The organism is Rhizobium sp. IY2 (assembly GCF_047532935.1).
Classification (GTDB): Bacteria; Pseudomonadota; Alphaproteobacteria; order Rhizobiales; family Rhizobiaceae; genus Rhizobium; species Rhizobium anhuiense.
In genome coordinates this window covers 1-42,147 of record NZ_JBLKNU010000022.1, presented here as the reverse complement: position 1 = coordinate 42,147, position 42,147 = coordinate 1, and the positions used below count along the sequence as shown (strand labels likewise).

Annotated in this window: 40 protein-coding genes and 7 pseudogenes; 19 read left to right on the top strand and 28 right to left on the bottom strand. The window is 59.3% G+C overall.

Annotated features, from left to right (window positions below; translation table 11 throughout):
* Positions 1–116 precede the first annotated feature (116 nt).
* Positions 117–229 (bottom strand): annotated as a pseudogene (locus ACMUVN_RS32650) (IS6 family transposase); the annotation flags it as partial.
* A 234-nt stretch (positions 230–463) separates the two neighbouring features.
* Between ACMUVN_RS32650 and ACMUVN_RS32645 the strand changes: the two are divergent.
* A complete protein-coding gene (locus ACMUVN_RS32645; RefSeq protein WP_414816016.1) occupies positions 464–931 on the top strand; it encodes an RT0821/Lpp0805 family surface protein in 468 nt (155 codons plus the stop codon).
* Positions 932–1,086: 155 nt separating this feature from the next.
* Positions 1,087–1,217: pseudogene (locus ACMUVN_RS32640) on the top strand (SOS response-associated peptidase); the annotation flags it as partial.
* Between the two features lie 357 nt (positions 1,218–1,574).
* Here the strand turns inward: ACMUVN_RS32640 and ACMUVN_RS32635 are convergent.
* Positions 1,575–1,781 carry a hypothetical protein gene (locus ACMUVN_RS32635; protein ID WP_414816015.1) on the bottom strand — a complete coding sequence of 69 codons (207 nt, stop codon included), beginning with the start codon at positions 1,779–1,781 and terminating at the stop codon, positions 1,575–1,577.
* A gap of 67 nt (positions 1,782–1,848) precedes the next feature.
* Between ACMUVN_RS32635 and ACMUVN_RS32630 the strand changes: the two are divergent.
* From ACMUVN_RS32630 to ACMUVN_RS32615, 4 genes and pseudogenes are all read left to right on the top strand, one after another.
* Positions 1,849–2,256: pseudogene (locus tag ACMUVN_RS32630) on the top strand (zincin-like metallopeptidase domain-containing protein); the annotation flags it as partial.
* A gap of 638 nt (positions 2,257–2,894) precedes the next feature.
* On the top strand, positions 2,895–3,206 hold the full coding sequence (locus ACMUVN_RS32625; protein ID WP_233942836.1) for a DUF736 domain-containing protein: 312 nt from the start codon (positions 2,895–2,897) through the stop codon (positions 3,204–3,206).
* A gap of 300 nt (positions 3,207–3,506) precedes the next feature.
* Positions 3,507–3,668: a hypothetical protein gene (locus tag ACMUVN_RS32620; RefSeq protein ID WP_164575235.1), complete on the top strand. Its 162-nt coding sequence runs from the start codon at positions 3,507–3,509 to the stop codon at positions 3,666–3,668.
* Between the two features lie 293 nt (positions 3,669–3,961).
* Complete coding sequence (locus ACMUVN_RS32615) at positions 3,962–4,237, top strand: hypothetical protein (protein ID WP_414816020.1); 276 nt, start codon at positions 3,962–3,964, stop codon at positions 4,235–4,237.
* Here the strand turns inward: ACMUVN_RS32615 and ACMUVN_RS32610 are convergent.
* On the bottom strand, positions 4,198–4,506 hold the full coding sequence (locus ACMUVN_RS32610; RefSeq protein ID WP_130654301.1) for a WGR domain-containing protein: 309 nt from the start codon (positions 4,504–4,506) through the stop codon (positions 4,198–4,200). The two genes, ACMUVN_RS32615 and ACMUVN_RS32610, sit on opposite strands and share 40 nt — an antisense overlap.
* Positions 4,507–4,951: 445 nt before the next feature.
* Here ACMUVN_RS32610 and ACMUVN_RS32605 point away from each other — a divergent pair, with 445 nt between their 5' ends.
* Positions 4,952–5,266 carry a hypothetical protein gene (locus ACMUVN_RS32605; RefSeq protein WP_064251367.1) on the top strand — a complete coding sequence of 105 codons (315 nt, stop codon included), beginning with the start codon at positions 4,952–4,954 and terminating at the stop codon, positions 5,264–5,266.
* A gap of 242 nt (positions 5,267–5,508) precedes the next feature.
* Here ACMUVN_RS32605 and ACMUVN_RS32600 read toward each other — a convergent pair whose 3' ends face one another.
* From ACMUVN_RS32600 to traC, 4 genes are all read right to left on the bottom strand, one after another.
* The gene (locus ACMUVN_RS32600) at positions 5,509–5,958 is read right to left on the bottom strand and encodes a thermonuclease family protein (RefSeq protein ID WP_027668131.1); all 450 of its coding nucleotides are present in this window, start codon (positions 5,956–5,958) and stop codon (positions 5,509–5,511) included.
* A 436-nt stretch (positions 5,959–6,394) separates the two neighbouring features.
* Positions 6,395–8,329 (bottom strand): Ti-type conjugative transfer system protein TraG, encoded by a 1,935-nt coding sequence (gene traG, locus ACMUVN_RS32595; RefSeq protein WP_414816014.1) that lies wholly within the window; start codon positions 8,327–8,329, stop codon positions 6,395–6,397.
* Positions 8,316–8,531, bottom strand: a complete 216-nt coding sequence (gene traD / locus ACMUVN_RS32590) for a type IV conjugative transfer system coupling protein TraD (protein ID WP_414816013.1) — start codon at positions 8,529–8,531, stop codon at positions 8,316–8,318. The genes traG and traD overlap by 14 nt, the downstream gene beginning before the upstream one ends.
* A gap of 4 nt (positions 8,532–8,535) precedes the next feature.
* Positions 8,536–8,832 (bottom strand): conjugal transfer protein TraC, encoded by a 297-nt coding sequence (traC, locus tag ACMUVN_RS32585; protein ID WP_414816019.1) that lies wholly within the window; start codon positions 8,830–8,832, stop codon positions 8,536–8,538.
* 255 nt (positions 8,833–9,087) lie between these two features.
* On the opposite strand from traC, the gene traA reads away from it, so the two are divergent.
* Genes traA through ACMUVN_RS32565 form a run of 4 tightly spaced genes read left to right on the top strand, consistent with a single transcriptional unit; the run spans position 9,088 to position 14,761 of the window.
* Positions 9,088–12,414 (top strand): Ti-type conjugative transfer relaxase TraA, encoded by a 3,327-nt coding sequence (gene traA / locus ACMUVN_RS32580; protein WP_414816012.1) that lies wholly within the window; start codon positions 9,088–9,090, stop codon positions 12,412–12,414.
* Positions 12,411–12,974 carry a conjugative transfer signal peptidase TraF gene (gene traF / locus ACMUVN_RS32575; protein ID WP_414816011.1) on the top strand — a complete coding sequence of 188 codons (564 nt, stop codon included), beginning with the start codon at positions 12,411–12,413 and terminating at the stop codon, positions 12,972–12,974. Before traA ends, traF begins: the two co-directional genes overlap by 4 nt.
* Positions 12,964–14,127 (top strand): conjugal transfer protein TraB, encoded by a 1,164-nt coding sequence (locus tag ACMUVN_RS32570; protein ID WP_130657458.1) that lies wholly within the window; start codon positions 12,964–12,966, stop codon positions 14,125–14,127. Before traF ends, ACMUVN_RS32570 begins: the two co-directional genes overlap by 11 nt.
* 16 nt (positions 14,128–14,143) lie before the next feature.
* On the top strand, positions 14,144–14,761 hold the full coding sequence (locus ACMUVN_RS32565) for a TraH family protein (protein WP_414816010.1): 618 nt from the start codon (positions 14,144–14,146) through the stop codon (positions 14,759–14,761).
* Positions 14,762–14,985: 224 nt separating this feature from the next.
* On the opposite strand, the gene ACMUVN_RS32560 is transcribed toward ACMUVN_RS32565, so the two are convergent.
* The 4 genes and pseudogenes from ACMUVN_RS32560 to ACMUVN_RS32545 all read right to left on the bottom strand — a co-directional run bounded on the left by ACMUVN_RS32560 (position 14,986) and on the right by ACMUVN_RS32545 (position 17,371).
* The gene (locus ACMUVN_RS32560) at positions 14,986–15,855 is read right to left on the bottom strand and encodes a nucleotidyl transferase AbiEii/AbiGii toxin family protein (RefSeq protein WP_414816009.1); all 870 of its coding nucleotides are present in this window, start codon (positions 15,853–15,855) and stop codon (positions 14,986–14,988) included.
* Positions 15,848–16,465 carry a type IV toxin-antitoxin system AbiEi family antitoxin domain-containing protein gene (locus tag ACMUVN_RS32555; RefSeq protein ID WP_414816018.1) on the bottom strand — a complete coding sequence of 206 codons (618 nt, stop codon included), beginning with the start codon at positions 16,463–16,465 and terminating at the stop codon, positions 15,848–15,850. Before ACMUVN_RS32555 ends, ACMUVN_RS32560 begins: the two co-directional genes overlap by 8 nt.
* A gap of 368 nt (positions 16,466–16,833) precedes the next feature.
* Positions 16,834–17,118, bottom strand: a pseudogene (locus ACMUVN_RS32550) (DUF433 domain-containing protein); the annotation flags it as partial.
* A gap of 40 nt (positions 17,119–17,158) precedes the next feature.
* Entirely contained in the window at positions 17,159–17,371 is a 213-nt protein-coding gene (locus ACMUVN_RS32545; protein WP_018482035.1) for a helix-turn-helix domain-containing protein, read from the bottom strand.
* Positions 17,372–17,576: 205 nt separating this feature from the next.
* Here ACMUVN_RS32545 and ACMUVN_RS32540 point away from each other — a divergent pair, with 205 nt between their 5' ends.
* Complete coding sequence (locus tag ACMUVN_RS32540; RefSeq protein WP_414816008.1) at positions 17,577–17,900, top strand: transcriptional repressor TraM; 324 nt, start codon at positions 17,577–17,579, stop codon at positions 17,898–17,900.
* 3 nt (positions 17,901–17,903) lie between these two features.
* Here the strand turns inward: ACMUVN_RS32540 and ACMUVN_RS32535 are convergent.
* The 13 genes and pseudogenes from ACMUVN_RS32535 to ACMUVN_RS32475 form a co-directional block, all read right to left on the bottom strand.
* Positions 17,904–18,608: pseudogene (locus tag ACMUVN_RS32535) on the bottom strand (autoinducer binding domain-containing protein).
* Between the two features lie 306 nt (positions 18,609–18,914).
* Positions 18,915–20,213 (bottom strand): IncP-type conjugal transfer protein TrbI, encoded by a 1,299-nt coding sequence (gene trbI / locus ACMUVN_RS32530; protein ID WP_414816007.1) that lies wholly within the window; start codon positions 20,211–20,213, stop codon positions 18,915–18,917.
* Positions 20,214–20,224: 11 nt separating this feature from the next.
* Positions 20,225–20,665, bottom strand: coding sequence for a conjugal transfer protein TrbH (gene trbH, locus ACMUVN_RS32525; RefSeq protein WP_414816006.1), 441 nt, complete (start codon positions 20,663–20,665; stop codon positions 20,225–20,227).
* A gap of 3 nt (positions 20,666–20,668) precedes the next feature.
* Positions 20,669–21,481: a P-type conjugative transfer protein TrbG gene (gene trbG, locus ACMUVN_RS32520; protein ID WP_414816005.1), complete on the bottom strand. Its 813-nt coding sequence runs from the start codon at positions 21,479–21,481 to the stop codon at positions 20,669–20,671.
* 17 nt (positions 21,482–21,498) lie between these two features.
* Positions 21,499–22,161, bottom strand: a complete 663-nt coding sequence (locus ACMUVN_RS32515; protein WP_027668115.1) for a conjugal transfer protein TrbF — start codon at positions 22,159–22,161, stop codon at positions 21,499–21,501.
* Between the two features lie 20 nt (positions 22,162–22,181).
* Entirely contained in the window at positions 22,182–23,363 is a 1,182-nt protein-coding gene (trbL, locus tag ACMUVN_RS32510) for a P-type conjugative transfer protein TrbL (RefSeq protein ID WP_414816004.1), read from the bottom strand.
* Positions 23,357–23,560 (bottom strand): entry exclusion protein TrbK, encoded by a 204-nt coding sequence (trbK, locus tag ACMUVN_RS32505; RefSeq protein ID WP_414816003.1) that lies wholly within the window; start codon positions 23,558–23,560, stop codon positions 23,357–23,359. Before trbK ends, trbL begins: the two co-directional genes overlap by 7 nt.
* Positions 23,554–24,357, bottom strand: coding sequence for a P-type conjugative transfer protein TrbJ (trbJ, locus tag ACMUVN_RS32500; RefSeq protein ID WP_414816002.1), 804 nt, complete (start codon positions 24,355–24,357; stop codon positions 23,554–23,556). The genes trbK and trbJ overlap by 7 nt, the downstream gene beginning before the upstream one ends.
* On the bottom strand, positions 24,329–26,785 hold the full coding sequence (locus ACMUVN_RS32495; RefSeq protein WP_414816001.1) for a conjugal transfer protein TrbE: 2,457 nt from the start codon (positions 26,783–26,785) through the stop codon (positions 24,329–24,331). Before ACMUVN_RS32495 ends, trbJ begins: the two co-directional genes overlap by 29 nt.
* A 10-nt stretch (positions 26,786–26,795) precedes the next feature.
* On the bottom strand, positions 26,796–27,095 hold the full coding sequence (locus ACMUVN_RS32490) for a conjugal transfer protein TrbD (protein WP_168334967.1): 300 nt from the start codon (positions 27,093–27,095) through the stop codon (positions 26,796–26,798).
* Positions 27,088–27,471 (bottom strand): TrbC/VirB2 family protein, encoded by a 384-nt coding sequence (locus ACMUVN_RS32485; RefSeq protein WP_062942619.1) that lies wholly within the window; start codon positions 27,469–27,471, stop codon positions 27,088–27,090. Before ACMUVN_RS32485 ends, ACMUVN_RS32490 begins: the two co-directional genes overlap by 8 nt.
* Complete coding sequence (gene trbB / locus ACMUVN_RS32480) at positions 27,461–28,438, bottom strand: P-type conjugative transfer ATPase TrbB (RefSeq protein WP_414816000.1); 978 nt, start codon at positions 28,436–28,438, stop codon at positions 27,461–27,463. The genes ACMUVN_RS32485 and trbB overlap by 11 nt, the downstream gene beginning before the upstream one ends.
* On the bottom strand, positions 28,435–29,073 hold the full coding sequence (locus ACMUVN_RS32475; RefSeq protein WP_414815999.1) for an acyl-homoserine-lactone synthase: 639 nt from the start codon (positions 29,071–29,073) through the stop codon (positions 28,435–28,437). Before ACMUVN_RS32475 ends, trbB begins: the two co-directional genes overlap by 4 nt.
* A gap of 376 nt (positions 29,074–29,449) precedes the next feature.
* Between ACMUVN_RS32475 and repA the strand changes: the two genes are divergently transcribed.
* The 4 genes and pseudogenes from repA to ACMUVN_RS32455 all read left to right on the top strand — a co-directional run bounded on the left by repA (position 29,450) and on the right by ACMUVN_RS32455 (position 34,114).
* Positions 29,450–30,673 carry a plasmid partitioning protein RepA gene (repA, locus tag ACMUVN_RS32470; protein WP_065276670.1) on the top strand — a complete coding sequence of 408 codons (1,224 nt, stop codon included), beginning with the start codon at positions 29,450–29,452 and terminating at the stop codon, positions 30,671–30,673.
* Positions 30,670–31,707 carry a plasmid partitioning protein RepB gene (repB, locus tag ACMUVN_RS32465; protein WP_414815998.1) on the top strand — a complete coding sequence of 346 codons (1,038 nt, stop codon included), beginning with the start codon at positions 30,670–30,672 and terminating at the stop codon, positions 31,705–31,707. The genes repA and repB overlap by 4 nt, the downstream gene beginning before the upstream one ends.
* 190 nt (positions 31,708–31,897) lie before the next feature.
* Positions 31,898–33,112: a plasmid replication protein RepC gene (gene repC / locus ACMUVN_RS32460; RefSeq protein WP_414815997.1), complete on the top strand. Its 1,215-nt coding sequence runs from the start codon at positions 31,898–31,900 to the stop codon at positions 33,110–33,112.
* Positions 33,113–33,339: 227 nt separating this feature from the next.
* Positions 33,340–34,114 (top strand): annotated as a pseudogene (locus tag ACMUVN_RS32455) (NYN domain-containing protein).
* A 644-nt stretch (positions 34,115–34,758) separates the two neighbouring features.
* Here the strand turns inward: ACMUVN_RS32455 and ACMUVN_RS32450 are convergent.
* The 3 genes and pseudogenes from ACMUVN_RS32450 to ACMUVN_RS32440 form a co-directional block, all read right to left on the bottom strand.
* On the bottom strand, positions 34,759–35,883 hold the full coding sequence (locus tag ACMUVN_RS32450; RefSeq protein WP_065277221.1) for a DUF418 domain-containing protein: 1,125 nt from the start codon (positions 35,881–35,883) through the stop codon (positions 34,759–34,761).
* Between the two features lie 567 nt (positions 35,884–36,450).
* Positions 36,451–36,865: pseudogene (locus ACMUVN_RS32445) on the bottom strand (transposase); the annotation flags it as partial.
* Positions 36,866–36,931: 66 nt separating this feature from the next.
* Complete coding sequence (locus ACMUVN_RS32440; protein WP_414815996.1) at positions 36,932–38,083, bottom strand: site-specific integrase; 1,152 nt, start codon at positions 38,081–38,083, stop codon at positions 36,932–36,934.
* Positions 38,084–38,273: 190 nt separating this feature from the next.
* Here ACMUVN_RS32440 and ACMUVN_RS32435 point away from each other — a divergent pair, with 190 nt between their 5' ends.
* The gene (locus ACMUVN_RS32435) at positions 38,274–39,404 is read left to right on the top strand and encodes an RHE_PE00001 family protein (RefSeq protein ID WP_414816017.1); all 1,131 of its coding nucleotides are present in this window, start codon (positions 38,274–38,276) and stop codon (positions 39,402–39,404) included.
* Positions 39,405–39,533: 129 nt separating this feature from the next.
* Complete coding sequence (locus ACMUVN_RS32430; RefSeq protein WP_414815995.1) at positions 39,534–40,004, top strand: GIY-YIG nuclease family protein; 471 nt, start codon at positions 39,534–39,536, stop codon at positions 40,002–40,004.
* 8 nt (positions 40,005–40,012) lie between these two features.
* On the opposite strand, the gene ACMUVN_RS32425 is transcribed toward ACMUVN_RS32430, so the two are convergent.
* The gene (locus tag ACMUVN_RS32425) at positions 40,013–41,143 is read right to left on the bottom strand and encodes a hypothetical protein (protein WP_414815994.1); all 1,131 of its coding nucleotides are present in this window, start codon (positions 41,141–41,143) and stop codon (positions 40,013–40,015) included.
* A gap of 218 nt (positions 41,144–41,361) precedes the next feature.
* On the opposite strand from ACMUVN_RS32425, the gene ACMUVN_RS32420 reads away from it, so the two are divergent.
* Positions 41,362–42,108: a hypothetical protein gene (locus ACMUVN_RS32420; protein WP_414815993.1), complete on the top strand. Its 747-nt coding sequence runs from the start codon at positions 41,362–41,364 to the stop codon at positions 42,106–42,108.
* Positions 42,109–42,147 lie beyond the last annotated feature (39 nt).

The following is a 42,147-nucleotide window of genomic DNA, read 5'->3' as shown; positions in this document are numbered from 1 at the left end:
CTTCACAGCCTCAAGCTTGTACTCGCGGCTGAATATTCGTCTTTGCATTCATGCTCTCCGGTTTCAGGAGGAACACCTTAACTCGATGTCCATGAAACCGGCAGCAGGCCAATGCTCTCTCGTTTCGCCGCACCATAGGACGTAGCTTGTCGGTGATCATTACACGGGGCGGACGGTCTTGTGTTTTCAGGAGCTTGCGCATCAAGCGCTTCGCCGCCCGGTTCTTCCGAAGTGGTGGGCCCTTGTCCTAAGAGACAGTATGCTAGCATTCAGAGGTCCGCTACTTCAACCGAAATGCTGGCGAAAACTCGTCAGTCACTCTGCCCCACACCGACCCCGTTTAAGGATCGCCAGGACTCCTCACGGAGTAATGGCGGTAGCCATTGGCGCACCGCCACCGATTTCCTGAAGATGGGGCAATTTACGAGCCAGCCTATTGGGTCTTTGAGAATTTGAACTATTATTGTTCGAGATTTTCGTCGTTGTCCGCGAAATGGCGCCCGCATCTGGTCACAATATGATGTCATCTGCAGCGTCCGAAAGGATGGTTTATCACTCAATGCTTTCAGAACTGATCCAGATTGCCATCGTGTTCCCTGCGCTGGTGCTTACCGCTTGCTCAAACACCGAACCGCTCCAGACGTCCACAGGTGCTCCGGTTGCTGCGGCGGCAGTTCCGATCACTGACCAAACGGTGATAGCCGAAACCGTGGGACGGGCGACGATCGGTTCTGATCCGCTAGCGTGGGCCAACCCGTCAACTGGCAGCGCCGGGGTGATCGAGCAGGTCCGGCCGGGTACAAACAATCCAAATGGATGCCGCGACTTCGTCACAAGCAAGCAAAGTCTCGAGGGCGTGACTCGGTTCAATGGTGTCGCTTGTCCATCAGATGGATCTTGGAAGATAAACGGTTCGTCTGGCTTGCATTAGGAACCAAGTTCGGGGATCGGCGATTGCTCTTGAACTCAATCTCCTTCGCAGAACTCAATCAGAATTTCGGCCTGTCGCAAATTTTCTGGTTAACCGCCCGTCGCCCATCGGCAGAGTTTTTCGGCTGCGAATGTTGGGGGGCACAGACTGCCCTCTGCGCGCTCGAGAAGGCGGCGAATGCGAAAGCCGAGAAACTTGTGACCAAGGGCAAGCCACTCGATCTCGAAGAGCTGATCCGCACCGGGGCCGCGGTAAGACCAACATGCCAAAACTCAATTTTCCGCACAGCCTAATTGAGCGCCTGAGCTGAGAGCTTGATCGTCTCGGAAAACGAGAAAGCCTGCCGCAGGAGGAGGTGCGGCAGGCTTTTCTAATTGAACAGCGGCTGGGGGGAGTCCGCTGTTCCGTCAAGCGCCCCTTGGGAGGAGGAATAGGTTCACCTGAGACACGAAGCTTCGCGAGTAAGAGGAGCATCGCTTCGATGGTCAGAAGATAGCAGAGGCTGCCCCTATCCACTGCATTTTTCATGCAACGCGCTCGAACTAGGGCCGGCCAAGCTCTGTCATCCGGTTAAGAACACGGACGCCAATCTTCGCTTCAGTCTTCTGATTGTCAAAATGTCGTGCTTTGAGTTTGGGCCCGATCACAGCCTAGCCCAACCTGCGCGAAGATAGGCTTCGCCATATTGGGCGCTTGTCAGCACCAACTCGGTTTGAGAATGGCCCAGCTGAGGATCAGAGAGCCTTCCATGGAGATGGACGATGCCATGGAACCTGCTGCTTCCAGGCGCAGGAATATCCTGTCCCGCGGCACTCTCGGCGGTCGCAAACTCCGGCGAATATGACTGCATCAGCGATCGTTCGAAAAACGTGTCAAAGTTAGTCGTGACGACCGCCGGCTTTTCGACTTTCGTTTGCGGCTCCCAAGCTTACTACTCGCCTGTCACGGATCATATCCAGATGCCGCCGTTCGAGACGTTCCGCGACGCCGCATCATACGTCGCAACGCTGAGTCACGAAAGTTGCCATTGGACGGCGCGCCCCGATCGCGTCGGACGCGATCTCAGCCGATATGCCAAAGACAAGAGCGAACGCGCCCGCGAGGAACTGATCGCCGAACTTGGAAGCTGCTTCCTTTGCGCTGATCTTGGGATCGCGCCGGAGCTGGAGCCCCGGCCGGACCATGCGTCCTACCTTGCCTCGTGGCTGAAGGTCATCTCCGATGACAAGCGGGCTATTTTTCAGGCGGCAGCCCATGCCCAGCGTGCTGTCAACTTCCTGCACGGTATCCAGCCCATTCAAGCCGACGAGCGAGCGGCTGCCTAGGAGGAGACGTCAAAGTCGGTCGTTGTCACCCGCAACGGCCGACAGCTCTTTCGACTCTCTCTCCGCCAGCGCGTTCTGATCGGACTTGAGTTCCAGCTTCCCTCAGATCGATGGTTTTCGATCGTTGGCTTTCAGCTTCCGGGAGTGCTTGATTTCGACGGTAAAGGGCTTTGTCTGCTGACGCATAGATCCTCCAGGCGACGAATCGCGGCCCGACAATACTGCGTTGATGAGAGGATCCAACTGCCCGGGCGGCCGAGTTTATCGCATCCGAAATCCGACGCTATGCTTTAGAGACTGGGGAACGGCTTCGCGGCCGGGCTGTTCTGCCGGGGCAACGCACGGCGAGGGCCATGACCAAGTTCCTTCCACCGCTGTCATAGGCCACGCCCTCCGCGGGCTCGATGAGGCATGTCTGATCGGAGACCGGCTTCGCCTCGATCGTTCTCCCGCAACGGCCGTACACAACTTTCTTCCCCTGCGAACTTCGTTCGCATTCCTCGCGCGACAACAAAGTTTCTCCCGACCGCCCTCCATTTCATTACGGCCTTCCAGGTGCGGTCTGATCGTCCCCAATCCTTACGACAGCCATCGAGGCCGCGAAGGGCGTGGCCCGAAACAACCGAAAGGAACAGACAATGGCTACCATCGGCACATTCACCACAAACGAAAACGGCTTCACCGGCTCGATCCGCACCCTCGCGCTCAACGTCAAGGCCCGCATCGCCCGCGTCGAGAGCCCCTCCGACAAGGGTCCGCACTTCCGCATCTACGCCGGCAATGTCGAACTGGGTGCAGCCTGGCAGAAGCGCTCCAGCGAGAGCGACCGTGACTACCTCTCGGTCAAGCTTGACGACCCGAGCTTCCCTGCTCCGATCTACGCAACGCTGTCAGAGGTCGACGGCGAGGACGGCTACCAGCTGATCTGGTCCCGCCCCAATCGGGATTGAGATCCCAACAAGGCCCCGCCACCGAGGCGGGGCCAACTGGCCGCTTTGAGAAAGCCGGCAACGGGTGTCGAGCCCGTTTCCCGCTGTTTGGGTGCCATACGGAGAGGTGGGGGGTCTGCTCATATCGGGCCCATCGTGCCGTGGAGCCGGGACAGCCTCAAGGACGAGCGGTTCCCCCAAAATGCCGGCGCATTTCGGCTCCCCCACTCACCGCCGCTGGCGGTCGCATGCGCGATCCTTGACCCTGACCCACCGCCACGCCGGCGGGCGTCATCTTTCTCAAACATCAAGGAGATGACGATGATCGAACAACAAATCGAAGAACTGCGCGCCGAGCTGAACGCCTGCATCGAGCCCGCCGAGCGCCGCGAGATCGAAACCGAGCTCGAAATCGCCCAGGCCGAGCTGATCATGATGCTTGGCGAACAGGACGGTTCCATCGACGCCGAGCCGCCCTTCTGAGGGCGGCATACCACCAGCACTGGGGGACCGCCGGCATCCAGGATCCCGAGAGGGGCGATCCACTGCGACTCTCCTTTCGATCTACCGTCATCGACATCGGGGATGCTGCATCCCGTCCGTCGCCCGCAACCTACCGGCGCCAGAATTTTCCCCGCCGCGTTGCGGCTCCTCGCGTGCCGAATTCTTGGCGCCGGCAGGTCCTTCACTCTCGTTTCGGCCTTTCAGGTGCGTCCCTCCTTGTCCGCCATGCGGCCTATCCCCGCGATATCCACATTTCGAAAGGAGAAAATACCGTGCAACAGCTCGCTCAGTTCCTCACCGCCACCGGCCGTCGGCTCCGCACCCTCGGCAAGGTGATCTGTCACTACCTCCGCAAGGGGAAACTCGGCCTGAAACTGGCCATCAAGATTCCGTTCTTCGTCGAGATCGAGGCGTCGTTCGAGACCGACTGGAACCGGCGCGAAAAACACGCCGTGGGCCGCTTCAGCGGCCCCTCCACTGCCAGCTGGAACGCGGAACACAATCATCATCAGCTCGGTGAATATCGGAGCGTTGTTTTTGGCCGATAGCCGCGACCACGCTTTTGCTTCAACAGCTCAAGGAACAAGCGAACCGCTTCCTCCTCCCGTTCGAACACATGCTGTTTTTCCTGTCCACGCTTGCCGATCCGTCCCCATCGCCGGGTCAGGCAGGCCTCTCCGAACATCGTCTGCTCGATCTCCATGGCATAATACCGCGCCATGTTCTTGGCTGGATCCGATCGTTCGACATAGAGCTGGTATGGTTGCGAAATCATGCCGGCATGATCGTCACACGCCGCCGCTACGTCCAACGACATATGTGAATCCTACAGATGCGACCGATTCATTTTCGTGAAGAATGGTGCTTGGGCGAGGCGCCGATGGCGCACGGCTCTCTGGTCGCACCGCGACCGGAGCCCGCACACGGTCTCCGCCCAGCCGGGTCACGATCCTCTCGCAGCAAGAAGCATGCCTCTGTCAAGGGTCATTGCCGGAGAACAGCCGGAGCGTCCCATGGCCATCGGAGATGGCAAGCGGTCGCGTCCCTTCGGGACGCGGTTCTATCTCTCTCTGACGTCCCATTTTGCACCCGCCGTTCCGGCGTCAAGGACATCGCGGCCCCTCCAATTTTCCCAACGCCGCAAGCGGCACAGAGAAAATCGGTTCCTCCGCTCGCCGCAGGGCGGCCGCGTTCCGCGGTCCCTGACCCCTCACGGACTACGGTGCCGACACCTTTCGTCAGAAAACGAAAAGGAGACTCTGATGACAAAGCATCAATTCGCTCGTGTGGTGGAAGAAGATCAGAAGCGGCCGGATCAACAGCCGGATTGGCTTGAACGACTGCGCCGAAATTTCGATGCGGAAGTGCATCTTCCCGCCGATATCTCGCGGGAGTTTCTGTCTGCAGCGCTGCTTTGGGCAGTCGACAACAAGGTCGATTTCGGTTTGTTCCACGAGGCCAGCGAGATCATCATTGCGCACTTCGGCGGTGATGAGATCTACCTCCCGTCGCGGTGGTCCGACAAACGATGGCACATCGGCCTTGAGGACAAAGAGCCTTTCGATCCGAGCGACTGAGGTCGAGACCAGAGGCGGCTTGTCGCCTCTGGTCTTTGCCTATGCACATGAGCCCCTCCAGCCGGATCGACCGAGCGGAGCGGCTATGAAAGGGGGGCTCTGCCGCCCCTCTCAATCTCACCCCATGAAGGAAGGGCAATGCCCCTCCTTCAAACTTCCTCCCATGGAGAAAGGGGACGGTTCCCTCCTCCCTTTCCCCAAGCCCCTATCCCTCTCCCGTGCAGGGAAGGTGATGATGGCTGTCACCCGCCCTGGCACCAGCCGTGTCGGGCACCATCCCATGATCGGGCAAGCCCTTCCTTGATCAAGGCATCGCCCAGCGAATTGCCTGCACGAAATACGGTTCGCAGTTTGCGTCCATATTTGTCTTCGTCACGGAACCCGGCCGCTAGCGAGAATTTTCCAGCGTTGAGCAGCGTCAGCAGGCGGGATTTTGCCGCCTCACCCTTTATCCGTTCCGCCTCGCACCGGGGCGGGCTGAGTTCAGGCGTATCGATGTCGGCGATGCGGATTTTCTCGCCGTTGAACCAGAATGTGTCGCCGTCGACGACGCAGTTCGCTCGATGGCTTCCGTCGCACATCGAAAATGCGGTCGACAATGAATCCGTCGTCGGTTTCTTGGCCAAAGTGGCGAGATCGGGGAGAACGTCGGCGCCGCCATAGGCAAGCCAACCCCCAACAGCAATGATCACGGTGCATAGAACTGCCGTCGAGCGTTTACGCCATCTGTTCCGCCCAGATCTCAGCAGTCCTCCACCCGCGCGCTGCCGGTCGCGACCGCCTCCGGCCTTCGGCGGCTGTCTAAACGGAACCACATTTGATTTCGCCACTATCCGATCCTCTCGTTTCGCCTCAGCCTATGTCGGACTCGGTTTCGTCTGCGTTTACGGAGGAACTTGGTTCCGGCCGCGGTGTGGCCGGCAAAATGGTGCGCGACGGGTGGGGGCAGTCGATCCCGCCTCCCCTTCCGGCCACTATGTTGAGGCTCCTGCGGCTGCCCTGTTTTCCTCCCGTCACGCAACGAGAATTCCCGAAATCCCGCCCGCCGGGCGTCGCTATGCTGATTTCTCCGATACTCTTCATTTTTCTGGATCAGCCTTGCTCGGTTGCACCGCGCGCCGGCTTGGATCATGCAGGCTTTGGCGTATCCCCGACCATGTGAAACCTGTTTGTGCCGACGCATGCCTTCATGTCGTCGCGCCGGAACCAGATGGCTCGTCCGCATCGGAGTGGCGCGTTTCCTGCGGTGAAGACGATCTGTTCGTCGGCGCGCATGCGCAAAACTTCATGCGGCTGGATGAGTGGTCTGGCGGCGAGCTGCTTCGAGCGTGTCCGCGATGATCCCTTTGCCTGGAAACTCCGGCTCACCTGGTCGATCTCGACCGTGGTCATGCCGCAGCGTCGGGAGATGTAATCGGCGGTCTCGGGATCGTTGATCGCGGCAAACGAAATCCAGCTGGCACTCTCGAACCACTTACTTGCCGCGTCGCGGCCGCCATAGGTTTCGCGCATCTGGCCGATCGACTGATAGATCATCGTCAGCGTGATGCCGTATTTGCGACCGGCATCGCGCGCGGTCTCTATGATCCGCATGTAGCCGAGGCGCGCGACCTCATCGAGGAGAAACAGGGCGCGCACCTTGATCTGTCCGTCGCGATTGTAGATCGCATTCAGAAACGAGCCGATGATGACGCGCGCAAGACCGGAATGGGTCTCCAATGTCTTGAGGTCTATGTTGATGAAGACGTCCGTATTGCCGGCCGCGATGTCGCTGGTCGCGAATTTCCTTCCCGACACGAGGGCGGCATAGTTCGGATAGGAAAGCCAGTGTGTCTCCTTGACCGCGTTGGCATAGACGCCGGAGAAGGTTTCCGGCGTCATGTTGACGAAGGCTGCGACGTTTTCCTTCACGAAATCCGAGCCCGAATTGTCGTAGATGTCTTGCAGCCGCTTGCGTAATGTCGGCTCAGGCTCGGAGAGGTTCATGCGTACCCGCCGAAGTGTCTGGTCTTTTTCATCCGTGTGACCGGACAGGCAGACGTCGGCGATGAGTGCCGTCAGAAGCTGCAGAGCTGATGCGCGAAAGAAGTCGTCACGTACACCACGCGCGCCGCCGCTGTCGCTCATGATCCATGAGGCGACCGAGGCAATATCCTCTTCCTTGGTTCCGCCGAAACGTCCGACCCAATCAAGGACATTAAAGCCGATGTCCGACTTCCTCGGATCGAGAACGAACACGTCCCTTCCCGCTCCGCCGCGATGTGCAGAGACCATCGGCGCGACCTCGTTCGATGGATCTAGCACGATCAGCGTGCCGCCCCATTTAAGGGCTGTCGGGATCGTCACCGACGTCGTTTTGAAACCGCCGGACCCGGCAAAGACGATCCCGTGCGACGAACCGAACGAGCCATCGAAGCACAGCAGCGGCGACTTGCCGCCGGCGCCCCACGTCTCCGCACTGTCGGCGCGAAACGCTCGGGCACCGACACTGTCTTTGTCGACACGATAGCGCTCACCGATGACGATGCCACCAGTATCGGGAAACAGCTTCGCCGCCTCTGTGAACTTCATCCAATCCGCTTCTCCATGGAGCGCCCGCTTGCCCTGAATGCGCATCGGCTCGGCCCTTGCGAACGCCGCATTGCCGATGCGCACAACGCGGAGTGCGAAGCAGGCACACATGAGTGCAGCGCCCGCTCCGATCGCCGTTGCTGGATCGAGATAAGCGAAGACCGACTTGTCGGCGTTGAGTGCCTTCGAGAAAGCCGCAAGGCGCATCGTCTCGCGAATGACCGCAATCAGGATCGTCCCGCAGCATCCGGCAAGGACACCCCAACCTGCCTGCTTGATGTTGATCGCGCCGGCGGTCGCGAACAGCAACAGAACTCCGATCGCCGCACTGGCCACATAGGGCAATGCGATGCCCGCCCGCCCCCATGCCACTCGTGCGGCCTCGGTCTTTCCGAAGCCTGCAAGCCATTGTTCGATCCCGGTCATTCCGATGACGGTCAGGATCATCAAGGCCGTTGGGACGATGACGAGCGCAATCCTATTGATCGTCATTGTCGAATGCCTCCACGCCGAGTTTGGTGAGCCTGGATCGCTCGCCATCATCGCCCTTGATGCGGCGGGCGATGTCGATGAGCGCGCCCAGCAACAGCGCGCGCTTCTCGTAGCGCAGCCCGGCTTTGACGATCAGGCCGCCGAGCTCGATCTTTTCGCGCGTGTCCTTCTTGCGGGCATCGGATGTCATCGTCCTCGCCATGCGCTCAAGCCTCGCCAGCGCTGCCCGCGCCCGCGCCAGACGCGTCCGCCGCGGTCGATGCCTGTCCGCTGCTGTCGCCAGCGCCCTTCTTCCCTCCGGTCGTAGCGTCATGCCCTCCGCGAAATCGCTTGGTCAGTTTCTCAAACGCTGCCTGAAGTTCCGCCTCGTCGATTTCGATCTCCCCAAGGCCGGCCTTTAGCGCGATCCTGCCGATCCGCTCGGCTTCCCTTGTCTCTGCGATCTTGAGCTGTTCCTGCAGCTTGGCGATTTCGTTGCGGATTTTCGAGGATGGCTTCTTCATGTCCGATCGTCTCCCTGGGTGAGAAAGCTTGTCTTTCGATCCCAGTTTTTCGGAACAGGGTGCGGAACGCACTACTGTGAATCCTACAATCGCCAAGGGCGATGCTTTCGGGAATGATCCCGGCCGTTCCGAAGGAGCGGCTTCCAAGGGCGCAATTATACGTCGCTGGCGTGACGTGTTGCTGAGAGAGCCTGGTGGGGCCGCCGCTCCCGACGAACGCATTGATTTCGTTCGCAACCGGGAGAGAACTCCGCCGTGGCCGTCCCTCACTTCTCCGTCAGCGTCGTCGCTCGTGGTTCCGGCCGCAGCGCCGTCCTGTCGGCGGCCTACCGGCACTGCGCCAAGATGGAGTTCGAGCGGGAAGCCCGAACGATCGACTACACGCGAAAGCAGGGGCTCCTGCATGAGGAGTTCGTGGTCCCTGCCGACGCGCCGGAATGGCTTCGTTCGATGATCGCCGACCGGTCGGTGTCCGGGGCGTCCGAGGCCTTCTGGAACAAGGTCGAAGACTTCGAGAAACGATCAGACGCTCAACTTGCCAAGGATGTCACGATCGCCCTGCCGATCGAGCTGACGGCCGAGCAGAACATCGCGCTCATGCGCGACTTTGTGGAGCGGCACATCACCGCGCAGGGCATGGTCGCGGACTGGGTCTATCACGATGCGCCAGGCAATCCTCACGTCCACCTCATGACCACGTTGCGGCCGCTCACCGAAGACGGTTTCGGTTCGAAGAAGGTCGCGGTGCTCGCCCCGGATGGCAAGCCAACCCGCAATGATGCCGGCAAGATCGTCTATGAGCTTTGGGCCGGTAGCGTGCAAGACTTCAATGCGTTTCGCGATGGTTGGTTTGCCTGCCAAAACAAACATCTGGCGCTTGCCGGCCTCGATATCCGCATCGATGGTCGCTCCTTCGAAAAGCAGGGAATAGAGCTAGAGCCAACCATTCACCTCGGTGTTGGCACCAAGGCTATCGAGCGCAAGGCCGAGCAATCCGACCACAGGTCGGAGACCTCGACTCCCAAACTCGAACGCATCGAGCTCCAGGAGCAGCGCCGCGGGGAGAACGCCCGCCGCATCCAGCGCCATCCTGAAATCGTGCTCGACCTGATCATGCGGGAGAAGAGCGTCTTCGACGAACGCGACGTCGCGAAGGTCCTGTATCGCTATATCGACGATGCCGCGTTGTTCCAAAGTCTGATGGTCCGGATTCTGCAAAGTCCGGAAGCGCTTCGGCTCGAACGCGAGGGCATCAACTTTGCGACCGGTATTCGGGAACCGGCGAAGTACACGACGCGGGAGATGGTCCGACTTGAAGCCGAAATGGCCAATCGCGCGATCTGGCTGTCGGGAAGCACCTCACACGGCGTCCGTGAGGCGGTGCTGCAGGCGACCTTTGCGCGCCATTCCCGTCTGTCGGATGAGCAGCGAACGGCAATCGAGCATGTCGCTGGGGCCGCGCGCATTGCCGCTGTCATCGGCCGCGCCGGCGCCGGCAAGACCACGATGATGAAGGCGGCGCGCGAGGCGTGGGAGGCGGCCGGCTATCGTGTTGTCGGCGGAGCGTTGGCTGGCAAAGCCGCCGAAGGTTTGGAGAAGGAAGCTGGTATTGTTGCCCGCACGCTGTCGTCGTGGGAGCTTTGCTGGAACCAGGGTCGCAACCAGCTCGACGACAAGACTGTTTTCGTACTCGACGAGGCCGGCATGGTGTCGTCACGGCAAATGGCGTTGTTGGTCGAAACCGTCACCAAGGCTGGGGCAAAGCTCGTCCTTGTCGGCGATCCGGAACAGCTTCAACCGATCGAAGCGGGTGCCGCCTTTCGTGCGATCGCCGATCGGATCGGCTATGCCGAACTCGAAACGATATATCGTCAGCACCAGCAATGGATGCGCGACGCTTCGCTCGACCTAGCGCGCGGCGACGTCGGGAAAGCGGTCGATGCCTATCGTGCACATGGGCAGTTCAGAGGGTTGGACCTTAAGGCGCAGGCGGTCGAGAGCCTCATTGCCGATTGGAACCACGACTACGACCCTTCGAAGACCAGCCTGATCCTTGCGCACCTTCGCCGCGACGTCCGAAAGCTCAACGAGATGGCCCGCGCCAGGCTGGTCGAGCGCGGTATCGTCGCAGACGGTTTTGCGTTCAAGACAGAGGACGGAACCCGCATGTTCGCGCCCGGCGACCAGATCGTGTTCCTCAAGAACGAGGGCAGTCTTGGCGTCAAGAATGGCATGCTCGCAAAGGTGCTTGAGGCTGCACCCGGCCGGATCGTCGCTGAGATCGGCGAAGGGGAACATAGTCACCAGGTCAAGGTCGAGCAGCGCTTCTACAACAACCTCGACCACGGCTATGCCACGACGATCCATAAAGCCCAAGGCGCTACCGTCGACCGGGTGAAGGTGCTTGCTTCCCTTTCATTGGACAGGCATCTCACCTATGTCGCCATGACGCGCCATCGTGAGGATCTCGCCGTCTACTACGGCAGTCGCTCCTTCGCGAAATCCGGCGGCCTCATCCCGATCCTGTCGCGCCGAAACGCCAAGGAGACGACCCTCGATTACGACAAGGCGTCGTTCTACGGCCAAGCGCTGCGCTTCGCGGAAGCGCGGGGCTTTCATCTTGTCAACGTCGCCCGCACGATCGCACACGATCGCCTCCAATGGGCCGTCCGGCAAAGCTCGAGGCTCGCCGACCTCGGCGGCCGTCTAGCCGCCATCGGTGCGGCACTCGGACCGCTCCGCGGCAGCAACAAACACTCCTTCCCGGACACAATCAAGGAGGCCAAGCCCATGGTATCAGGTATCACCACCTTCCCGAAATCGCTTGAGCGGGCTGTCGAAGACAAGCTTGCCGCCGATCCCGGGCTCAAGAAGCAATGGGAGGACGTCTCGACCCGCTTCCAGCTCGTCTACGCGACGCCGGAAGCTGCCTTCAAGGCGATCGATGTCGATACCATGTTGAAGGACCAGTCGGTCGCGCAGTCCACCCTGGCAAGGATTGCCGGCGAGCCAGAGAGCTTTGGCGCGATCAAGGGCAAGACCGGTCTTCTCGCGAGCCGTGGCGACAAGCAGGACCGGGAAAAAGCCATTGCCAATGTTCCGGCGCTTGCGCGAAATCTTGAACGCTATCTTCGTGAGCGGGCCGAGGCCGAATTGAAACATGAGACGGAGGAGCGCGCGGTCCGGCTCAAGGTTTCGGTCGACATCCCGGCGCTCTCTTCAGCCGCCAAGCAAACGCTCGAACGCGTGCGCGATGCGATCGATCGCAACGATCTTCCGGCTGGCCTCGAATACGCGCTCGCCGACAAAATGGTGAAAGCAGAACTGGAAGGTTTCGCCAAGGCTGTGTCCGAGCGCTTCGGAGAACGGACCTTCCTGCCTTTGGCTGCGAAAGACACTGATGGCAAGACTTTCGAGACCGTCACAGCAGGAATGACGGACGGCCAGAAAGCGGAGGTCCAGTCTGCGTGGAATTCCATGCGTACGGTCCAGCAACTTGCCGCTTATGAACGAACGACGGAAGCGCTCAAGCAGGCCGAGACGCTGCGGCAAACCAAAAGCCAAGGGCTCTCGCTGAAATGACCGGGGCTGCAACCCGCCGGTCGATGACCACGCAGCAACGACGAGCCATTGTGGTTCTGTCGATGGCGGCGGTGGCCGCCATCCTGCTGGCGGTGACCGCCGTCGCCGGCGCCTACCGCATCAATCTGACACCGAGCGAGCCACTCGGCCTGTGGCGCATCATCCCGCTTCATCGACCGGCAGCAGTCGATGACCTCCTGTTCATCTGCCCGCCGGAAACGGCGGCGATGCGGGCAGCGAGAGCACGAGGCTATCTCCGTTCTGGTTCCTGCCCTGGCGGCGTCGCACCGTTGATTAAGACAGTGATCGCCGTTGCGGGACAGCATGTCGAAATCGGCGCCAGCGTAGACGTGGACGGTCGGGAAGTTTTCTCTTCCAGTGTCGCACAACGAGATGGAAAGGGACGGCCGTTGGCGCCGTTTATGAGCGGCACCATACCGCCTGGATATGTCTTCCTGCATTCCGCATTCCCAGGATCCTATGATTCCCGATATTTCGGTCCGTTGCCAGCATCCGGCATTCTCGGGCTGGCGCAGGAGGTGTTCACCTATGTGCCGTGATTACCTTCGGCCGGCGCTGCTGATATTCGCTTCGATCGCGGTCGGCGTGGTGGGCTGGAGCGGATCTGTGCTGTTCTTACCCGTCGCCTTGGGGTTTCCCGTTCTTTGGTCGATCTCGCAAACGAGATCGGTCGCGGCACTCGTCTCCAGCGGATACTTCCTGGCCGCATCACGTGGTTTGCCGCAAGGCGTGGCCGCCTTCTATTCGTCCGATATTTGGCCCGGCCTGCTACTCTGGCTGTGTGCATCATTGAGCTTTGTCACGGTGCATGCTGTGCTTTGGACGATGAACGCGCGCACGCGTCCGTTTCGCTATGTCCTCGCAGCCATCATCATGGCCATCCCGCCATTCGGCATTACGGGCTGGGCTCATCCAGTCACGGCGGCGGGTGTTCTGTTCGCGGGATGGGGATGGTGGGGCCTTGGCTTCATGACAGGTGGCCTTGCGGGCCTCGCAACCCGTACTTGGCCAGCTGTCGCCATCGCCTTGACTGGCTTTTGGCTGTGGTCCGCCGCGATCTGGACCGACCCGAAACTACCGGAAGGCTGGCGCGGCGTCGATCTGGAAATGGGGGCTTCGCTCGGTCGGGACGCCGGACTTCACCGCCAGCGTGACATGATCGCAACGGTGCGTGGTGCGGCCAGCGATGGCGCCCGCTACGTGGTGCTGCCTGAAAGTGCGCTTGGCTTTTGGACGCCGACCGTGGAACGGCTTTGGGTAGGCGTCCTCCACAACGCCGATGCGACGGTGATCGCTGGCGCCGCGCTGCTCGACGCCTGGGGCTACGATAATGTCCTGGTCGCGATCGACAGGAAGGGCGGCCGCATCCTCTATCGCGAACGCATGCCGGTTCCCGGCTCGATGTGGCAGCCGTGGCGATCCTGGTTTGGCGAGAGCGGCGGCGCCCGGGCGGATTTCTTTGCGAATCCGGTCGTCTCCATCGGTGCCGGCCGCGGGGCGCCGTTGATCTGCTACGAACAACTGATCGTCTGGCCGGTGCTTCAGTCCATGCTGCACGATCCTGATTTCATCATTGCCGTCGGGAACGGTTGGTGGACCGATGGGACGTCGATCGTCGCCATCCAGCGGACTGCAGCCACGGCTTGGGCAAAGCTCTTCGCAAAACCGCTTGTTATTGCCTTCAACACCTGAGCGCAGAGGAGACACCATGCTCGACGCCGGCCTGATAAAAGAATGCGCTGACCCTTCTCTCAAGCCCGCGATCATCGAGCAATTCGTGATGGCAGCGGGCTCGGAAGACCCCCTCGCCGTCACTGTCAAATCGGGCGGCCGGTTAATACTCGTTCCGAAAGCGGCATCGGCCGAGGAGGCGATGGCGATCGTGCGCGAATACGCTGGTCAGGCGGTCGTCCGAGTCGGCCTGACCCAGTTTCCTGCTGGGGTTGGAGTCAAGGAGCCCGCTGATTTGAAGCCTGATTTCGTCGATCCTTGCCAGAACCTCCGCAAAGGCACGACGATGTTCGCCAAGGTTCTGAGGATCGTTGCGAAATGGTATGGCAACCCCACGAGCAAAGATGTCTTCCCGCAGATTTTTGATGATGCAGTCTACGCATGGAAGACCGGCGAGTTCGAGGGCGTGAGTGTGTTTCAGGCGGAGGATCCTGGCATACCCATCGAAGCGCCGCAGCAAAGCGATGAAACGCGTCCCGCCGAGTCAGTGGATGGTGAGGAAGCGACGCCGAAAGACGTACAGCCAGAGACGATGCGGGACGTTGGGTATGCGGGTATACGGATCGATCTTTCCCGCATTGGTGGTCAGCAATAGCGTTGAGTTCCCCTCGCGTTGGCGAGGCATGTTCCGGCCAAGCCAAAATTTAGGCGACTCCAAAGCATGAAATTAGTGTGTTGCATGGTTTGTGGTTGTTGCCGTGGCGAGCCAATACAAAACCGCATACTGACGGGTTCCAGCTATGGAGTTGCCTATAAAAACCCGACAGGATCAGATTTCCGTCCGCTGAGCGATGAACTCGCGTGGTTGCGACCAAGCACTCATTTGTCCAGCCTAGCAGCCGCAACCGCGTGCGGCATCAGGAATGTGGCAATCTCCGCGATGACGTCTGTCAGATCGCCAGGATTGTGTGCAACACCTTCAACGAAAGCGCGCCATTGCCGCTGTTTTTGCTGGTCGTTGGCAAAGGCGTCCGTTAGGGCGTCGGGTCTGTCGGTGGGGATCGGTGTCTCGCGGCGCTCAAAGGTAGCGGCTATTGCGCGCGCCAGCCGATCATTGCTGAAGTCGAAAGACCTGCTGAGGATCCAGATGTCGTAGAAATCCTTCATGCGGCTGTTTACTCGCCCCAACATTACCATTGCCTGGAACTTCTCGGCAATGACCGTTTCCCGCGCATAGGTCCGGAGCCGCGGCATCGGAAAATCGAGCATGGAAGGATAATCCAGGATCTCCACTCCAGGCTCAAGCGCATCGCCAAACCCGATGTCGATCGTCAGGTTGATCCGGGCTCCACTGATTGTAGCGATCACCCGCAGCCTGAGCCCACCATAGTCCAGTGCCTCGCGAATGCGATCCACATGCAGCGTATCGGGATCGAACGTGACGCCATCGTCGGCCTCTTGCGCCAGAATTTCCCGAAATGTCTCAAGCATCGGGTCCGGACTCGGATCACCGAAACCCAAAAGATCGAGGTCGCGCGTGCCTCGGTGCGGGTCGTCGAACCAACTCATCATCAACATCGCCCCTTTTAGAACGAAGCGATTGGCGTGGGGCGACTGACTGAGCCGGAACAATAACCGTTCAAGAGCGAAACGCGTCAGAACCAGATCGAAGCTTTGCCCGCTTGCCTTGGCGAGTTGCAATAGGCGGGCGCGCACCGAGGCGCTGACGTTTCTGATTTCTTTAGCCATTGGCGGTCAGCGCCTCGAGGTACGGCCGGATCACGGATCCGACGCGACCGCGTTCGGCCTGGTTGGCGATTTCACCAGGACTAGTCCTTCGTTGCCGCAGTGCCTCCTGCAGCCCCTCCATCGCTATCGAAAGGCCGATCTTGTTTCGATAGCGAAAGCAATCGGCAATTGTCTTGGCAATTCCAAAGACCCTCACAGGAACGCCTTCAATGACATGGGTTTCGACGTTTTCGTTGAGAAGGCTGTCTGTGAAACGCACGATGCGCATAGCGGGGCCGTCCAGTTTCGGAGCCCAGTCCTTACGGCCTATGGCAAGCCAGATTTGTCCGGGGAGCTGATCTGTCAAGCCGTGGAACGCCAATGCCGAAACGAGGCAGACAACGCCTTTGGGTGCGTGTTTGGCAACCTCCGCCAGGCTGTGGTTGACGTCGAGCTGCGCATCAGGAAGTTGATAAAGACCGCGGGCGAGCCGCAGCACTTCACCATCTCGTTCCATTCGGCTCATGGTGGCAGCCGTCACACCTGCGTTCCGCAGTTCCACCAAACGGGCTATTCCGCGCTCAGTTAGCACGGTCCGGGCGATTTGGCGTTGCGTGACGGAACCGGGCATTGATATAAAAGCTCGGAGAATTGGATCTATTATCCTAGGATTTGTATCACAATCCCTGAGGTCGAGAAAGCCCTCGCTTTGTGAATTCTTCACCACGAATAATTGCCTCGATTGGATGAGAGCTGACAAATCCAGTGGTCGCCAAGAGTAAAGACGCAGCCTTGCCGACGGACCTAGCCAATTGACGTGAAAGCAATCGTGGCCATGCTCTTGAGCCACAGCCACAGCCACAGCCACAGCCACAGCCACAGCCACAGCCACAGCCACAGCCACAGCCACAGCCACAGCCACAGCCACAGCCACAGCCACGGCCACGGCCACCGCCACGGCCACGAGCGATGCGTGCAGGCATTCATCGACGAGAAACTTCACGAAGCCGTGCCCGTGGGCTTTTCGGTACCGGCCTTGCCGAGAGGAAAGGGCTTCACCGACTTCACTTTCAGTCCCTGCTCCGACAACTTTCGTGGCCACCCACGGGCAGGATGAGCCGTTAACCAGATTTCGGCGAGATCCACCCATGCGCGCCGTGAGAGCTGGATAGCCTTCAACGAACTCTATGGCATCGGCGCCTTGCTTCTTCATAGCGGCAACCATTCGCACCGCACCCGCGTCTCCTTGAAGACCGGCTCGCCGCCAATCACTGCATCTTCAGAAGGAGAGTACGATGGGGCAAGCTCAGTCGAGACTTGCCGGTTATCGTGATTTCGTCACAAGCTCGGCCGGGTCAACGCTCAGGGCTTCTGCGATCTGACCAAGGACGGTGACGGTCGCAGACATCTCGGCGCGCTCGATCGCTCCAATATGGCGCACGCTCAGGCCCGTACGATGCGCCAATTCCTCCTGCGTCAGTTGCTTACCATGACGTATCCGACGCAGATTAATCGCCATGACCTCCTTGAGATCCATGACGTGAGAGGAACCGCAATCGGAATTATCGTTCCAGGAACTATAGTTCCGATTCGTACTGCCATATGTTATTACTCGTCCGGCCGATCATCCACCCCGAGAGCACATACGGCATCCGATCACTGGCCGTGCATCCAAAGCCTAAACGGTATAGTGCTCACGAGGTCTTTGAGCGGTGAAAGAAAGACGCTAGGGAAGAAATGGGATGAGCGACGCAGACTGGTCCGAGATAAACGACGAAAAACGGGAAAGACCATCTCGCTACAGTTTAATGCAAGAGTCAGAACTAGAGGCGCTGGCAGTTGCTGCGATCCGTGAGCACCGCCATCTTATTGCCGCCGATGAGGCTGTCTACGAGGAATGGACTCGCGCGAGCGCCGATCCGTCGATCTCCGCCGCCCTACTCAAAAGCCTGCAGGATGAGTATGTCGCACGTCAGAAAAAATCCGAAGCCCAGCAGGAGGCGCTGTCGGAAATCATCGATGCGCTTGGTTACATCCCTGAAGTTGCCCCAGATGGCGAAGAATGACGCTCATACCAGACCGTGGTCTTTGGCGATCGCGACAAGTTGCGGAACGGTCGCTGCGTCGAGCTTTTCGCGCGCCTTATCAAGGTAGTGCTGCACTGTCCTCGGGTTGATCCCCGTCAGCATTGCGGTTTCCGGAGCGCTTTTGCCCTTTGCAGCCCACATGAGGCACATTGCTTCTCTTGGTGAAAGCAACCGTTTCGGAGCGACAATCGTCGTCGCAGCGATGATTTTCAGGCGGTAATGGATCGCCAGAACCGCCCGGATCGCTTTTTGCGCATCCTGCAGCTTTTTAACGTCAGCCGTCTGCGCTGAGGATGCAAACGACAGCATCATCGTCGACCCGAAACTTCCTTCGACGGGTATAGTCACCCCACTCCGAATGCCGTAATCGATTGCCTGGTCCCGAAAACGCCTGAGTTCGGAGGTTCCACGAGCGGGCCAATCGTCGGCCGTCCAGGAAAACATTTCCATGCGACGCTTGGCTTCCGTGACGACCGGGTCGATGCGGGAGTACTGACTTTCGAGATAAACGCCCTGCCATTCCTCCGGATAGGAGTTGAATGTGCGGATTTCCAACCCCTCAGTCTACAGATAAGCAAAACGGTCGAAGCCACATGCGTGCGCAAATGTCTTCAGAGCACTTCTGATCATACGTTCATCATGCGCGGCTTCTGTCATATCGATGAGAGAGCGAAGGTCACCGTCCACTAACTTTTCTCCTTTTGCGACGGTGCAAGCCTCCCACTCGTCGCGCCGTTCTGACGCCGCGAGGTAGCGGTCGCCACCGTTCGGCTAGCCGGAGCCACATGGGACATTGGACCATACGGCAGTTGCTTCTACGCGCAGATCCACGTTCGTTGCATCCCTTAGGTCTATTCACCTCTGCCGAGTATTCAACTCTTTCTGATCTAAAGACGATGATTTTTGTAGAGATTTTTAGTCACACCTGCGCCGCCGCGCGGAATGACCTTGCGATGTTCAGCGACAAGCGAAAATCTGAGGTCCATTAGCTGGTTAGCGGCCGCTATAGACAGACGGAAAAACAATATCCTGATCGACCAGGACGTTGAACTTGTAGCCCGGTCGGATGCGAATCGTCGGCTGAACGTTCAGATTCTTCGAGATCGTCTCTTCCGCTACCCGGCCGAATGATTCGGCAAAATTCCGTCGTGCTGCATCCGAGGCCGTGTCCTGCGTCGCGAGCGTCGAACTCTCAGGCATCGACATATCGATACCCGTCCCGATGATCGCCATCAGGGCTGCAGAACCGAATGTCCTCCAAAGATGGCGGTCGACCTTGTCCTGGAAGCCGCCATACCCTTCGGCGTCGGTGCCCGCCATACCACCGATCTGCAGGGTAGACCCATTGGGGAAAATGAGGTCCGTCCAGACGACGAGAACACGTTCCTGGCCGAATGAGACCTTGGAATCGTAGCGACCGAAGAGCTTCGCTCCCTGCGGTATGAGAAGACGGTAGCCAGTTGCGCTGTCGTAGACATTCTGGCTGACCTGAGCGGTAATGCGCCCTGGCAGGTCGGAATTGAGGCCGGTGATCAATGTCGCCGGGATGACCGAACCGCGCTTCAGTTCATTGGGTGACATCTGTGGCACGACCTGGTTTGGCAGGTAGCCAAGATCCTTGATGTCCTGATTGAAGAAATCCTCTTTCGACGTCTGCCCGTTCTGATCGACGTTTTGTCCCATCAGTCCGGATTTCACGGCGGCGGCATAAAGGTCTGATGCACTGTTTGCTGCGACATTTGTCGGCTGACGGCCGGTGTCATTGGCGGAGCTTGCAGCCTTCTCGACATTGGAGACGTCGACCTTCAGTGGCGAATCGAGTGCCGTAGCGCGGGCCTGGAGACGCGCCATTCGTTGGCGCTGGGCTTCCCGGATATATTGCTCGTCCTGCTCCCGCTTCAGCCGCGCCTTCCACTCCTCTTCGGATTCGAGCCTTTGTCGACGGTCTTGTCGCTCCTCTGGTCGGCGCTCGACGACCGGCTCGCGCTTTTCCTCTTTCTCAATGACGACGGGCGTCGGCTGAAACACCCCCTGCTTTTCTGGGTCACCGATAATGCCGTCCGTGATACCCCGCTTAAGCTGGTCACCGAAACTGGTCGCAGGGCTGTTGGAAGCGCTCTCGATATCGCCACGATTAAAGGAAAGCCCGCGCAGCGACAGACCAATCACAACGACGCCGACAAACAGCACGATGACAATGATGGCGACGATGATCGGCAGGCGGTTGAGCCGCCGCATGCCCTGCTGATCGTCGGCTTGGCTCGACGTGCCAAGCTGGAGCGACTGGACCATGTTAATCTCCGTCAGTTGCGCTGCATGATCGAAAGGGGACTGGCCGGCGTGGCGCCGGTCGCCGTCGGCGTGTAAGCGCGGCCAAGAGCGATGGAAGGCGTCGAGACCTGCACTAGCACCTGTCCGTCGAAGCCCTCGATTGCATAAGCAAGCTCGACCGGCTTGACGTCTTTGGCGACTTTGCCGTCCGTGATGACCGTGTAGCCCCACCCCTTCAGGGCCGCCCCGAGGGCGGATGCGAATTCCGACGTGTCCGTCTCCATTTTGATCGTTGTCGTAGCACTGGCCGGGCCTATCTGTTCAGCCAGACGACTTGCCATGTCGCCGGCGATGGCGCTTGCAGCCGGTCCGATGACGGCCATAGGGGTCGAGCTGGTGGGGAGGGCGTCGTCGGCCGTTTGGCAGCTGGAGAGCAGCGCGACCGCGATGAAGAATGCGAATAGCTTCCGCATGGTTCAGCCTCCCCGCCGGATGGTGATCTTCTGCTGCCGCCAACCGACTCCGGAAACGAGGATCGCCTTGTCGATCGCATAGTCGACGGTCATCATGTCGTTCTTCATCCGATAATTGACGATACGATTTTGACCGCCAGAGACGACGAAAAGCACAGGTGCATCCTGACCGGAGATCGACTTCGGAAACTGGATGTAGGTCTTCACCCCGTCAGAATAGACCCGCTTCGGTTTCCACGATGCGCCGCCGCTCACCGAGTAGGAAAAGTTCAGTTTGTCCGCCGCCGTGCCCGGAATGCCGCCCGTTTCGAGACGGGAATTGATGTCGGCGAGCTTGGTCGAAACGTCTTCCGGATATTCGAACCCGACGCGCGCCATGTACTGGCTGGGATGGGACTTGAGTTGGATATGATAGGTGCGCCGCGATGTCGTAACGACCATCGAGGTAAGAAGTCCTGGCTCCGATGGTTTGACGATGAGATGGATCGCCTGTCCGCCTGTCGCGCCCGAGGTCGCCGGCTCTACCTTCCAGCGTACGGTGTCGCCGACGAGGACATCGCGAACGATCTCGCCACCCTGAAGTTCGATGTCGCAGACCTGTAGCGGCGAGCAGACGACGGAAGGTTGCGTTTCGCCGAAAAGGAAGATCACCTTTCCGTCCGGTCCCGTCGTGACCAGTCCCGGCGTGCCGCGCCACTTTCTGGAAAGATTTGTTCCTTTCACCTCGTTGCTCGTCATGCTTTGCGCCTGCGCGCCCGCCGCAAGCAAGAGTCCGGCCATGCAGCTGGCGGCTGCGATCAATCCCATTTTTTTCATTGAAGCAATCCCTGCCCTTAAAGCTGTGCCGTCCAGTCAAAATCCCGGACATAGAGGCCGATCGGATTGAGGCGGATCGTCGCCTCATCCTGTGGCGCGGTGAGCGTCACCGTTGCGATCCCGCGGAACCGCCGCGTGCCGATCTCCTTGCCCTTGCGGTCTCGCTCGTATTCCGTCCAGTCGATCTGATAGGTCTGGTTCGAAAGCGCCACGATGTTGTTGACTTCGATGGCAACTGTCGAAGACTTCGCCTTCTCGAATGGAGAATTGCCTCGAAACCAGGCGTTGACCTTCTCCGTCGATGGATCGGACGTGCGAAGAAGGGCGTAGGTGCGGTCGATATATTGCTTCTGCACCACCGCATCCGGCGTGATTGAGCGAAAGCTTGTGACGAAGTTGCCGAGTGTGGCGCGCACCACGCGGACATCGGCATACTCGATCTGCTCGGGGAAACCTGCCGTGACTGCGGTTCCGAGCTTGTCGACCTCAACGATGTAGGGCACGAGCCTCACTTGCGTGCTCAGATACATCGCGTAGCTGAAGCCGATGACGGCCATGACCAGACCGAGGACACCAACAATGCGCCATGCGGCTGCGGCCTTCACATAAGAGCCATAGCGTTCGCTCCATTCCTGGCGCGCGGCAAGATACGGGTTTTCCGGGGCGCGGTTCGCTGCCATTTATTCTTCCCTTGTGTCGATTATGGTTTGTCGTTGCGTTCGGGAGGAGGCTTCGGTCCGCTATGACCGCCGCGCTGTTCATCGAGCTTCGCATTAGCCAGTCCGAGAATGGACCCGGCATAAGCGCCCGGAGAGCCGATTGCCTTTTCCTTCGCGGCAGATCCGGCTGCTTGCGCGCCGGAAGAGAAGCTCGCGCCCACGCCGCGAAGAGCAGCACCTGCAGCGGATGAACCGCCAGCTCGTGCGGCTTGAGCCGCCGCAAACCCCGCGCCTGCAGCGCCGGCGGCGAGGAATCCAGCACCGGCGGCAAAAGACGCCGCCTGCCCGCCGTGGCGGATCGCTTCCATTCCTCCGGAAACCGAAGCGCCCTGGACGACGCCCTGGATGATGTTCGGGACGTACATGGCGATGATGAAGACGACGACGGAGATACCGGCGATGGCCAACGTGGTGACGAACTGATCCGACGAGGCAGTCGGAGCTTGAGCGAGGCCAAGCAGGACGTTCGATCCGATCTTGGCGATCATCACCAATGCCATGAGCTTCATGCCGACGCCGAAGGCGTAGACGAGGTATCGAATGGCGAAGTCTTTCGTGAAGGACGAACCACCCAGCCCGAGCATGATCATGCCGGCGAGCAAGCCGACATACATTTCGACCATGACCGACACGAATATCGCTGCGACCAGCGAGAAGCAGATAACGACAATGCCCATTGCCAACACCGCCGCGATCGCGAGCGCATTGTCTTCGAAAACTCCGAACTGCGCTTGTTGCGACATTTGCGACGCGACCCGGATGCCGGCATCGAACACTTCAGCGGGTGAAGCTGAGCCACCGCCGGCGCCAATCTGGAAAAGGCTGTCGACCACTGCTCGCGCAAAGGTCGGACCTTGGGTCAGAACGAATGCGAAGAACCCGATGAACATGATCCGCCGCACCAGTTCGGCGAACCAGCTGTCCAGTGAGGCCGACTGGATCGCCAACCAGACGGCCGCAATGCCGATCTCGATCGTTGCGAGAATCCAGAATAGGGATTTCGCCGCCTCCATGATGGTGGTCTCCCACCCCTTCGCAGCGGACGAGACCTGGTTTTCCAGTTCCGTGAGGACCTGTCCCTCCTGCGCGAATGCAGGAACCGCATAGGCGAGGCAAAAGAGACCTGTAATCAGGAATGAACGCGCGACAGCAACCTTCACCATCTCGGGCGCACCTCCTGACCTTCCTTGATCGGCGGCAGCTCCTTGTCGGAGCCGAAGAATTTTTCCCGGACGGCGCGCTGCTCATCGGTGAGCGCGGGTATTCCTGTGTTTCGGGAATTGACGGTCAGCACTGTCGCTGCAGACGATGCAGCGGCGACAGCCAACAGCAAGGCAATCAGGACAGGGCGGCTCACCATCGCGGTTCCATTTTCTGGCCTGCCGGAACGCTCTTGATTTCGGCGTTGAAAAATTTTTCCCGCCGCGCCTCCGCCAGGTCCTTGTCGGTCTGTTCCGTCTGAAGCCAGGTTCCCATCATTGTCATCTGTTGGGAGACGAGACCGCGAAGCTTCTGCATTTGCGCAACTTGTTGGGCGGCGATCTCGTGGCCAACCTGCAAAGCCTTCATCTGCCCGTCAGCCGTTTCGGACATCGACCGCAACGAGGACATCGTATCTTCCTCGCTATCGAATTGGTCGGCCGTGAGGCTCGCCGCTTTCAGCGAGCTGGCGATCGTGTCGCGGTTGGTGTTCGACCAGGACTGGTAGGTCGAGGAGAACGTTGCGTTGTCCGGCAAATTCGTCTTGAGATCGGCATAACTCTGAAACCGCTGCTGAAGAACGTCGTCCGCATTCCCCATCGAAAAGGCGATGCCCTGTCCCTGGTCGACGATACTGCGCAGCTGGTTGAGATCGCTTTCGACCTGCCCCCAGACATGATCAGGAAGCTGCGCCGTATTTTGCATCATGTTCTCGTAGATCTTCAGCTGGTTCTGGATCTGCTCTGCAAGCTGGCTGATCTGGGTCAACTGATTCTCGACCTGGATGCCGGAACTTTTCATGAGATCCACGAGCTGCGCATTGTTGGCGAGCTGCGTCCATTCGGTCGCATCGCCGGTGGCTGTACCGGCTTGCACAGAGCCTGCAGCTCCGATCGTGAGAGCGGCGGCCGCCAAGCAGGCGAGCCTTCTATTCGAACGTGAGTAGCGATGCGGCATCGTGAACTCCTCTCGTTTCAAGCCAGTGGATCGGCCAGTCGTGGCCATGTTCGGATTTCAGTGCGCGGATGCGTTTGAGGTCCTCTTTGCCCGACGCGCCGACAAAGCTCAGCGCGACTGGCCCAAGCGACATGTTGAAGAGCCGCCGGCCTTCTGGCGTGGCGACGTAGTATTCACGCTTCGGCATGGCGGTAGCGACGATCTCGATCTGTCGCTCGTTGAAGCCGATGCGCTCGTAGAATTCGCGCGTGCCCGACTCGCGAGCGGCGCCATTCGGAAGGCAAATCTTGGTGGAGCAGGATTCCTTCAGCACGTCGATAATCCCGGACCGTTCGGCATCGGAGATTGATTGGGTCGCGAGAACGACAGCGCAATTCGCCTTGCGCAGCACCTTCAACCACTCGCGAATCTTGTCGCGGAACACAGGGTGGCCGAGCATCAGCCACGCCTCGTCGAGCACGATCAGACTGGGGGACCCATCCAAACGCTTTTCGATCCGGCGGAAGAGGTAGGTCAGCACCGGCACGAGATTGCGCTCGCCCATATTCATCAGCTGCTCGATCTCGAAAGTCTGGAAGGCGCCGAGTGTGAGACCGTCCTCTTCCGCATCGAGGAGTTGGCCCATCGGGCCATCGACGGTATAGTGATGCAGCGCGTCCTTGATCTCGCGAAGCTGCACGCCGCTGACAAAATCCGAGAGCGATCGACCGGATGCAATCGCCATCAGGCCGATCTGCCGAGAGATGGCGTTGCGATGATCTGGGGTGATGGTGACGCCCTGCAGGCCGACCAGCATCTCGATCCATTCCGTCGCCCAAGCCCGATCGGCGTCACTTTTAAGTTCGGACAATGGGCAAAAGGCCAACGCCCTCCCCTCTTCGGCATTGTCGCCGCCGATCTCATAGTAATCGGCACCGGCTGCGAGCGTCAGGGACAGAAGTGAATTGCCTTTGTCGAAGGCGAAGATCTGCGCATTTTCGTACCGGCGAAACTGCGCGGCGATCAGAGCCAGAAGCGTCGACTTACCCGAACCGGTCGGACCGAAGATCAGTGTGTGGCCGACATCATCGACGTGCAGGTTCAGACGGAACGCCGTCGATCCGCTCGCAACCTGCATCAAGGGCGGGGAATTCGGTGGGTAAAACGGGCATGGGGAGATCGGGCTTCCGGACCAGACCGAGTTCAGCGGGATCAAGTCTGCGAGATTGCTGGTGTTGATCAACGGCTCACGGATGTTGCAATACCAGTTGCCGGGCAAGCTGCCGAGATAGGCGTCGGTGGCGTTCAGCGTTTCGATCCGCGCCCCGAAACCTTCCACCTGGATTAGCCGCCGGATCGCTTCGGCCTTCTCCAGGAGTCCTTCGCGATCGCGGTCGAACAGCACGACGACGGGAGTGTAATAGCCATAGGCAACCAGTTGCGACGAGGCCTGTGCGATGGCATCCTCCGTCTCGACCACCATGGTCATCGCGTCCTGGTCGACGGATCGACTTTGTGTCTGGAATATCTGGTCGAAGAACGGCCGGACCTTCTGCTGCCATTTCTTCCGCGTGCTTTCGAGCTTCTGTCGGGCCTCTTCGGCATCGAGAAAAATGAAGCGCGATGACCATCGATAGGTCAGCGGCATCAAATCAAGGCTGTTCAGAATCCCCGGCCAGCTTTCGGCCGGCAGACCGTCGATCGCGACAACGCCGAGGAAACGGTTTTCGACCTTTGGCGTCAGTCCGTGCTCAAGCTCCGCCGTGGCAATCCAGTCGAGATACATCGGAATATCGGGAAGCCGGATTGGATGGCTTTCCCCAGTGGTGCAGAATCGGGCGAACTGGAGCAACTCGTCATACCGGGCAATTCGCTCCCCTCCCCTCTCAAGTGTTTCGCGGGTTTCCATTCGCCGGATCGAAAGTGTGTTGGCAAAATACTGCTCAAGCTCACGCACCGCATTCTTGAACACGAAGAGCACCGTGTCCGCGTAGGACTTCTTCCGGCTCTCCTCATCCGCATAGATGTATTTGCTGAGTGCAGTCTTCTTGGACTCAAGTGGCCGGTAGGTCAGGATCAGCGCATGCTTGCTCTCGAAATGGCCCTGCTCGCGCGCGAAATGCGCCCGACGCTCGGCATCGATTGCGCGGGTCACGGGGTCGGGGAAATGGCATCGATCTTCTGATGGATAGTCGACTGTCGGAATACGGATGGCCTCGACCTGGATCATCCAGCCGCTTCCGAGCCGCGACAGAACGGAATTGATCTGCCTCGACAGCTCATTGCGCTCGAGTTCGGTAGCACTTTCCGAGTCCGGGCCAGCGAAGTACCAGCCGGCCATCAGGCTTCCGTCCTTCAAGAGGAGAACACCATTGTCGACGAGGCCGGCATAGGGAACGAGATCGGCGAAGGACGGGCCGGTTACCCGGAAGCGTTTGAGAGCTACCATAGCCGTCTCCTCAATACCGGCGCCACGGCGAAGTGGTTGCCTTGTAGTAGGGCTTGTAAGAAATGTGCCTGATATAGACTTGGCGCATGAGCGGATCCGACTTCGCCATCATCCTGAGCGCCCCGACGATGACGATCCAGACGGCGACGCCGAAGAGCGCCGAATAAACCGTGAGAACCACGAAGATGAGAATGACGGCCGCAAGGCCGGTGATCAGCACCAATTCGCGGTCCGCGCCCATTAGAAGGTTCGGGCGCGAGAGGGCACGATGGATGCGATTGCGTCGCAAGCCGGACACGGACTCAGCCATCATCTCCCTCCCCTCCCCCGTTCGAACCAATTGACGTGACCTGCTCGTCGGTTAGCCCGATCGAAGCGCCGGTCGCACCGAACAGGCCGACGATGTTGGTGGCGCCGAGCAGGATGCCGGCGACGAGAACGACGTACACAAGGCGCCGTGCGAAATCGTTGAGCTCGCCGCCGAAGATGAGCATGCCGCCGGCAATGGCCACGGCTGCAAGCGCGATCGCACCCGCGACCGGGCCGGTGATCGACTCCTGAATCTGCTGCAGTGGCCCTTCCCATGGGAGGCTGCCGCCGGAACTGGCGAGCGCCGGCGCGACAGAGGCAAGAACGATTGGCGCCGCAACGAGCGCGGCGGCGATGAGGGTATGCTTACGCGACATGGCGCGCCTCCTGTTCTTCGGTGAGCTGATCGGATTCGATCTCGTACTGTCCGTTGATGAACCGCTCGACTTGGATAATGTCGCGAACAATTCGCCCGCGCGGCGTCCGCTCAATCGAAATGACCAGGTCGACGGCCTCTCCGATCACCTCGTGCATCGGCTGCTGGCTTGCCTCGGCCGTCAGCTGTTCAAGCCGACGCAGCGCTGACATGGCGGTGTTCGAGTGTAAGGTCGCCACGCCGCCCGGGTGACCGGTGTTCCAGGCCTTGAGTAACGTCAGGGCCGCGCCATCGCGGACTTCGCCCACGACGATCCTGTCGGGGCGTAAGCGCATGGTGCTCTTCAAGAGCCGGGCCATGTCGATCGTATCGCTGGTATGGAGGAGAACGGCGTTTTCGGCCGCGCATTGGATTTCCGCGGTATCCTCAAGGATGACGACGCGATCCTGTGGCGCAGACTTGACGATCTCGTGGATCACTGCGTTCGCAAGCGTCGTTTTGCCCGAGCCCGTTCCCCCGGAAATGATGATGTTCAGCCTCGCGGAAATAGCACTGCGGATCGTGGCGGCCTGGTATTCTGTCATCACGCAGGTCCGAACATAGTCTTCGAGCGGAATGAGGCGCGATACCCGGCGACGAATCGTGAAGGCAGGCTTGGTAACAACGGGCGGCAACAGTCCCTCGAAGCGGTGGCCACCGATTGGCAGCTCGCCGGAGATGATTGGCTGTTCCGTGTCGACCTCTGACTGAAGCGCGTGCGCCACTGTACCGATCACCATCTCCGCTGCAGCCGACGACATCTGGCCGGCGGGCGTAACGCCGTGACCGAGCCGTTCGATGAACAACTTTCCGTCCGGATTAAGCATGATCTCGACGACGTTCGCGTCGTCCAGGGCAACACAAAGCTGGTCGCCGAGCGCCTCCTGAAGTTTGCGGACGAGCCGAGGGTGAGAGCGAAGCTGGTTCACGGATTTCTCCTTACGCTGCCTGGCTGACAGGGGGCGAGTTCAGAACGGTAGTTGGAGGGGCGAAGCCTGAGGAACGTGGCCTCATTGGCGGCCAGCGTGCCCGCTACGGCCGTCGTCACGCCGATCTTCTTGGGTTCGCCTAAACGATGCAGCTGCCACCCCACGCGGGCGAGGATGCGCTCAAACCGAAGATCGGTCACCGTAACAATCTCAGTGTATCCATTTGCCAGGCACCATTCGATGATGGCAGCGAACATGGTCAGCGTCGCTTCATGGACCGAGCCGGCGCCCCTCCCCTCCGCGAGAGCCGTGTCGACACAGAAGCGAGAACTCTCGATCATCGCGGCATGCCCCTTGAGTTGGCCGTCGGGGAGCAGCGACGGGAAAATGTCGGCCACCATTGTCGGTCCGAGCGCAGGAAGAAGCCTTGCGCACCCCGCCAATTCGCCCGTCTCTGCGATGGCGAGAATATAGGTCGGCCGAAGCGCGTCGAAACGATCGGACTCGCACCCCGCCGTTACATCGACTTCCCAACCCAGGCGATCGGAAAAGACCCGAGCACGAAGCTGATAGTGGATGTGTAGGAGATGCGCCTCTTGGATCGTCCGGGGTGTTGAGAGCGCGAGAGCCCGCATGATCTTTCTCCGTCATTGTTGGTCCGCGGGAAATCAGCACAGTTTGGAATCGGAGGGCAGTTGTAGGATCCAACATGCACGTAGCGAGGTGAGTCGCGGCTCATAAGGGGTGTGGCGCTAGAGAGCCGCCTAATCCACTTGCTGCTACACTGTTTGGATTTGTAGGATTCACAGGAGAACATTCCGGGATCAGGGAGCCGGGCATTTGAGGCTAACTCCCGGAGCGGAAAAGCAAAAATCCGAACAGCCTTATGCAGATTGTCCCCGGTCGTTAACCTTGTGTTAACCCTAAACCTCTGGACCAGTTCGGAGAATCGTGTTCTATTTTTAGCGGGCAATGGCCGGTAAACCGGCGAAAAGCCGCCAAGAGGGACAGATGGCGATAGCAAACCGAGTAGAAGCAAGTGTTGGCTCGAAGGAAGATGCCGGCAGCAAAATTATGCGCCATGCCGGGCTTCTGTCCGGGCAATTGCAGCAGCTCAGAACTCGTATGTATCCGCCAAAATCGGAAAAGACCCTGCGTCCCTTTCTGACCAACGAAGTGTCGAAGCTGACGTCTATACCCGATTCCACCCTGAAGCTCATGTCCACCGAAGGACGTGGGCCGATTCCCAGTAGGCTGGAAAATAACCATCGCGTCTACACGCTGGACCAGATCAATGAACTGCGTGAATTGTTCGCGATGCAGAAACCTGCAGACGCATTGCGATTCCTTCCTCGTCGTCGTGCCGGCGAGCACCTCCAGGTTCTTGCGATAGCCAACTTCAAGGGTGGCAGCGCGAAGACGACTACCTGTGTCCACCTTGCCCACTATCTCGCCCTTCATGGGTATCGCGTCCTCGCACTCGACCTGGACCCGCAAGCATCCTTGTCCGCTTTGTTCGGTGCTCAGCCAGAAGTTGATGTCGGGTCGAATGAAACGATCTATGCCGCTTTGCGTTACGATGACGCCGAGCGTCGTCCCATCCGCCATATAATTCGCAGGACATATTTCGATGGCATCGACCTCATTCCTGGCAATCTTGAAGTCATGGAGTATGAGCACGAAACGCCACGGATCTTGGCGAACAAGTCCAGCTCCGGCGCAATCTTCTTTGAGCGGCTGAAACTCGCCCTTTTGGAAGTCGAGGCGGACTACGACATTGTGATTCTCGACACTCCGCCGTCCCTCGGCTTTCTGACCTTGAGCGCGATATACGCCGCGACTAGCATGATCATTACGGTCCACCCGGCCATGCTGGACGTCGCGTCAATGAGCCAGTTCCTTCTCATGATGGGTGATCTGATTAGTGTTCTGAACGAGAGCGGCGCTCAGTTGGACCAGGACTTCATCCGGTATCTGGTTACACGACACGACCCCAATGACGCGCCACAGTCGCAAGTCGTTGCGATGCTTCGGCACCTGTTCGGCTCCGATGTATTATTGCCGACCGCCATTGAAAGCACCGCCGTTGAAGCAGCCGGCTTGGCGAAACGCTCGGTATACGAGCTCGAATTGGGACAGATCGGACGCGATACTCACAAGCGTGCCCGCGAGGCGGTAGATGCTGTGAACGAGGCGATTGTTCGCCTCGTCAATGAGAGCTGGGGGCGGACATGAGCAAATCCCCTCGCAAGTCGATTGTCGCCAGCTTCGGGTTGCTTTCCGCAGAGCTGGAAAGCGATCAGGCTGCGGATCAACAGCAGCCGTCGCAGGCCCCTGCCCAGGTTCCCGGAAATCGTGTCGGAGCAGGTGTGATCGGTGCTGCACACCGCGCAATCGACGACATTCGAACAGAGCGAGATCGCTTGAAGGCTATCGTGGAGTCGGGCGGTGGTTCGGTTCGCGAGTTGGATCCGTCGCTCATCGACCCATCCCCTTATCCGGACAGACTGCCGGACGATGACGCAACGAGCTTCGAGGCGTTCAAACGGTCGATCGAGACTGAGGGGCAACAGGTTCCCGTCCAGGTCCGCAAACACCCCTCGTCCCCAGGTCGCTATCAGATCGTCTACGGTCATCGACGCTGGCTCGCTGCTAGGCAGCTTGACAGGCCTGTTCGCGCTCTCGAAGTCGAGATTTCCGACCTCGACCTAGTTCTTGCACAAGGCATCGAAAACGCGGGTCGCCAAGACCTCACCTGGATCGAGCGCGCGCTGTTTGCCTCCCGAATGGATGATGCGGGGATCAAGCCTCGGCACATCTACGCTGCGCTTTCGATCGAGGACGCAGAATTGGCTCGGATGCGGAATGTCTACAGGATCGTTCCCGCGGATATCATCGAGGCCATTGGGCGGGCGCCGAAGATCGGGCGGCCACGTTGGCTCGACCTTGCCAAGACGGTTGCGGGCGACACGGGAGCGCTCGATGCACTGCGGGCGGCACTGGCTAGGAAGGGTGAGAAGGCTGAGACTTCTGATCAAAGGTTTCAGCGAGCATTGAACGCCATCAAGCCAGTATCGACTGGTCGGAGAGAGCCAAGCCCGATTACAGATATGAGCGGAACGAAGCTTGGCGCCCTGTTGATATCCTCGAAAGAGGTTCGAATTTCGGCTGAGGGTTCACTCGGGGTCGACTTTTTAAAGTTTGTTGAGGCGGAGCTCCCAGCGCTAACGGAGCGCTTTGGCCGCCTGCGAGAAGACGAGAAACCCTGACAGCTGTCAGGGTTTGGAGATGAAAAAAGGACGAACTGCAAAAGAAAAAGGCCCCCCAAACGTTGCCGTCGTGGAAGCCTCTCTCAATGTGTGACAACTAGAGAATCGCATTTCCCCGAATCCCAGTCAAGAGTCTTTGGCACCGTAATTTGGTGAGCAGGTTTCTTTTGCCTTTTTGAAGGTGAAGAAAATGCAGATTGGAAGTGTGACGACGCCCTTTGGGCGGCGGCCGGTGACGCTTGCCCTGGTGAAGCGGCAAATCGAGACGAGTAAAATCAAGCCGGGCAAGACAGCGGATAAATGGAAAGTCTTTCGGGACGCATCCGAAGCAAGGGAGCTGCTTGGGCTACAGGATCGCAGCCTGGCCGTCCTTGACGCGCTCCTGAGCTTTCATCCAGACAACGAATTGCGCCAGGAAGCGCAGCTCATCGTTTTTCCGTCCAACGCGCAATTGACGCTGCGAGCCCACGGTATTGCCGGCGCCACCCTTCGCAGACATCTGGCCCTTCTCGTTGAGGCAGGACTGATCGTGCGGAAGGACAGCCCGAATGGAAAGCGCTACCCCCGGAAGGACAAGGCGGGTGCGATCGATAGCGCTTTCGGCTTTGATCTGTCACCGTTGCTCTTGCGAACAGATGAGCTTGCCATGATGGCGCAACAGGTCGTTGCAGATCGTTTCGCCCTCCGCCGGGCGAAGGAAAATTTGACGATATGCCGGCGCGACGTTCGAAAGCTCATTTCTGCCGCGATCGAGGAAGGTGCGCCAGGCAACTGGGAAAACATCGAAGGAATTTACATCGGCCTCGTGGGCAGGATTCCGCGCTCTGCGACGCTCGGCGATGTGAATTCAATTTTGGCTGAAATGGGTCTCCTGCAGCGAGAAATCACCAACATCTTGGAAATGCAGCAAAAAGACGATAATAATAGCACCAATGACGATCATAGTGAGCGTCACATACAGAATTCAAAAACCGAATCCATCACTGAACTTGAACCTAGCTCAGGAAACGAGCAGGGGGCGACGCGGGTGGACGATAATCGGGCGAACTGGAAGCCGGTCCGCAGTTTTCCGCTTAGTATGGTAACACGGGCTTGCCCGGAGATCGCGATCTATGGACCGGGCGGTACTATCGGAAGTTGGCGCGAAATGATGGGTGCGGCGGTCGTCGTCCGGTCAATGCTCGGTGTCAGCCCCTCAGCCTATCAGGAGGCCTGTGAGGTGATGGGGCCGGAGAATGCAGCCACGGCGATCGCCTGTATCCTTGAGCGAATTGGGCATATCAATTCGCCGGGAGGATATCTGCGGGACCTGACACGCAAGGCAGCACGTGGCGAATTTTCACTTGGCCCGGCGCTTATGGCGCTGCTTCGGGTCGATGGCGATAGCGATCGCAGGACGGGATAGTTGGTTGCCCAGGCTTGTGGTCGGCTGGTCAAAACCCTGACAGCTGTCAGGGTTTTGCGATCGGCGGATGCTGGAGCGGGGAAGGATCAACTCGGCTGGCGTCTACTGACATCATCCGACAAGGCAGGTTTTCGCTCGGTCCGATGGGCAAGTTAAATGAAGTTCCTTGCCTGGTCCGAGTCGTGCTCTGCTGGCCTTCGAGACCGTTTTAAAAATGAGGAAGAGCAATGCCGTCTGAAACTCGATCTCCGCGCCTGGCTGTTCTGATTGATGCGGACAATACATCCGCTAAAATCGCCGACGGGCTGTTCGAAGAGGTAGCCAAAATCGGGGAGGCGAGCGTGCGTCGCATCTACGGTGATTTTTCCGGCACGCGCTCCAAGGGTTGGGCGGACGTGCTCGCAAAGCACGCGATTATCCCGCAGCAGCAATTTGCGTATACAACGGGAAAGAATCCTTCCGATATCACTTTGGTCATCGATGCAATGGATTTGCTGCACAGCGGTCGGTTCGACGGCTTCTGCCTGGTGTCCTCGGACAGCGATTTCACGCGGCTTGCCGCCGGGATCCGTGAGCAGGGCGTCGATGTATTCGGCTTTGGCGAGCAGAAGACACGGGAACGTTTTCGCCGGGCCTGCCGGCGCTTCGTCTATACCGAAAACCTGCTTCCTGGCGCGATCAAGGACGAGCAGAATACGGCTTCCAGCGACAGGCCGCTCCAGCCGGCAACATCGGCCGTGCCGCTGATCAAGAAGGTACTGTCTCAGGGGGATAGTGATGGCGGCTGGGTCAACCTGCGCACCGTCGGCAAGCAGTTGTTGAACCTCGCGCCGGATTTCGACCCGCGACATTCGGCTTCCGAAAACTCAGCGATCTTATCAGCAAGACGAACCAATTTGAGGTCGTCAGGCCGAGGGCGGTCCGATCAGCATAAACAACGAGGCAAAAACTAGCACAATGGTAGCGGCGATGGAGCGAGCAAGTGCCGGGCCACGACGGTGAGTATAGCTTTCGCCTGCGACGAGAAGCGTCATCAGTGCTGCCCGCAAAGAAAAGCGTCTGCCGAGCACGCTTCGGCAAGGCAATTGATATGTCGGCGTCGTCTTGACAGTTGAGATCGAATGGACCGAGGTTACCTTGCGAACGGTGACCCCGCAGCTCGCTCTGGCGGAGCGACGGCGACGATGGTAGTGGCGATCTTCGGCACCACCAATATTCGCGCTATTCAACCCGGGTAGCATTGGTACAGGGCTGCTCGCCGTGCCTGTGCTGGCAGGATCGGCAGCCTACGCCATATTCGACCGGCCGGTGGAAAACCGGACTGGAGCACAAGCCACGCGAGGCGGTCGGGCTCTACACAGTTGTCGGGCTTGCCGTTCTCGTCGGCCTCGCGGTCGGCTTTTCGCCAATCTGATCGGATACGGGCGCGCGCCTGCTGATGGCGAGCTCCGCTCCGGAATCCTGTCTGCACCGTTTAAGGTGCCTCCTACCAGAACACTCTGGTGCTGTGCTCGTGACGGTCAAGGGTAGGTCGCGGCGCGATTGGCCGTCGGCCCACTTGACCGTCACTGCGCGCGGCGGGCGCGAAGGCAAGTCGGTATCATCAACCCCTATAAGGGTAGATCAGAGTCGGGGCGACGTGGTGCTTAGCGGATGTGATGCGCGAGATCTGTGATCCTACCCATCAGCACTTCCATCGGTCCTCGTTGGAAGGCGCGCAGCCAAAGCACGGCGAAAGTGCTTATAACCACGACGAAACCAAAGAGCACAGACAGGCTCCCATCTTCTTCAAGCGCATCTATTCCCATAATGCGCTCTAAATAGGCTACTCCCACAATGTGCAGCACGTAGGCCGTCAAAGACATAGAGCCGACCGCGATTATTGGCCAGACCAGCTTTCGCAGATGCGGGAGCCCGTCCATAGCAAGCCAGCAAGCCGCCAAGACAATCATTGCGCAACCGGTGTTGCCCAGGATCGAGAACGTCGTCTCGCTGTGAGGTGCGGCAACCAGTAGCGACCAGGGAGAGTCGAGATACCACCACGAGTCAAGAGGCTCCCGAAAAACGGCTGGGACAGGCAGCAAACGCAACGCGAGCCAGGATCCCCCATAGCCCAACACGGCCAGCGCGACCCCCTCTAGGCCAAGCCTCCAATGCATTGCTTGCGTATTAAGGCTAAGGCGTGCGATGGCCATACCTGCGATCACGAAAGGAACCCAGGTCATCGCGGGATAGGCGCCGTGGACCATGAAGTCGAACACCGGGTTCAAACTCCCCTCGGGGCCAAACAACTTAAGGAGGAAGCGCATTTGCGGGAGAACTAATGCGGTCCCTGCAGCGAGCAAGCCAAGCTGCTGTGCGCTGCGCCGATAGAGCGGCAGTACCAAGAGGAAGCAGATTCCGTAGGTTTTCAGGATGACTGCGATCCCCGTACCGAGGCGGGTCAGGATAGAGCCAATCGCGAGCAAAACAAGGGCACGAATTGCGACTCTGGCAACGGCCTGTCTACCTGCTTCCCCCGATTTCCGCGCCTTGCGGCCGGTAATCAGGATGATTGAAAAACCGGCCAATACGGCAAACAGGGCAGACGACCGCCCAAGGGGTAGCTCCATCAGATTCCCGATCAGTCCTAGGTCGTCGGGGATGGGGTCACCACCGACATGAGCGGCATACATGCCGAAGACAGCCAAACCGCGAGCAAGGTCGATGTCGACCAGCCGATCTTCGGCCGACCCATCGCTCGGGCCCTCAATTGACGAATTTCTCGCCACGGTGGTTCCTTTCGTTCATTGTGCCGACCCCGGGTCCGCCGTGTTGCAGCAATGGCGGGCCGGAGATTCATTAACCGGCGGCAAGAGGACCAAAGACAGCGCATGATCGGTTGGTCAACTGACCGCAGCTCTAACTTACTGAAAGTTAATGTTTTTTTTGATGATTTTGTCGAAGCTAGATAGGTGGGTCATCACCTTGTCGGACAGCTCGGCGAAGAAGGCGTGATCCTCGCAGAGCACGCCATCAGCGCGCTGATGACCATGGCCGAAAGCTGAGAGGAGAGGTGGCGTGGCGGGTCGGCAATCTGCGTCGGGTGACCTCGAACAACTCCGCGGCGATCGCCTCGACTTGCTGCGCGACCGGCTTCAGAGGGCATCGCGTTGGTTCATTGCGGTTTAGACACAGCAGGATCATTGCATGCTTTCCACGCAAGGCCGGCTAATCCCCAGCTGACGCATTTCCCCATAGTCCGTGGAGCAACCGAGCCCGAGTCGCCTTGCTGTTTCGTGGGACGTTTTAGCGTCAATCAATCTCTTTACGGCGTCTATCTTCTTGGCGACTGAGTCTCTTTCCTTTCGCCCTTGCATCAGGATCTCTTCGCCCGCAGCATAGCCGTGCCGACAGCCGCCCTCGGTCGTTTTGACACTCTGACTATCCAGCACAGGAGCATTCTGAGAGGCTTGGCGGCCGGTCCGCTCACGGTCCGCCATGACGAGGCAGTGATTGATCCTCGTGAACACACTGGCGTCACGCCAACGGCACAAATAGCCGAACACCGTACTGTTGGGAGGCAGGACCTTCGGGATCAGACGCCAGGGTATTCTTCCTGGCAAACATAGAAGGTGCCCGATGATCTCTCGCAGCGGCCAAGCTGGCTTGCGCCCCTTGGCGCCGGCTGCGGAAGACCGCCCACTCTGCATCCGTCAGGTCGGGTTCCACATGACCCGTCCATTCAGGCTTCAGACAACTTCTTGGAATCATCTTTAGCCCGATCACTCACCCCATTCCCGGATAGGCTCTGAGCTGCACCGATCCTACCCTTTTCGGCTAGCCAAGAAGACGCGACGCCTGGCCTTCCCGGCGTGTTGCGCTGTTATAATAACTTGATGCCTGCTGCACCGATCGATGACGCGACTGCTCCATCGCCTCAGGCAGGGGGATGCCACGGTTGGCCGCCTCGGTCAGATATCCAGACCGAAGCCCGTGCGCGGAAAACTCCCCACGCTCTAATCCAGCCAGTTCCACCCGCTGCTTGATGATCGCATTGACCGACTGCGGATCGATCGCCCGTCGCGAAACAGTCCCCCATCGCCCGATCGCCCGAAACACGCTGCCGCTGTCGATCTTGGCGGCCACCATCCAGGCATTCAGCGCATCCACCGGCCGACCGGTCAGGTAGACAACGTCGTCCTCGTCGCCGCTGGTCGTCTTGGTGCGGCCGAGATGGATGGCGAGAGAGGGGAGGGGGCTCCCGCCTTCGACCGGAATGGGCGGCTCGACGGTCAACTGTTCGCGGCGCAGCCCGGCGATCTCGCTGCGCCGGCGACCGCCGGAGGCAAAGGCGACCATCAGGATCGCCCGGTCCCGGAGATCGCGCAGACTGTCGCTCGCGCAGGTCGCCAGCAGTCTTGCCAGGACGTCGCCGGTGACCGCCTTGGCGCTCTTGCGAAGACGTTGTCTTGGCGCGGCTCGGATCGCCAGCCGAATGGCTGATTTGAGGGCAGGGGAGGCGAACGCGCCGTCGAGGCCCCGCCATTTGGTCAGCGTCGACCAGTTGGCCAGCCGCCGTCGCACGGTGGCTGGCGCGTGCGGGCCGACGGACTTGAGAAATCCCTGGCTTCGAAGGTTTTGGTCGACATTGGCCGGCATGCCGTGATCCGGATCGTTCTCGCGGCGCTGCGGGTCCCAGAGGTGATGGGCGACGAACTTTAGCAGCAGCGCCTCGGGTGCCGGCCAGGGTAGGGATTGTCCGGTCGCCGCCAATCCCCAGGCTTCCAGATAGGCGAGATCCGAGGTCAGCGCCCGCAGTGTGTTGTCGCCCATGCCCTGGTTGACGAGATGGCGCAGCGTCTCGACGTCGTGGTCGGTGAGCAGTTCGGCGAGTTCGTCGCGGCGCTCCATCGGCAGCACGGCGGCGATGGTGTCGAGCTCTTCGGCACGGCGCTCGACGGCGGTCAGTGATGTCTTGGCTTTGGCCACGGACGCTCCAAAATCGCGGGTTTCGCCAGCCGCTGGGACCGTGATTTGCTGCGATTCTTTCTGATTTGCGCCGCCAAAGCAATCTACCATCGATAAATGGTGGTTATCGATGGTTAGAGCACCAACCCACAATCATGCGATGTGAAGAACCATAATATTCATATAGAGTTCGTTTAGTAAATCGTTTACCATAATATCAATGGCTTACGATCTCGCGAAAATCAGCATGACAGCCCTGATGCGGCCGGCTTTTGACGCCGGCATCGCGCTGACGCGTCTCGATGAGCGTATCGCCCGCTCAGCCGTCGGCGAGGGTTTTGTCGAGCGCACCCACTTCACTGATGCCTGTGCCTCGCTGTGGATCGACGGCGAGCTCGTCCATCTCGAAGACCTCGTCCTGCACGACGCCACCAAGGATGTTCGCACCCCCACCCATGAGCTGACCATCGCCCGCGACGTGCTGCGCACCCGCCGGCGCATTGCCGCCCAGCTACCCGGCTGGGCGCTGTCGACCGACGGTATTCGCACGCTGCGAAAAACCGCGGAGATCGCCCAGCTCGAGACGGACGAGGGGCAGACGCCCGGTGCCATCCGACGCCCGGCCGGTATTGATCCAGAAGGGGAGGGGGAGGACGCCGACGACGTCGGAAATCTCCCCGGTCTTGACTATGCCGCCATCGATGCGGTCCTTGCTCGTTCGGACGCCGCGATCGCGCAGGCCAGGAAGCCCGGCCGGGCTCCGGTCGATCCGCTGGTCTATGATCTCGACTGGGACGAGGACGCGCGGCTGGAGGAATGGCGTGCTGTGTTGCGCCAAGTCGAAAATCTGCCGGCGGTGCTGCAGACCATCGTCGCGCTCGATGCCTGGAACGAGCTTTCCGTCCTTCAGCACGCAACCTGGCTTGGCCGGCTATTTTCCGCTGCGATCCTGCGCCAGGCCGGCATCACGTCAGGCGCCCATCTTGCCGCCATCAATCTCGGCCTGAAAACCATTCCCGTCGAACGGCGCCGCCACCGTGATCGGGAAACGCGACTGCTCGCCATCGCGCATGGGCTGTTGGCAGCCGCCGAGATCGGGCTGAGAGAACATGACCGACTGGCGCTGTCCCGGCAGATGATGGAGCGCAAACTGACGGGAAAACGAACGTCTTCAAAACTGCCGGAACTGGTCGAGTTGGTGATGGCGAAGCCGCTGGTGTCGGCCGGGATGGTGGCGAAAACGCTGGATATGACGCCGCAGGCGGCGCGGCGGATTGTTTTGGAACTGGGGCTGAGAGAGATGACGGGGAGGGGGAGGTTTCGAGCATGGGGGATAATATAAACATCATCTCTCTCCCCTATGGCTCAGATGAGCCTTCGAATGAGTGGAGGTTCTTAGTGCCGTCATCGGGCATGCCTATGCGCGCAATCGAACGCAATATATTCGACCTAAGACTCTATTGGGGACGCCATGCACGAGACATTCCGCGCTTTTACCGAAAACCTGCATCCGAAATTCGATGCTCTTTTGGCCCAAGTGCCGGTCACAGACGCGACCTTGCGTCCTGACGTCAAGGGATCGGGAATCTACATGTTTTCGGAAGGCGGAAATAGCCTCTATGTCGGCCGCACTCGCGATGTGCGCAAGCGCTACGGCCAGCATACCCGCCGATCCAGCGGCCACAACAGCGCTCCATTTGCCTTCAAACTCGCGCGCGAAACAACCGGCTTTCTGAAGTCGGACTACCGGCCAGGAGAGACCTCGCGCGCCGGGCTGCTGTTGAAGCCCGAATTCGCATCGGCATTCGCCGACGCGATCGAGCGCATCAGGCGCATGGAGTTCCGTTTTGTAGAGGAAGCGGACCCAACCCGCCAGTGCTTGCTCGAGGTCTACGTCTCGGTCGTGTGTGGATCACCATACAACGATTTCGATACGCATTGAGCTGCACTTCACCCCAGCGCAGCAACAGTCGCCTTCCTCTCGTCTTCCAGATCCTTGAAGTGTTTATCGAGATCGGCAGGAAGGGCCTTATCAGGGGCTGGCAGCGACAAAAGGTGCCGCCAACGCTTGTCTATCGCATCAAGCGAAACTTCATCGACCAGTCCCCGCTTGGTCTGGCTGGCAAACAGGTGTCGTAGCTCGGGGGGAACATCTCTCTTTTCCTCCAGACGTTTCGTAATCCATAGGGTTACATCCACCAATTCCAATCCAGCGCTTTCATCACCAGCTGTGAAAGTCGGCGGGACTTCTGGCATCATTGAATAATCGAATTTTGGCATCCCCGGACCGAGATCGGTGTTGTGCTTGACGGCCCGAAGGCTCTCGTACCAGCTCGCGAGTTCGCCTTGCGCCTTGTTGAATTCGGTCTGGCGATCAACCGTGATCTTGCGGATGGAACGCCCCTTCTTGTTCGACTGCACGGCCATGACCTGCATGACTTGTTGAAATCCGACGAGGTTCGGCGAAATCTGCAGGGCCGTGTCCTTGTTACCGACACCATAGTCGATCTCGAACGGGTTGGCCGCCGCCCATTTCAACGCGCCTGACACCAGTTCGCGGGAGCGTGCGTCGGGAAGCCGATCGACGCGAGAAAGGAGAGTATTGCAAATTGTGACCAGCGCGGACGCGCTCTTGGCCGAATTGGTTTCCTTCCGTGCCGCCCAAGCGTCTTTCCTTAGCTGATCATCGAAGAGGAAGGCGACTTTTATTAGCATCGGGTAACGAAGGGGAGTGAAGTAATGATGCCATGACACGGCCTTGTTCATGCCGGAGTCGAACACCTGATCGTAGAAGCTGATCACCGCATGATCGCCTTTGGTAACCTTGAGCAGGGAGAACCGCAGGTCGTGTTTCTTGCTGAAATCTGCAATCCGCTTTGCTACCGGGATAAGGCGGCCTACACCGAGTTCTGCGGCGTGGATGCGCTCTACACCTAGTTCCTTCCTCAGATCTACCAGCAAAGGCTCCGCAATCACATCGAGATTGGCCGGGCAGCCAAGCACCCCATAGAACAGCTTGGGTTGGTTTACATCGAACAGGTTAAGACCCGTATTTCCGCTTTCATCGATATAATAATGCATGGCAGGGCCTCCGGATCGTGTCGCGCAACCGCAGCAATGGTTGTATTCCAGTCAAAAAGCAACTTGAAATTCCAGGCTTGAGCAACAGGTTTCTCTTGTCTTCTGGTTGGTGACGCCATCACGTTTCGCGAGCAAATTCATGTTGGTCATCGCTTTCGGCGGATGGACTATCCAGGTCCGCACGGGGATATTCCCAGCATGGATGTGACGAGGGCGATATGGACGGTCGAGATTTTCTGCAAATCGCCGACAAACTGGAGGAATCATCCAGTAATTTCGAGCGACGTTTCAAGGCACAACTCAAGAGGGTTTTGGATGCCGCTGTAGCGATCCATGAGGCGTGGAGCGGATCGAACTTGGGCTATCAAGCGAATGTTTATTACGACGGCTTCCGAAAGCCGCCGGCAGGTGCCCAGTTCAGCGTCATGCATGGGATCGGCGAGGACTGGCTGTCGGATACTTTGGGAGACTGGGGAGAGTTTAGTGCTGCCCAGGTGAAGACGGCAGTCTATCGGCTCGCCGGCAATCCAGAGATGGCGGATTGCGAAAGCGCATCTGGGGAGTCGCTAAGGGAGTTCAATCGAGCGAAGGGTGAGGTGTTGTCTGGGATGAACATCTTGTTGGAAGGCCGGAAGGACGCATTCCTGAGCTCCTTGCTTAAGCAGGTCCAGGGCGTCCAGATAGCGAGTGCCCAGCAGCTCTCTCGCGCCTTTCTAGGAGGGGGCCAGTTTATGACGCAGGACACGCGTGCCTTGAACGGTGGCGCGCGAGCCGCTCCCCACCAGCTTATAATTGCAGAAACTACCGCGCTCAATCAGCCTGCAGAGTGTGGCAAGCAACTTGCCGAGGTCGTTCGGCAAATCGGATCACACCTTGTCCGGGCTGAACGGAAGATGGCCTGCTGCCGGTTTATCGGACACGAGATTAAGCTAATCCCACCTTGGTTTCAAAGTCATTTGGGCTGAGATACCCCAGTGTCGAGTGGCGACGTTTCGGGTTGTAGA

Coding starts and splice junctions, on each gene's coding strand:
- trbL (WP_414816004.1), bottom strand. CDS start 23,363: ATGGTGAAGGTTGCTGTCGCGCGTTCATTCCTGATTACAGGTCTCTTT.
- ACMUVN_RS32490 (WP_168334967.1), bottom strand. CDS start 27,095: ATGGCTGAGTCCGTGTCCGGCTTGCGACGCAATCGCATCCATCGTGCC.
- trbJ (WP_414816002.1), bottom strand. CDS start 24,357: ATGCCGCATCGCTACTCACGTTCGAATAGAAGGCTCGCCTGCTTGGCG.
- trbI (WP_414816007.1), bottom strand. CDS start 20,213: ATGGTCCAGTCGCTCCAGCTTGGCACGTCGAGCCAAGCCGACGATCAG.
- repC (WP_414815997.1), top strand. CDS start 31,898: ATGCAGATTGGAAGTGTGACGACGCCCTTTGGGCGGCGGCCGGTGACG.
- ACMUVN_RS32485 (WP_062942619.1), bottom strand. CDS start 27,471: ATGTCGCGTAAGCATACCCTCATCGCCGCCGCGCTCGTTGCGGCGCCA.
- repA (WP_065276670.1), top strand. CDS start 29,450: ATGGCGATAGCAAACCGAGTAGAAGCAAGTGTTGGCTCGAAGGAAGAT.
- traG (WP_414816014.1), bottom strand. CDS start 8,329: ATGACGATCAATAGGATTGCGCTCGTCATCGTCCCAACGGCCTTGATG.
- ACMUVN_RS32430 (WP_414815995.1), top strand. CDS start 39,534: ATGCACGAGACATTCCGCGCTTTTACCGAAAACCTGCATCCGAAATTC.
- ACMUVN_RS32540 (WP_414816008.1), top strand. CDS start 17,577: ATGAGCGACGCAGACTGGTCCGAGATAAACGACGAAAAACGGGAAAGA.
- ACMUVN_RS32420 (WP_414815993.1), top strand. CDS start 41,362: ATGGACGGTCGAGATTTTCTGCAAATCGCCGACAAACTGGAGGAATCA.
- trbK (WP_414816003.1), bottom strand. CDS start 23,560: ATGGTGAGCCGCCCTGTCCTGATTGCCTTGCTGTTGGCTGTCGCCGCT.
- ACMUVN_RS32635 (WP_414816015.1), bottom strand. CDS start 1,781: ATGCAGTCATATTCGCCGGAGTTTGCGACCGCCGAGAGTGCCGCGGGA.
- ACMUVN_RS32475 (WP_414815999.1), bottom strand. CDS start 29,073: ATGCGGGCTCTCGCGCTCTCAACACCCCGGACGATCCAAGAGGCGCAT.
- ACMUVN_RS32560 (WP_414816009.1), bottom strand. CDS start 15,855: ATGGCTAAAGAAATCAGAAACGTCAGCGCCTCGGTGCGCGCCCGCCTA.
- ACMUVN_RS32625 (WP_233942836.1), top strand. CDS start 2,895: ATGGCTACCATCGGCACATTCACCACAAACGAAAACGGCTTCACCGGC.
- ACMUVN_RS32620 (WP_164575235.1), top strand. CDS start 3,507: ATGATCGAACAACAAATCGAAGAACTGCGCGCCGAGCTGAACGCCTGC.
- ACMUVN_RS32605 (WP_064251367.1), top strand. CDS start 4,952: ATGACAAAGCATCAATTCGCTCGTGTGGTGGAAGAAGATCAGAAGCGG.
- traC (WP_414816019.1), bottom strand. CDS start 8,832: ATGAAGAAGCCATCCTCGAAAATCCGCAACGAAATCGCCAAGCTGCAG.
- repB (WP_414815998.1), top strand. CDS start 30,670: ATGAGCAAATCCCCTCGCAAGTCGATTGTCGCCAGCTTCGGGTTGCTT.
- ACMUVN_RS32545 (WP_018482035.1), bottom strand. CDS start 17,371: ATGGATCTCAAGGAGGTCATGGCGATTAATCTGCGTCGGATACGTCAT.
- ACMUVN_RS32610 (WP_130654301.1), bottom strand. CDS start 4,506: ATGTCGTTGGACGTAGCGGCGGCGTGTGACGATCATGCCGGCATGATT.
- traF (WP_414816011.1), top strand. CDS start 12,411: ATGACCGGGGCTGCAACCCGCCGGTCGATGACCACGCAGCAACGACGA.
- ACMUVN_RS32570 (WP_130657458.1), top strand. CDS start 12,964: ATGTGCCGTGATTACCTTCGGCCGGCGCTGCTGATATTCGCTTCGATC.
- traD (WP_414816013.1), bottom strand. CDS start 8,531: ATGGCGAGGACGATGACATCCGATGCCCGCAAGAAGGACACGCGCGAA.
- ACMUVN_RS32515 (WP_027668115.1), bottom strand. CDS start 22,161: ATGGCAGCGAACCGCGCCCCGGAAAACCCGTATCTTGCCGCGCGCCAG.
- ACMUVN_RS32555 (WP_414816018.1), bottom strand. CDS start 16,465: ATGCCCGGTTCCGTCACGCAACGCCAAATCGCCCGGACCGTGCTAACT.
- ACMUVN_RS32495 (WP_414816001.1), bottom strand. CDS start 26,785: ATGGTAGCTCTCAAACGCTTCCGGGTAACCGGCCCGTCCTTCGCCGAT.
- ACMUVN_RS32565 (WP_414816010.1), top strand. CDS start 14,144: ATGCTCGACGCCGGCCTGATAAAAGAATGCGCTGACCCTTCTCTCAAG.
- ACMUVN_RS32425 (WP_414815994.1), bottom strand. CDS start 41,143: ATGCATTATTATATCGATGAAAGCGGAAATACGGGTCTTAACCTGTTC.
- trbG (WP_414816005.1), bottom strand. CDS start 21,481: ATGAAAAAAATGGGATTGATCGCAGCCGCCAGCTGCATGGCCGGACTC.
- trbH (WP_414816006.1), bottom strand. CDS start 20,665: ATGCGGAAGCTATTCGCATTCTTCATCGCGGTCGCGCTGCTCTCCAGC.